General features: G+C 28.7%; 56 protein-coding genes, 1 CRISPR repeat array, 2 riboswitches and 1 other annotated feature (2 of these 60 cut by a window edge). Of the genes, 10 read left to right on the top strand and 46 right to left on the bottom strand.

Going from position 1 to position 57,671, the window contains the following annotated elements:
• Together J2Z24_RS04325 and J2Z24_RS04320 are read right to left on the bottom strand one after the other, a co-directional pair.
• Positions 1-1,091 carry the 5' portion of an HlyD family secretion protein gene (locus tag J2Z24_RS04325; RefSeq protein WP_035146438.1) on the bottom strand. Its footprint begins 334 nt before the window's first position, so only the first 1,091 of its 1,425 coding nucleotides appear in the window; it begins with the start codon at positions 1,089-1,091; its stop codon lies off the left edge, out of view.
• A 228-nt stretch (positions 1,092-1,319) separates the two neighbouring features.
• A complete protein-coding gene (locus J2Z24_RS04320; protein WP_035146435.1) occupies positions 1,320-1,940 on the bottom strand; it encodes a TetR/AcrR family transcriptional regulator in 621 nt (206 codons plus the stop codon).
• 207 nt (positions 1,941-2,147) lie between these two features.
• Between J2Z24_RS04320 and J2Z24_RS04315 the strand changes: the two genes are divergently transcribed.
• Entirely contained in the window at positions 2,148-2,477 is a 330-nt protein-coding gene (locus tag J2Z24_RS04315) for a L,D-transpeptidase (RefSeq protein WP_035146433.1), read from the top strand.
• A 189-nt stretch (positions 2,478-2,666) separates the two neighbouring features.
• Here J2Z24_RS04315 and trpA read toward each other — a convergent pair whose 3' ends face one another.
• From trpA to trpE, 7 genes are read right to left on the bottom strand one after another with little or no spacing between them, the layout of a single operon-like run.
• Positions 2,667-3,455 (bottom strand): tryptophan synthase subunit alpha, encoded by a 789-nt coding sequence (gene trpA / locus J2Z24_RS04310; protein ID WP_035146429.1) that lies wholly within the window; start codon positions 3,453-3,455, stop codon positions 2,667-2,669.
• A 16-nt stretch (positions 3,456-3,471) separates the two neighbouring features.
• Positions 3,472-4,656 (bottom strand): tryptophan synthase subunit beta, encoded by a 1,185-nt coding sequence (gene trpB / locus J2Z24_RS04305; RefSeq protein WP_035146424.1) that lies wholly within the window; start codon positions 4,654-4,656, stop codon positions 3,472-3,474.
• Positions 4,657-4,675: 19 nt separating this feature from the next.
• Positions 4,676-5,269 (bottom strand): phosphoribosylanthranilate isomerase, encoded by a 594-nt coding sequence (locus J2Z24_RS04300; RefSeq protein WP_338078439.1) that lies wholly within the window; start codon positions 5,267-5,269, stop codon positions 4,676-4,678.
• Between the two features lie 13 nt (positions 5,270-5,282).
• On the bottom strand, positions 5,283-6,071 hold the full coding sequence (gene trpC, locus J2Z24_RS04295; RefSeq protein ID WP_035146413.1) for an indole-3-glycerol phosphate synthase TrpC: 789 nt from the start codon (positions 6,069-6,071) through the stop codon (positions 5,283-5,285).
• Between the two features lie 13 nt (positions 6,072-6,084).
• Positions 6,085-7,098, bottom strand: coding sequence for an anthranilate phosphoribosyltransferase (gene trpD / locus J2Z24_RS04290; protein WP_035146410.1), 1,014 nt, complete (start codon positions 7,096-7,098; stop codon positions 6,085-6,087).
• A complete protein-coding gene (locus tag J2Z24_RS04285; protein ID WP_035146407.1) occupies positions 7,091-7,681 on the bottom strand; it encodes an anthranilate synthase component II in 591 nt (196 codons plus the stop codon). Before J2Z24_RS04285 ends, trpD begins: the two co-directional genes overlap by 8 nt.
• Positions 7,682-9,139: an anthranilate synthase component I gene (trpE, locus tag J2Z24_RS04280; protein ID WP_035146405.1), complete on the bottom strand. Its 1,458-nt coding sequence runs from the start codon at positions 9,137-9,139 to the stop codon at positions 7,682-7,684.
• Positions 9,140-9,389: 250 nt separating this feature from the next.
• Positions 9,390-9,624 (bottom strand) — a binding site (T-box leader).
• A gap of 300 nt (positions 9,625-9,924) precedes the next feature.
• On the opposite strand from trpE, the gene J2Z24_RS04275 reads away from it, so the two are divergent.
• On the top strand, positions 9,925-10,383 hold the full coding sequence (locus J2Z24_RS04275; RefSeq protein ID WP_051593178.1) for a hypothetical protein: 459 nt from the start codon (positions 9,925-9,927) through the stop codon (positions 10,381-10,383).
• Here the strand turns inward: J2Z24_RS04275 and J2Z24_RS04270 are convergent.
• From J2Z24_RS04270 to J2Z24_RS04260, 3 genes are read right to left on the bottom strand one after another with little or no spacing between them, the layout of a single operon-like run.
• A complete protein-coding gene (locus J2Z24_RS04270; protein ID WP_035146403.1) occupies positions 10,369-11,223 on the bottom strand; it encodes a CPBP family intramembrane glutamic endopeptidase in 855 nt (284 codons plus the stop codon). The two genes, J2Z24_RS04275 and J2Z24_RS04270, sit on opposite strands and share 15 nt — an antisense overlap.
• A gap of 16 nt (positions 11,224-11,239) precedes the next feature.
• On the bottom strand, positions 11,240-11,623 hold the full coding sequence (locus J2Z24_RS04265) for an SdpI family protein (RefSeq protein WP_035146400.1): 384 nt from the start codon (positions 11,621-11,623) through the stop codon (positions 11,240-11,242).
• A gap of 21 nt (positions 11,624-11,644) precedes the next feature.
• Entirely contained in the window at positions 11,645-12,337 is a 693-nt protein-coding gene (locus J2Z24_RS04260) for an MBL fold metallo-hydrolase (RefSeq protein WP_035146398.1), read from the bottom strand.
• 1,097 nt (positions 12,338-13,434) lie between these two features.
• On the opposite strand from J2Z24_RS04260, the gene J2Z24_RS04255 reads away from it, so the two are divergent.
• Positions 13,435-14,151, top strand: a complete 717-nt coding sequence (locus J2Z24_RS04255) for a DUF1538 domain-containing protein (protein WP_035146393.1) — start codon at positions 13,435-13,437, stop codon at positions 14,149-14,151.
• Positions 14,148-14,444, top strand: coding sequence for a P-II family nitrogen regulator (locus J2Z24_RS04250; RefSeq protein WP_035146391.1), 297 nt, complete (start codon positions 14,148-14,150; stop codon positions 14,442-14,444). Before J2Z24_RS04255 ends, J2Z24_RS04250 begins: the two co-directional genes overlap by 4 nt.
• A gap of 34 nt (positions 14,445-14,478) precedes the next feature.
• Here the strand turns inward: J2Z24_RS04250 and mgtE are convergent, their stop codons facing one another.
• The 6 genes from mgtE to J2Z24_RS04220 form a co-directional block, all read right to left on the bottom strand.
• Positions 14,479-15,822 carry a magnesium transporter gene (gene mgtE / locus J2Z24_RS04245; protein ID WP_035146388.1) on the bottom strand — a complete coding sequence of 448 codons (1,344 nt, stop codon included), beginning with the start codon at positions 15,820-15,822 and terminating at the stop codon, positions 14,479-14,481.
• A 242-nt stretch (positions 15,823-16,064) separates the two neighbouring features.
• Entirely contained in the window at positions 16,065-16,604 is a 540-nt protein-coding gene (locus J2Z24_RS04240; protein WP_035146386.1) for a pyruvate kinase alpha/beta domain-containing protein, read from the bottom strand.
• 41 nt (positions 16,605-16,645) lie between these two features.
• Positions 16,646-17,278, bottom strand: coding sequence for an SGNH/GDSL hydrolase family protein (locus tag J2Z24_RS04235; RefSeq protein ID WP_051593176.1), 633 nt, complete (start codon positions 17,276-17,278; stop codon positions 16,646-16,648).
• Positions 17,279-17,522: 244 nt separating this feature from the next.
• Complete coding sequence (locus J2Z24_RS04230; protein WP_035146380.1) at positions 17,523-18,344, bottom strand: MetQ/NlpA family ABC transporter substrate-binding protein; 822 nt, start codon at positions 18,342-18,344, stop codon at positions 17,523-17,525.
• A gap of 19 nt (positions 18,345-18,363) precedes the next feature.
• Positions 18,364-19,005: a methionine ABC transporter permease gene (locus J2Z24_RS04225; protein WP_035146377.1), complete on the bottom strand. Its 642-nt coding sequence runs from the start codon at positions 19,003-19,005 to the stop codon at positions 18,364-18,366.
• A 1-nt stretch (position 19,006) separates the two neighbouring features.
• Positions 19,007-19,963 (bottom strand): methionine ABC transporter ATP-binding protein, encoded by a 957-nt coding sequence (locus tag J2Z24_RS04220; RefSeq protein WP_035146374.1) that lies wholly within the window; start codon positions 19,961-19,963, stop codon positions 19,007-19,009.
• A 62-nt stretch (positions 19,964-20,025) separates the two neighbouring features.
• Positions 20,026-20,132: riboswitch (SAM riboswitch) on the bottom strand.
• A gap of 70 nt (positions 20,133-20,202) precedes the next feature.
• Positions 20,203-20,308, bottom strand: a riboswitch (SAM riboswitch).
• A gap of 252 nt (positions 20,309-20,560) precedes the next feature.
• Here J2Z24_RS04220 and J2Z24_RS04215 point away from each other — a divergent pair.
• Together J2Z24_RS04215 and J2Z24_RS04210 are read left to right on the top strand one after the other, a co-directional pair.
• A complete protein-coding gene (locus J2Z24_RS04215; protein ID WP_035146370.1) occupies positions 20,561-21,472 on the top strand; it encodes an ABC transporter ATP-binding protein in 912 nt (303 codons plus the stop codon).
• The gene (locus tag J2Z24_RS04210; protein ID WP_051593175.1) at positions 21,472-22,704 is read left to right on the top strand and encodes a DUF2705 family protein; all 1,233 of its coding nucleotides are present in this window, start codon (positions 21,472-21,474) and stop codon (positions 22,702-22,704) included. The genes J2Z24_RS04215 and J2Z24_RS04210 overlap by 1 nt, the downstream gene beginning before the upstream one ends.
• Positions 22,705-22,758: 54 nt before the next feature.
• On the opposite strand, the gene J2Z24_RS04205 is transcribed toward J2Z24_RS04210, so the two are convergent.
• Complete coding sequence (locus J2Z24_RS04205; RefSeq protein ID WP_111947529.1) at positions 22,759-24,060, bottom strand: aminotransferase class V-fold PLP-dependent enzyme; 1,302 nt, start codon at positions 24,058-24,060, stop codon at positions 22,759-22,761.
• 155 nt (positions 24,061-24,215) lie between these two features.
• Between J2Z24_RS04205 and J2Z24_RS04200 the strand changes: the two genes are divergently transcribed.
• Positions 24,216-25,379, top strand: coding sequence for an iron-containing alcohol dehydrogenase (locus tag J2Z24_RS04200; RefSeq protein ID WP_035146363.1), 1,164 nt, complete (start codon positions 24,216-24,218; stop codon positions 25,377-25,379).
• Between the two features lie 89 nt (positions 25,380-25,468).
• Here J2Z24_RS04200 and J2Z24_RS04195 read toward each other — a convergent pair whose 3' ends face one another.
• The 5 genes from J2Z24_RS04195 to J2Z24_RS04175 form a co-directional block, all read right to left on the bottom strand.
• Positions 25,469-26,449, bottom strand: coding sequence for a helix-turn-helix transcriptional regulator (locus J2Z24_RS04195; RefSeq protein ID WP_035146361.1), 981 nt, complete (start codon positions 26,447-26,449; stop codon positions 25,469-25,471).
• A gap of 34 nt (positions 26,450-26,483) precedes the next feature.
• Positions 26,484-27,071: a GGDEF domain-containing protein gene (locus tag J2Z24_RS04190; protein ID WP_035146358.1), complete on the bottom strand. Its 588-nt coding sequence runs from the start codon at positions 27,069-27,071 to the stop codon at positions 26,484-26,486.
• Positions 27,072-27,228: 157 nt separating this feature from the next.
• Positions 27,229-28,251 (bottom strand): pyruvate kinase, encoded by a 1,023-nt coding sequence (locus J2Z24_RS04185; RefSeq protein WP_035146356.1) that lies wholly within the window; start codon positions 28,249-28,251, stop codon positions 27,229-27,231.
• Between the two features lie 161 nt (positions 28,252-28,412).
• Positions 28,413-29,378 (bottom strand): AI-2E family transporter, encoded by a 966-nt coding sequence (locus J2Z24_RS04180; protein ID WP_504739216.1) that lies wholly within the window; start codon positions 29,376-29,378, stop codon positions 28,413-28,415.
• Positions 29,379-29,642: 264 nt separating this feature from the next.
• Positions 29,643-29,798 carry a hypothetical protein gene (locus J2Z24_RS04175; RefSeq protein ID WP_173680214.1) on the bottom strand — a complete coding sequence of 52 codons (156 nt, stop codon included), beginning with the start codon at positions 29,796-29,798 and terminating at the stop codon, positions 29,643-29,645.
• Positions 29,799-30,082: 284 nt separating this feature from the next.
• Between J2Z24_RS04175 and J2Z24_RS04170 the strand changes: the two genes are divergently transcribed.
• Positions 30,083-31,444: a sodium-dependent transporter gene (locus tag J2Z24_RS04170; protein WP_035146350.1), complete on the top strand. Its 1,362-nt coding sequence runs from the start codon at positions 30,083-30,085 to the stop codon at positions 31,442-31,444.
• 124 nt (positions 31,445-31,568) lie between these two features.
• Here the strand turns inward: J2Z24_RS04170 and J2Z24_RS04165 are convergent, their stop codons facing one another.
• From J2Z24_RS04165 to J2Z24_RS04155, 3 genes are read right to left on the bottom strand one after another with little or no spacing between them, the layout of a single operon-like run.
• A complete protein-coding gene (locus J2Z24_RS04165; RefSeq protein ID WP_035146347.1) occupies positions 31,569-32,351 on the bottom strand; it encodes a DUF2705 family protein in 783 nt (260 codons plus the stop codon).
• A 14-nt stretch (positions 32,352-32,365) separates the two neighbouring features.
• On the bottom strand, positions 32,366-33,190 hold the full coding sequence (locus J2Z24_RS04160) for a DUF2705 family protein (protein ID WP_035146344.1): 825 nt from the start codon (positions 33,188-33,190) through the stop codon (positions 32,366-32,368).
• Complete coding sequence (locus J2Z24_RS04155) at positions 33,190-33,933, bottom strand: ABC transporter ATP-binding protein (protein ID WP_035146341.1); 744 nt, start codon at positions 33,931-33,933, stop codon at positions 33,190-33,192. The genes J2Z24_RS04160 and J2Z24_RS04155 overlap by 1 nt, the downstream gene beginning before the upstream one ends.
• Before the next feature lie 210 nt (positions 33,934-34,143).
• Between J2Z24_RS04155 and J2Z24_RS04150 the strand changes: the two genes are divergently transcribed.
• Positions 34,144-34,710, top strand: coding sequence for a nitroreductase family protein (locus J2Z24_RS04150; protein ID WP_035146339.1), 567 nt, complete (start codon positions 34,144-34,146; stop codon positions 34,708-34,710).
• A 143-nt stretch (positions 34,711-34,853) separates the two neighbouring features.
• Here the strand turns inward: J2Z24_RS04150 and J2Z24_RS04145 are convergent, their stop codons facing one another.
• The 3 genes from J2Z24_RS04145 to J2Z24_RS04135 form a co-directional block, all read right to left on the bottom strand.
• Positions 34,854-36,212, bottom strand: coding sequence for a sodium-dependent transporter (locus tag J2Z24_RS04145; RefSeq protein ID WP_035146337.1), 1,359 nt, complete (start codon positions 36,210-36,212; stop codon positions 34,854-34,856).
• 454 nt (positions 36,213-36,666) lie between these two features.
• Complete coding sequence (locus J2Z24_RS04140) at positions 36,667-38,049, bottom strand: tryptophanase (RefSeq protein WP_035146333.1); 1,383 nt, start codon at positions 38,047-38,049, stop codon at positions 36,667-36,669.
• Between the two features lie 349 nt (positions 38,050-38,398).
• Entirely contained in the window at positions 38,399-38,971 is a 573-nt protein-coding gene (locus J2Z24_RS04135) for a hypothetical protein (RefSeq protein ID WP_035146331.1), read from the bottom strand.
• Between the two features lie 144 nt (positions 38,972-39,115).
• Here J2Z24_RS04135 and J2Z24_RS04130 point away from each other — a divergent pair, with 144 nt between their 5' ends.
• The gene (locus J2Z24_RS04130) at positions 39,116-39,295 is read left to right on the top strand and encodes a hypothetical protein (RefSeq protein WP_035146329.1); all 180 of its coding nucleotides are present in this window, start codon (positions 39,116-39,118) and stop codon (positions 39,293-39,295) included.
• Positions 39,296-39,315: 20 nt separating this feature from the next.
• Here J2Z24_RS04130 and J2Z24_RS04125 read toward each other — a convergent pair whose 3' ends face one another.
• The 16 genes from J2Z24_RS04125 to J2Z24_RS04050 all read right to left on the bottom strand — a co-directional run.
• Positions 39,316-40,677: a CCA tRNA nucleotidyltransferase gene (locus J2Z24_RS04125; protein WP_035146326.1), complete on the bottom strand. Its 1,362-nt coding sequence runs from the start codon at positions 40,675-40,677 to the stop codon at positions 39,316-39,318.
• Positions 40,670-41,713, bottom strand: coding sequence for a DNA polymerase beta superfamily protein (locus J2Z24_RS04120; RefSeq protein WP_035146323.1), 1,044 nt, complete (start codon positions 41,711-41,713; stop codon positions 40,670-40,672). The genes J2Z24_RS04125 and J2Z24_RS04120 overlap by 8 nt, the downstream gene beginning before the upstream one ends.
• A gap of 286 nt (positions 41,714-41,999) precedes the next feature.
• A CRISPR array of direct repeats spans positions 42,000-42,488; the repeat unit is 30 nt; unit sequence ATTTAAATACATCCTATGTTAATGTTCAAC.
• Between the two features lie 326 nt (positions 42,489-42,814).
• A complete protein-coding gene (locus J2Z24_RS04115; protein WP_035146321.1) occupies positions 42,815-44,422 on the bottom strand; it encodes a mannitol dehydrogenase family protein in 1,608 nt (535 codons plus the stop codon).
• Between the two features lie 24 nt (positions 44,423-44,446).
• The gene (gene uxuA / locus J2Z24_RS04110; RefSeq protein ID WP_035146318.1) at positions 44,447-45,520 is read right to left on the bottom strand and encodes a mannonate dehydratase; all 1,074 of its coding nucleotides are present in this window, start codon (positions 45,518-45,520) and stop codon (positions 44,447-44,449) included.
• 28 nt (positions 45,521-45,548) lie between these two features.
• A complete protein-coding gene (locus J2Z24_RS04105; protein ID WP_035146315.1) occupies positions 45,549-46,859 on the bottom strand; it encodes a TRAP transporter large permease in 1,311 nt (436 codons plus the stop codon).
• Between the two features lie 16 nt (positions 46,860-46,875).
• Positions 46,876-47,361, bottom strand: a complete 486-nt coding sequence (locus J2Z24_RS04100) for a TRAP transporter small permease (protein WP_035146313.1) — start codon at positions 47,359-47,361, stop codon at positions 46,876-46,878.
• Position 47,362: 1 nt separating this feature from the next.
• Positions 47,363-48,385, bottom strand: a complete 1,023-nt coding sequence (locus tag J2Z24_RS04095; RefSeq protein WP_035146309.1) for a TRAP transporter substrate-binding protein — start codon at positions 48,383-48,385, stop codon at positions 47,363-47,365.
• Between the two features lie 96 nt (positions 48,386-48,481).
• The gene (locus J2Z24_RS04090) at positions 48,482-49,429 is read right to left on the bottom strand and encodes a sugar kinase (protein ID WP_035146307.1); all 948 of its coding nucleotides are present in this window, start codon (positions 49,427-49,429) and stop codon (positions 48,482-48,484) included.
• An 18-nt stretch (positions 49,430-49,447) separates the two neighbouring features.
• Positions 49,448-50,095, bottom strand: a complete 648-nt coding sequence (locus J2Z24_RS04085; protein WP_035146304.1) for a bifunctional 4-hydroxy-2-oxoglutarate aldolase/2-dehydro-3-deoxy-phosphogluconate aldolase — start codon at positions 50,093-50,095, stop codon at positions 49,448-49,450.
• Positions 50,096-50,191: 96 nt separating this feature from the next.
• A complete protein-coding gene (locus J2Z24_RS04080) occupies positions 50,192-51,193 on the bottom strand; it encodes a LacI family DNA-binding transcriptional regulator (protein WP_035146301.1) in 1,002 nt (333 codons plus the stop codon).
• Between the two features lie 158 nt (positions 51,194-51,351).
• Positions 51,352-52,758, bottom strand: coding sequence for a glucuronate isomerase (gene uxaC / locus J2Z24_RS04075; protein WP_035146299.1), 1,407 nt, complete (start codon positions 52,756-52,758; stop codon positions 51,352-51,354).
• A 126-nt stretch (positions 52,759-52,884) separates the two neighbouring features.
• Entirely contained in the window at positions 52,885-54,231 is a 1,347-nt protein-coding gene (locus J2Z24_RS04070; protein WP_035146296.1) for a B12-binding domain-containing radical SAM protein, read from the bottom strand.
• Between the two features lie 67 nt (positions 54,232-54,298).
• Complete coding sequence (locus tag J2Z24_RS04065) at positions 54,299-54,508, bottom strand: helix-turn-helix domain-containing protein (RefSeq protein ID WP_027624525.1); 210 nt, start codon at positions 54,506-54,508, stop codon at positions 54,299-54,301.
• 10 nt (positions 54,509-54,518) lie between these two features.
• Positions 54,519-54,971, bottom strand: coding sequence for a DUF2975 domain-containing protein (locus J2Z24_RS04060; RefSeq protein WP_035146290.1), 453 nt, complete (start codon positions 54,969-54,971; stop codon positions 54,519-54,521).
• 408 nt (positions 54,972-55,379) lie between these two features.
• Positions 55,380-56,675 (bottom strand): IS30 family transposase, encoded by a 1,296-nt coding sequence (locus tag J2Z24_RS04055; RefSeq protein ID WP_035146287.1) that lies wholly within the window; start codon positions 56,673-56,675, stop codon positions 55,380-55,382.
• A 272-nt stretch (positions 56,676-56,947) separates the two neighbouring features.
• Positions 56,948-57,671 carry the 3' portion of a M20 metallopeptidase family protein gene (locus tag J2Z24_RS04050; RefSeq protein ID WP_035146285.1) on the bottom strand. 452 nt of this gene lie beyond the right edge of the window, so 724 of the gene's 1,176 nt are visible here — the last part of the coding sequence; the start codon falls outside the window, past its right edge — the gene reads right to left on this strand; it ends in the stop codon at positions 56,948-56,950.

Below are 57,671 nucleotides of genomic sequence, written 5' to 3'. Positions count from 1 at the left end.
TCTTTATCATTAGAACCATCATTAAGATTTAATAAATTTTTATCATCAACTTTTGCTATTGGTTGTACACTTATTACTTCTCCTTGAATAATATCAGTGCCGGTTGAATCTGTCCTTATTTCAACCTTTTGCCCCTTTTTAATTTTTCCAATATCAACTTCTTTAATATTTACATTTACTGTTATATTGTTGCTATCCTTGATTTCAAATAGTACTCCTGAACTTAGATTTCCAACACTTGCATTTTTAACGCTGATTATTCCATTCACTGGAGATTTAATTACAGCATTGTTCAAATCCTTCTTTAAATTTTCAAGAGTAATATATTGGCTATTATCTTTATATTTTGCACGTGCTAAATCATAATTGTTTTTGGCTGTAGTTAAATCCAATTGTACTTTAGTTTTTATATTATTTAATGCTACAGTGCATTTATCAAAAGTGTTTTTTGCATTTTCATAAGAAATTTCATATTCTTTTAAGTCTTGCCTTGAAACACCACCGTAATTAAATAGTTCCTTATTATTTTCATAAATTCTTTTTTTGTTTTCAAAATCCAGTTTTGCTGCCTTTAATGCTACTTCTGCATTTTTAATATCTCCATTTTTTTCATCACTTCCCAAAGCTAATGCACTATCATATACTGCCTTAGCTTTATCAAGTGCTATAGAATTACTAGCATCAGCTGAAACAATGGTTGCTTCTAACTGTTTTATTTGATCCTGTAATTTACTTGTATCTAAAACTGCTAAAATGTCATTAGCTTTAACTTTATCCCCCAACTCTACTTTAACTTCTTTAATTGTAAGAGTTACATTCGAATAAACATTAGTGGTATTCTCACTTTTTACTTCACCTTTAACATTAATCTTATTTATATTCTTTCCTGATTTAAGAACAGTGTATTTGTCTTCTTTTAATGCCTCATTAGCTAGTACACTATTAGCTATCCTAAATCCTACTCCTACAGCTATAATAAGTATTAATACACCTATTAACTTATTATTAAATTTAATGTGAAATCTCTTTTCTTTACAATTGCTTATGGTAGTGTCATTGTTATTCCATTTCTTTTTAATTAATTCTTTCATTGTTTCTTCCTCCTAATCTTATTTTATTTTTTCTTTGTATTGGCTATAGAATAAGATTTTAAAACTATGTTATAATAAATATAACACTGTTATAAAATATATAACACTGTTATATTACCTTTTTTTACCCAACTTGTCAATATTGATTTTCAATTGATAACATTTTCTTTAATTAATAAAAAGAAATACCTTAATACATTATTTATAGCAATGTATTAAGGTATTTCTCTATTTTCTAAGCTCATTCCATCCAGCAAAAAAGAAGGAATTCATTTTTGCAAATTGTTTTATTGCAATGTCATAAGGTATATCATGCTTTATAAATTCAGTTACTGCATTCATGTAACACTCTACTATTACATGTACAGTAAATTCATCTATACCTGAAGTTTCTTTAACCAATTTGATAAGTTGTTTATTTTTTTCCAGAATTTTTTCTATGATAACATCCATATAATTTTCCATACTGGAACCACTTGAACACATAATCAATAGCTTACAAATATCAAAGTTATCATATAAATAATCAATGTATTTCATATGCTCTTCTTTTTCATCAAACATTTCATTTTCAAATTTTATATTTTTATTATATATAAAATTTTGTTTTCCCTCTATTTCCTCTATTAGATTATACAGTCCATGAACCATATCTTTAACAAGGGTTACAAAAACATCATCCTTATCTTTAAAATAACCATAAATTGCTCCAGTTGTTACTCCAGCTTTCTTAGCTATATTCCTAAGAGATGCATCCTTAAAACCCCTTTCTAAAAATTCAGCTTTAGCACAATTTAAAATACTATCAATAGTACTTATCTTTTCTTTATTTTCTAATTTCTCCTTCATTTAAACTGCTTCTCCTTACTTATAGTATATAACACTGTTATACATTATAATTTTAGCCTAGTCAAATTTTTCATACTTACTCTATTACTAACTGTTATCCATTCTTCATTTTACTTATATTTAAAAGTAAGTAACTTTATTTAATTAGTGAATAAAATTTATTTTTTGCATATTATAAATTGAGTAGTATTAACATAAGGAGATTTAATGTATAGCATATTAATAAATAGATCAGCTCGCAGACTTATATTATATAAAAATGGCAGTGCTTTTAAACGGTATACCGTAGCTGTTGGAAAACCATCTACTCCCACTCCAGCAGGAAATTTTAAAATCATCAATAAAGCTATAAACCCTGGTGGTCCTTTTGGAGCTAGGTGGTTAGGTTTGTCTATTAGAGGTTATGGTATTCATGGTACTAATAATCCCTCATCCATTGGCAAAGCTGTATCAAATGGATGTATTAGATTATATAACAACAGTGTAATTGAACTATTTAACCTTGTTTCTGTTGGTACTCCTGTAAAAATAGTATAAAATTCAGTTTCCAAACTTTTTACCGCTGCCATTGTTATGCAACTTAAAGATAACTTAAACTTCTACTTGCCTTTCAGAAACAGAAGCTAGCTTTTATCCTTGTTTTACTTGCTTATATAAAAATGCTAGGTTTAATTAGCTAGGAAATCCTTTATCAGATACTTGCTTTAGAGGAAGTAAAAACTTCCTCTAAAGTACTTCTTTAATTTCTTTTACTAAACTACAACCTTTATTTATACCATCTTCTAAATTCTTTCCTTGAGCAATTCTTTTTATTATCGCACTACCTACTATTATTCCATCACTGTACTTTGAAAATTTTTCAGCCATCTCCTTAGATGAAATACCAAAACCCAACGCCTTTGGTAAATTTGTATAAGAACTTATTACCTCCATGTATTCACTAATATCTGTATTAATATCATTTCTAACTCCTGTAATACCTTTTACTGTAACACAATATACAAATCCTTTGCCATTTTCTACTATTTTTTTAATTCTTTCTTCTGAAGTTGGTGCTACTAAAGGTATTAAATACACACCATATTTATCTGCAACCTCTCCTATTTCCTTTCTTTCTTCTATAGGTAAATCAGGAATAATTAATCCATCAATTCCCACTTCATTACATTCCTTTATGAATTTTTCCATTCCATATTTGAATATAGAATTATAATATACTAAATATACAAGGGCAATCTGACTATCTTTTCTTATTTCCTTAACAGTATTCATTATTTTTATAATTTTGGCTCCATTTTTAAGTGCTCTTCCTGAGGAAGCTTGAATAATTGGTCCATCTGCTATTGGATCTGAATAAGGTATTCCTAATTCTATAATATCTGCACCAGAATTTTCTAATTTTAAAACCAATCCTACTGTAGCAGATAAGTCTGGATCTCCTGCGGTTATAAAAGGAATTATTGCTTTTTTTCCTTCACTTTTTAGCTTTTTAAATCTTTTATCTATTCTATTCATAATATATACCTCCATATTAAAAATTTTCTTTAATATATTTACTTATAGCGTCTACATCCTTATCTCCTCTTCCTGATAGGTTAACTACTATAATTTTATCTTTAGAAAGAGTTGGAGCAATCTTTACAGCTTCAGCCAATGCATGAGAACTTTCTATAGCAGGTATAATTCCTTCTGTGCTACAAAGAAGCATAAATGCTTTTATAGCCTCATAATCTGTTATTGGTGCATAGGTTGCCCTACCTATTTCCTTAAGATTAGCATGTTCTGGTCCAACACCTGGATAATCCAGTCCTGCTGATATGGAATATACAGGCATTATTTGTCCATCTTCGTCCTGCAGAAGATAAGTCATCATACCATGAATAACTCCAAGAGATCCTTTAGTCATAGTTGCTGCATGCTTATCTGTATCTACTCCTAAACCAGCTGCTTCTACTCCAACTAACTTAACCTGCGTGTCCTTTATAAATGGATAGAATATTCCCATAGCATTACTTCCACCACCTACACAAGCTACTATATAGTCAGGTAACCTCCCTTCTTTTTCCAATATTTGTTTTTTAGTTTCGTCTCCAATAACTCTTTGAAAATCTCTTACCATAGTTGGATAAGGATGAGGTCCAACTACAGAGCCTACCACATAATAAGTAGTATCTATATTTTCAACCCAATTCCTCATAGCTTCATTAGTAGCATCTTTTAGTGTTCCTGTGCCACTCTTAACAGATATAACCTTTGCTCCAAGCATGTTCATCCTAACCACATTAAGATGCTGTCTTACTATATCTTCTTCTCCCATAAAAACTTCACATTTCATACCAAACATAGCCGCTACAGTAGCTGTTGCTACCCCATGCTGTCCTGCTCCAGTTTCTGCAATTATTCTTTTTTTACCCATTCTCTTTGCAAGCAATACCTGTCCTAAGGCGTTATTTATCTTATGAGCACCAGTATGGTTTAAATCCTCTCTTTTAAGGTAAATTTTAGCTCCACCTAACTTTTGGGTTAAATTACTAGCAAAATATAATGGAGTTTCTCTTCCACTGTAATCTTTTAAATAGTATCTATATTCCTCCATAAATTTTTTATCTTCAATTGCTTTTACATACTCTTCCTCCAACTGAATTAATACTTTCATTAATGTTTCTGGAACATACTGTCCTCCAAATTTGCCAAATCTGACTTTTAATTTTTCCATTTTTATTCTCCTTTCTTACCTATCTACAGGCTTTTATAAATTCATTTATTTTATTAAAATTTTTAACTCCATTAATTTCTACACCACTGGATACATCAACAGCATAGGGTTTTACAATTTCTATAGCCTTCTTTATATTTTCACTATTTAATCCACCAGCCAATATTATAGGTTTTGTCATATTTTTATTTCGTATAATTTCCCAAGAAAAGCTAACACCTGTGCCTCCTTTCCCATGATCTAGAAGTACCTTATCTGCAGTACACACATGAATCTTTTTTATGTCTCTTTTATCAGAAATACATATGGATTTCCAAATCTGTACATGTTTTTTCTTTAACAAATTTCTTATTTCTTTAATATAGGCTTTATCTTCATCCCCATGGAGTTGAATCACATCTAATTCTAAATAATTCACCATTTGCATCAGCTCATGAATGGACTTATTTACAAATACCCCAACAATTTTAATATTTTCATTTAATAAGGCTATAAGCTTTTTTGCCTCAATCATATCAACTTGCCTCTTGCTTTTTGCAAATACAAAACCAATGAAATCTGGCTTTAATATATTTACATATTGTATATCTTCCTTTCTTTTAATTCCGCAAATTTTTATAAGAATTTTATGCTCCTCCTTTTGCCTTATATATGAAATACTTTAATTTATCAATATTATTTATTTCTCTCATAAAGCTTTCTCCAATTAGTACTGCATTTACCCCTAAATTCTTTAAGTAATTTATCTTTTCTGGAGTTCTTATGCCACTTTCAGAAACTATAATTTTGTTTTTAGGAATATATTTTATTAATTTTTCTGTATTATCTAAACTAACAGTGAAATCTATCAAATTTCTATTATTTATTCCTATAATATCTGCATCTACCTGTAAGGCATTATCAAGTTCCTCTTTATTGTGTACTTCTACAATACATTGAAGTCCAATGTCCTTAGCCTTTAAGTAAAATTTTCCTAAGTCTTCTTTCAACACTGCAGCTATTAAAAGTACTGCATCTGCACCTATAAGTTTTGAAGTATAAATTTGATATAAATCTACTATAAAATCTTTTCTAAGTATTGGTTTAGTTGTTACCCTTTTAACTTCACTTATATAGCTATTATTACCTTGAAAAAAATGCTTTTCTGTTAACACGGAGATGGCATCTATATTAATACTTTCATATACTTTAGCTATACTAGTTGGATTGAAATCCTCTAAAATCACACCTTTTGATGGAGAAGCTTTTTTTATTTCTCCAATTATTGATATTTTTTCTTTATTTAAAACTTTCTTAAAATCAGCTTTATTAAATTGATACTTTTCGATATTTTCCAAAACTTCTGATAATGATAATTGCTTTTTTTCTTCTTGAATTTGAATTTTCTTTTTATTTACTATTTTATCTAAGAACATTTTTTACTACTCCTTATAAATTATTACTTACTTGTACTAATTGTTGAAGCTTGTCATATGCCTTACTTGAATCTATAAGATGAGCTGCTAAATCTAATCCTTCTTTTAAACTATTACAGCTATTACCTATATAAAGTGCCGCTGCAGTATTAAGTAATACAATGTCCCTTTTCCTTCCCTTTTCTCCTTTTAATATATTTAATATTATTTCAGCATTTTCCTCAGATGAGCCTCCTTCAATATCATTAGATATGGCTAAAGATAATCCATATTCCTTTGGATTTATAAAGTAATCTTTAACATAGCCATTTGTTACTTCACTAACTTTTGTTGCACCAGTGGTAGTAATTTCATCTAAACCATCCATTCCATGAACTACCATAGCTTTTTTACATCCTAAATTTGATAAAACATTTGCTACTATATTTGTTAATTTCTCTTCATATACTCCCATAACTTGCCCTTTTACATAAGCTGGATTTGTTAATGGTCCCAATATATTAAACACAGTTCTTGTTCCTAGTTCTCTTCTGGGAGCAGCAGCATATTTCATTGCTTTATGATACTTTTGTGCAAATAAAAACACTATTCCAACTTTATCAATGCATTTTTTAGCATCAATTGAATCTAAATTTATGTTTACTCCAAGCTTTGATAATACATCAGCACTTCCACTTTTGCTGGATACCGCTACATTTCCATGCTTTGCAATTTTTATTCCCGAAGAAGCTGCTATTATAGAAGCTGCCGTTGAAATATTAAAGGTTTTTCCTCCATCTCCGCCAGTTCCACAGGTATCTATAACATATTCTTGTCCTATATTTACTTTAGTTGCATTATCTCTCATAGCTTTTGCACAACCAGTTATCTCTTCTACACTTTCTCCTTTCATTCTAAGAGCTACAAGAAATGCTCCAATTTGACTTTCTGTTCCCTGCCCTTTCATTATTTCATTCATTGAATTATAAGCTTCTTCTTCAGTTAAATTTTCTTTTACCAATAATTTATTTATAGCTGTTTTAAGCATTGCAAATCACCTCTATAAAATTTTTAATAATATTTTTACCTTCCTCAGTTAAAATTGACTCTGGATGAAATTGAAGTCCATAGATTGGATATTCATTATGCTGAAGTCCCATTATAATTCCATCCTTTGTTTCACATGTTATATTTAATTCTCTTGGTAAAAAATCCTTACTTACTATTAATGAATGATACCTCATTACCTTTAGTGGATTTTTTATACCATTAAAAATCCCTTGCTCTGTATGCTTTATAGTAGATGTCTTTCCATGTTTAATTTCATTAGCTCTTAATACTTCTCCCCCATAACAATACGCAATAGCCTGATGTCCAAGGCAAATACCTAAAATAGGTATTTCTTTCCCAAGATTTTTTATTACTTCAATGGTTATCCCTGAATTTTCGGGGCTACCTGGTCCAGGTGAAATTATAATACCCTTTGGATTTATTTTTCTTATTTCTTCTACAGTTATTTCATCATTTCTAAATACTTGTATCTCATCTCTTTTATGCTGTTTTAAAATTTCTCCTATATATTGATACAAATTATAGGTAAATGAATCATAATTATCTATTATTAAAAACATCTATAAAACCTCCTTTAATACCATGGCTTTGTTTAAAGTCTCATAGTATTCTGTTTCAGCAATAGAGTCATAAACTATACCTGCACCGGCCTGTACAAAAGCTTCTCCATGTTTAAATACAATGGATCTTATAGCAATACAGCTATCCATATTTCCATTGAATGAAAAGTATCCAATAGCTCCTGAATATATGCCTCTTTTAACATTTTCAAGTTCTTCAATAATTTCCATAGCTCTTACCTTAGGTGCTCCAGATACAGTTCCCACTGGGAGGCAAGCTCTTAATGCATCTATAGATTTTAAATTACCTTTCAACTTTCCAGATACTTTTGACACTATGTGCATAACATGACAGTAGTAATTTACATCCATAAAATTTTCTAACTTTACTGTGCCAAATTCACTTATTTTACCTATATCATTTCTTCCCAAATCCACCAGCATTATATGTTCTGCTATTTCCTTTTTATCTTTTAACAGTTCATTTTTTATCTTCTCATCCTCATCTAAGTCTTTTCCTCTTTTTCTAGTTCCCGCAATAGGATTTGTGTATACCATCTTCCCATTAACTGTTACTAAAGTTTCAGGCGAAGAACCCGATACTTGAAATTCTTCATAATCAATATAAAAAAGATAGGATGAAGTATTTATATTTCTTAGTTTTCTATACACATTAAAAGCATCACATCTTTGCTTAAATTTCAATCTTTGAGATAAAACCACCTGAAATATATCTCCCTTTCTTATGTACTGCTTAGCCTTTTCTACTATATCTTCATACTGTTCTTTTGAAAAATTTGAAATGAAATTCTTTTGGGATTCAAATTCTTCAATATTATAAGGTTTTTCTATATTTTCTAAATTACCTTTTAGTTCATATATTTTTTTAGTAACCTGTTTATAGGTTTCATTTTCTTCTTCAAAAATATTGTATATAATAGATAATTGCTTATTTTCATGGTTGTAACAGTAAATATATTTATAAAACATAATATAGCTATCTGGAACATTTAACTGATCCAAATTGTTGTCTTGTATTTTTTCATTTAACTTAACAGTGTCATATGCTAAATATCCTATAGCTCCTCCCTCAAATGGTATATTTGTATTTAAGGATAGAAATTTTATATCAAGCTTATGTTTTAAATAATCAAATATATTACCCTTTACTTTAGTTACTTTTTTTACTTCTTCCCCAAATTCATTTAAATTAATTATTTCTTCTGTTATGTCTTCTTTAAAATTTTTAATTATTCTATAGGGATTAACACCAATATATGAGTATCTGTTACCAGCTCTTTTATCCAAATCTATTTCAAATATAAATTTTCTTTTGCCTTTTAGTGCAATATAAATCCCTATAGGATCTACTTCTTTTTCACTTATGGTATAACTTACTGAAAATGAATACTTGTGTTTTTTTAGTTTATTAAATTCTTTTTCTGAAATACTAATCATCCAAGTTACCTCCTTAAAAATTAATAAAAAAGGCCACTTCGTCCTAAATTAATGGGACGAAGTGACCGTGGTGCCACCCATTTTAATTTTATTTAAGCTATAAGCTATAATATCCATAAACGTAACAGCCGCTATGCACAGCATAAGAACTCTAAATTGCTAAAGCTAAAAAGTTCTAACATCTCACATCTGTAAAGGTAGAGAGTATTGCGGAGTAGCTATGGGATAAAATAAAAAAACACTTCATCCAATAAAGGACGAAATGTTATACTTCGCTATGCCACCTAAATAAAATTATCTTTAACCAGGTACGGAAATAAATCGATACCCTGTCCTTTTAACGGTAGACCCCCGGTAAGCGCTACTTTTAATTCACACTACATCTCACAGACCCATTCACTAAAGACTACAGTACCTGGCTTTCACCATTCCAGATTCGCTTAAACTAAACTCCCTTAGCTACTCCTTCTGTTCACTGACATTTGCTATTGATTTACATAAATTTTATAGTATTTTCATTTTAATGTCAATACATTATTTAAAAAAATTATTTTTTAAATATCATCACTTATCCACCTTTTTCATATTATTCTTCTTCAACAATTATTCTTTCCTCCTGAACTTTCAAGCAATATTTTTGTAACACAAATATGAGCATATAATTCACATAGTATCCTCCAAGTTCCTTACCTTAACAAACTAACTGTCAATTACCATATTTCAAATATTATTAATTAAAATATTTCTTATGATTTTAGGTAATATTAAGAATGAGGTGATTTCTAGTGATCAAAAAAGCACTGATAATTTTTTCTATTTTACTTTTTTCATGTATAAATGTTTATGGAAAACAATATAAAAGCATTGAAATATTTGATATTAACAAGAATAATGTTATAAAGAATATTGAATCCTCTTCTGAAATTGAAAAACAAGTTAAGAATTACCTTCAAAATATAAAAGGAATATATGGGAAATTTAATCCTATTCCTGATAAAGGATATATGATTAAAATCCCTTTAGATACACCTATAGCAATTCAAAATACATGGATAAGTTCCTTTATAGATGAAGTTATTATGATATTTCCTGAAAATGAACCTCCCTATTTGATGGTTCTTGATAATGAAGAAAGATCAATTTTCTTATCCTTTAATGGTGATACAAATACATTATTAAAATATCTAAATTTCAATGCTAAAAACTCAATTACTTTGTCTGATTTCAAATTAAAATCCACCTAAAAATCTTATAAAATCAATGCACCAGTGAAATGATATGGCTGTTTCTAAATCCCTTTTATATTGTAGATAAGCCATAGGTAGTCCAAAAAGTAAGCTAGTTAACACAAGCATTACAATAGCATTTACTGGATTTATTATCCATAATTCAGAAAAGTGGCATAAACTATGAGGCACAACTCCCAAAAACATACTTATAGCTACAGTATATTTTTTATTACTATACTTACTTAAAATAGTAATAAATACATTCATTATAAAAAATCTAAATACTATTTCTTCTACAATACCTGGTTGAAGAGCCAAAAAAGCTGATATAATTGGATTTTGCCAACTTAAATAACCTGTTGTATTTTTAAAATACAAAAAATTTATAATGCCTAATGGTATACTTATAAGCGCCCCTAATATTAAAGATATTATTGCTTTTTTAAATTTACTTTCTACCAATGAAGATTTAATATTATTATCACCTTTTGATAATAGACAAGCAGCTACAAAAGAAGAAAATAAAATTACAGTCTCTTTTATGGTAGTACCAATATCAGATCTATTTAAAAGACTGCTGGAGCTAATTAAAGTTAAAACTATAGCTGGAAATATAATTTCAGCTTTTATATGTTTAAATTTAATAGCTATAGCTATTAATGAAGCAATTCCTATTAAATACTCTGTCCACATCCAAGCCCTGTACGTAAACATTCCATCATTTTTTATTTGTGTAACTTTAATTGATAATATGTAACTAATGATAAAAATTATAAAAGTAACTGCAGGAAATATATAAGCACTCCTCTTTCCATTACTTTCACTCTTGCTAGAAATATTACTATTTATTTGCATTTTATTACCTCCAAATTTACTCTATATGTAAAAATTGTATTATCATTTCTTCCTTTTTAATTCCATCTTTATTAAATAAATTTCTTAAATGGATTTCTGTACATAATATAATCATTAACAGAATTATTGATAAGCTTACCCCTAATATCTTCGTTGCTAAATCTGTATTACTGTTATATAGATGGTTTATTAGTATTGAAAATGGTATAAAAATAGCACCACCAATTAATAGCATAATACCAAAGAAACGATTGCCTTCAAGCCATGTATCTTTAGATTTCATAGCAAAAGGTGTCCTATATCCCATGGTCTTATTAATATGCTCTGGTGGATATAATTTCATTACTAATCCAATACTGATAAAGATTATTCCACTAATGCAGCTTGTTAAATTTCCCATGTAATGTCATCTCCCAACAATTTAATTTATTTCAACAATATTAAACCCTTGCTCTTTAGCTTGAATTATTAATTCATCACTATCAATATGCATACAATATACTTTACTTCTCCACTGTTTGGGAATTAATTCACACAACTTTCTTAAAGACAAATGCGGACTACCAGTATAGTCTGCCAAAGAAGTATCTTGATAAAGATAATCTACTTCATTTAATCTATTAAGTATGTTTTCTGATATATTATTACTATCTCCACTATAATATATAGTGTTATCTTTATCCTGTATAATTACCCCATAGCAATTCATTTTTTCAATATGAGTAACTGGTATAAACTTAAATGAAATATCATGTATGTTAAGAACTACATCTATTTCAGATAATGTTAAATTAAATTCTCTACTATGTCCCATTATATTCAATAATTGTTGTAACTCTGCACTTGGAAAATAAATATTAGGTGTAATATTCTTAATGTAATAACAATAATAAATTAAGCTACTTAAACTTCCTATATGATCCGAATTTAAATGTGTTATAATAACATATACATTTGTCACATCATTTAATAAATTATTATTAATTATTCTTTCAAATACATCTTCTCCACAATCTAGTAATATAAAATCTTTTCCATTTTTTACATAAGCACTTGTATTACCTTCCTTGACATTAAAAGCACTACCTCTACCCAAGAAATTCAGTTTTAGCATAATTATCTCTCCTTTGTATTATTATACCTCAAACATTCCCATTTTCCATAAAATTAGATAAATTTATTATTTTTTGTTTCACTGATAAATATGTGCTAAATATTTTCTATTTAATATAAAATATTAGATAGCACATCAACTTATATATAATATATATTATTAATCTTTAGTAGAATGATCTTTTAGTAGAGGGATTATTTGTTCCGGATTTAAATCCGTATTGGTACCGGATCTATTTCCTTATGGATACGGATTTAAATCCGAATGATATTTTCTTCTATGCCTATTGGGATTACAATAATTATACACCATAATCCTAAGAATTTTACCATATTTATGAAAGTATCAATTTTTTTATAAAAATATCAAAAAAATTGATATTTTTATAATTTCCTTGATCTTGGTATATTATTAGATTATACTCTTGTTATAGATATTTTCTATATTTTGGGATAAAAACTATAACAATTATGATATCAACAAAAAGGATCAATAATTAACTTAGTATTAATTATTTTTTCTATATTGTTAGGATATCTTATAAGTTTATCTTTTATATACCCTAAAATAAAAGATGATTTTAAATTTTTAGTTACGTTATATTCTATATACATAATATTTTATGTAGCAAATAAATCCTTTAGAGTTTTATTCTTAAATATAGATTTATTTCACAAACTTTTAAAACTTTTATCAGTATTTATTATACCTATAGTTATAATTTCTAGTTTATATTCCGTAATAAAGGAACACTCTAAAAACTCAATAAATTTTTTGATGTTTTTAAATATTATGTCCTTTATAGCTGCTTCAGTATTAATTGTTGTATCCTTCTATATGGACACAACTTATAAATTAACAGTTATATCTGTTGGTGTATATACAATTTTATTTTCTATACTAAGTTTTTGCAACCTTATTTTGCTAAAAAGAAAATTAAAAGAAGCTTCTTCCTTACATTAAAAGGATTTAACAATATTATAAATTAACAATCTATGTATTTACTGTAAATTATATGTTAATTGTGCTACATTCTGTAACAACTCCTATTCATTATTGCTATAATTAATTATAGATAATTTTTTAGGAGGAATTACATGAAAATTTTATATCTGCTAAAAGGATTATGGGATACTTTTAAAAGTATTTTACCCGTAACCCTTTTTTTAGTTTTTATTCAAATTTTTTTATTCAAAAAACCTTTAAAGGATGTTAAATCTTTTACCATAGGCATAATATTAAGTGTAGTAGGCCTTTTTTTATTTATTGAAGGAACAAGCCTCTCCTTACTTCCTCTTGGAGAATCTGTGGGAGAAAACTTTGTTTCTTTAGATAATAAATGGAGCATTTTACTTCTTGTTTTCTTCATTGGATTTTGTACAACCTTAGTGGAACCTGCCTTATCCATACTTGCTATGGAAATAGAAGAGGTATCTATAGGAGCTATTCCAACAAATACATTAATTTGTACTGTAGCTCTTGGCTTTGCTACTGGTCTTTCTTTGGGTATTTATAAAATAATATATAATGTAAATACTTCAAAAATTGTAGTTCCTCTTCTTATAATGGCATTGGTATTATGCTTTATTGCTCCTCAAGAGATAATTGGCATAGCTTTTGACTGTGCTAGCTCTACCACAGGTCCTGTAAATATACCTTTAAACCTAGCCATAGCTTTAGGTTTATCTAAAGTTATTGAAGGTTCTGACCCTTTACTAAATGGTTTTGGTATTATTGGACTAACTTCTCTGGGTCCAGTTATCTCTGTTCTTTTACTTGGTATAATTACTAGAAAAGGAGGTATATTCATTTGATTTGTATAGTTACTATTGTAGAAAGAGGTAAAGCTAATGCTATAGTAGATAAAGCTAAAATTGCTGGAGCTAAAGGAGCCACAATTTTCTATGGAAGAGGTACTGGAGAAGATGAAATAAAAAAGTATTTTAATTTCCATATTGAATCCTCTAAAGAAGCTATTCTAATTATTTCTCAAGAAGAAAAATCTAAAGCTATTATTGATGCTATAGTTAAAGCAGGCAACTTAGAGAAACCTGGTAAAGGAATTCTTTTTACTTTTTCTTTAATAAATACAATAGGAATAAGTTGACCCTTTAGTCTTCTTATTCCTATTTATTATATAATTATATTCCTAATAAAATTTTTGCTACACTAAAGTAAACTATAAGTGATGTTGCATCTACCACAGTGGTTATTAAAGGGCTTGCCATAATTGCTGGATCTAAATTAAGCTTTTTTGCAAGCATTGGTAGAATTGCCCCTACTACTTTTGCTAAAATTACAGTAAAAATTAAAGTTATGCACACTGTTAAAGATATATTTAAAGGTACTCTTTCTATATAATAAATTCTTAAAAAATTTATTATGGATAATAGTATTCCTACTATTAAACTTACCCTTAATTCTTTCCACATTACTTTTAAAACATCTTTTCTTTTAATTTCTCCTAAAGCAATACTTCTTATTACTAGAGTAGCAGATTGAGAACCTGCATTACCACCAGTATCCATAAGCATTGGAATAAATGCAGTTAAAAGAACTACTGATTGTAATACATTTTCAAAACTTTTTATTATATTTCCAGTAAAGGTTGCTGATATCATAAGTATTATTAACCACATTAATCTATTTTTAGCTAGTTTCCAAACCCCTGTATTTAAATATTCTTTCTCAGAGGGAGCCATCGCTGCCATCTTTTGGAAATCCTCTGTATTTTCCTGTTCTATTACATCTACTATATCATCAATGGTTATAATACCTGTCAATCTGTCTTCCATGTCTACTACCGGAACTGCAATTAAATCATATTTTTTAAATACTTTAGCCACTTCCTCTTGATCTTTATGCGTATTTACATAAACAACATCACTTTTCATAATATCTTCTATTTTAGCTTCATAATCACTTAATATTAAATGTCTTAACGATATTATTCCTTCTAACTTTCTATTTGCATCTATTACATAACAAGTATATATAGTTTCTTTATTAACTCCAGTAGCTTTTATATGCTCCAAAGCTTCTTTTACTGTCATAGTCTTTTTTAAATCTACATATTCTATAGTCATTAGGCTGCCTGCTGAACTTTCAGGATAATTTAAAAATTCATTTATGAGTTTTCTTTCTTCTACATTTGAATATTGTAATATTTTCTTTACTACTTTCGCAGGCATTTCTTCTAAAAGATCTATCATATCATCAAAATAAATTTGATCAATTATGTTTTCTATTTCTTTATCTGTTATTGATGAAATTATTTTCTCTTGGAAATCATTATTAATATAATTAAAAACATCTACAACTAAATCTTTAGGTAACATTCTAAATATTAAAATTGCTTCTGATACATCTAAGTTTTCAATTATTTCACCAATGTGTACAGAATTTAGTTTTATAATCTTTTCTCTAACCTTAGTAAAGTTCTTTTGTTGGATTAATTCTAAAACCTCTCTTAATTCTTTTTTCAATTAAATCATCTCCTAAGCATCACCATACCTTTCATAGTTATGGCGGTATTATTGTTTGTACATCTTTTAGGTTCAGGATCCGTATCCATAACTATCACCTTCTTCCATGTATAAATTTATAAGTTTATTTTAATAACAAAAATAAAACTTAGATTCTTTCTCTTTCAAGAAATCTAAGTTTTATGCTTTAGTAAAATTGTATCATATTGGAACTATTATATCAATAAAGAATTTATTTCAAATTAAACAGGTTTACAAATAATTTCTCTAATCTTTGTATCAAAAATAGCATTAGCATGGGCAGGTCTTATTATAATTGCTGTATCTGCTCCGCTTTGTGATCCTCCTATAGCAATTATATCTTCTCCTGTTGGAATTAAACCAGCATCTAAAGCCATAGTTGAAATTTCTACTCCAACCTTTACTCCTTGTCCAAACATTTTAAGAGTTTGTGCCATCATTTCTACTGGAGATACTCCTCCAAACTTTCTAGAAATTCCTCTTTCTGCTCCTGAAAGCACATGGGTTCCTGAAAATATTTTGAATCCATAACCTTTAAGTTCTTCCATAACTTCTTTTGTCATTTCTTGAACACCAGGTTCTTTATTTCCATAAGCATGAGTAACCACAGTTACATCAAGTCCACAATCCTTTAATTGTCTAGCAGTATCTCCTTTAGTGGACGCTATTACTATATGTTTTATACCTTTTTTATTTGCAGTCTCTAAAGCTATGTCCACAGTATTTTTACTATTTTCTTTTCCTGCATTTTCAAAATACATAAATATACCTCCTTTAAAATTTAAATAATAGTATTGAATTTCTATTCTTTATAAATTATATTTTTTATAAATTCTGATACAACCATACCTAAAATTTTATGACTTTCCTCAGATAAATGTATTCCATCCACTTCTGAAGATTTTATAATTTTTGATGAATCTAATATGTAACACTGTCCTTTTAATATTTTACTAAACTGTTCTGAAAATAATTTGCTTTTTTCTTCTCCTCCTAAAAACAAGGTATCTTTCTCATTTAATGGCCCTATTTCGGGAGGAATTATTACTAATATTTCTGGCGAATTGCCTTCTATACCTGCTTCACTTTTCTTTGCAAGTTTAACTAAAGTTTCCATTCCTTTTACAACATCATAAGCTTGTAGTGAAAATTTATATTTTAAGTCATTAGTTCCTAACATTATTATAAGTAAATCTATAGGTTTGTGAGAATGAAGACAGGCCATTAAATAGCTTTTACCATTCTTATATTCCCCCTCTATAGGATCATTCCACACAGTGGTTCTTCCATTTAAGCCTTCTGAAATAATATCATATTTCTCTCCTAATTCCTTTTGCAAAACTGTAGTCCATCTTATTTCTTTTTTATATCTACTGCCATCTATAGGGTTATATCCCCATGTATTTGAATCTCCATAGCAGAGTATACTTTTCATACTATCCTCCATAAATTTATGTTTTTCTATTTTTATGTTAACAATTATAAATTACTAACTAATTTTATTATAGTCATATTCCTAAGATTATACAACTCATAGAAAATAAAATTTAAAATGAGGCTGTGGTATTAAGAAACTTACATACAATATATTGCTTTGCAAATCAATAACAAACACAATATGTTGTGAGATTTATTCTTAGCGCCACAGCCTCACTATAGATAAGTTTTAAATAATTTTATTAGAAAGCTGGTATTATGTTTCCTTTATATTTTTCCTCTATAAATTTCTTAACTTCTGGTGAATTTAAAGCTTTTGATAATGCCTTTATATAGTCTTTATCTTTATCTTCTTTTCTTACAGCTAATACATTTGCATAAGGTGACTCCTTAGGTTCAAGAACAATAGCATCTTTAGTTGGGTTTAGTCCTGCTTCAATAGCAAAATTAGTGTTTATAACTGCTGCATCTACATCACCAAGTACTCTTGGAAGTTGAGGAGCATCCATTTCTGTAATCTTTAATCCTTTTTTATTTTCAGTTATATCAAGTTTTGTTACAAGTTCTCCACTCTTTAACTTTATGAGACCTGCACTTTCTAATACTCTTAAAGCTCTTCCTCCATTAGTTGGATCATTAGGTATTGCAATTTCAGCCCCATCTTTAATTTCTTTTATATTCTTAATTTTTTTTGAATATAAACCCATTGGCTCAATATGCACTTTAACTGTATAATCTAAATCCAACTTTTTTTCTTCTACTGATTTATTTAAGAATGGAATATGTTGAAAATAATTTGCATCTAACTGTTTTTCAGCAAGAGCTGTATTTGGTATTTGGTAATCTGTAAAGTCTACAATTTTTAATGTGTATCCATCTTTTTTAAGTACTTCTGCAGCCTTTTCTAATATTTCTTTGTGTGGAACTGGTGAAGCCCCAACTACAATTTCCTTTTTACTTTGGGTATCATTTTTAGCCTCTGTACTTTGTGCTTTCTCCCCTGCACAACCTGTTAAACCTACTGTTAATAAAACTGCTGATAATACTAATGATAATTTTTTCATATTAAAAGTCCCCCTTAAATTATTTATTTAAATTTTTATATAAAACATTTCCTAAACTTTGTATAAATTGAACTAATATTATAAGAACAATTACAGTATAAACCATAATATCAGTTTTAAATCCATTGTATCCATACTTTATAGCCACATCTCCAAGACCGCCGGCTCCAATAGCACCAGCCATTGTTGAATACCCTATTAGGTTTATTATGGTTAAAATAATTCCTCTTACAATAGAAGGAAAAGCTTCTTTAATCATAACTTTAAATAATATTTGACTTGTAGTAGCTCCAAAAGATTTAGCTGCTTCAATAAGTCCTGGATCAACTTCTTTTAATGCAGACTCTATAATTCTTGCAACAAATGGCGCCGCTCCAATAGTTAAAGGAACAATGGCTGCGGTTCTTCCTATACTTTTTCCAACAATCAACTTAGTTAATGGAAAAATTGCAATCATAAGTATGATGAATGGGAAAGATCTTAATACATTTATAATTAAATCAAGCAAACTATAAACAAACTTATTGGGTTTTAATCCATTATTATCTGTTAGAATAAGTATTATTGCAAATATAAAACCTAAAATCACTGCAAATAAGGTAGCATAACTTACCATATATACTGTATCTTTTAATCCTGTAATCAAAATTTCTTTAATCATTTTATATCACCTCCCAAGGAATAGATTTACTATTTAGGTATCCACATATTTTTTCCTTTTGTTTTTCCTCTACATTTATAATTAAGCTTCCCAAAACTTCTTGTCTAAAATTTTCTAACTTTCCCCATACTATTGAAAAATTTATATCTAATTCTCTAGCCATAGAAGTTATTACTGAGCTTTCACTTATCTCTCCTGGGAAGAACAATTTTATATTTATTCCATGATCAGGTAACAGCTCATCACCACATAATAATTTTTTAAGTTCTCCCTCTGGCCTTAAGAAAAGTTCCTTAACTAGACCAGCTGCTTTTATCTGTCCTCCTTCAATTAAAGCTACTTTATTGCAAATTTCTTTGATAACCTCCATTTGATGGGTTACTACAACTACAGTTATATTTAACTTTTCATTAATTTCTTTAATAAGAGCTAATATAGATTTTGTAGTTTCTGGATCTAGAGCTGAAGTAGCTTCATCACATAAAAGTATTTTAGGCTCTAGTGTCAAAGCCCTTGCAATGGCTACTCTTTGTTTTTGTCCTCCACTTAATTCTCTAGGCATACTCTTCATTTTATCTTTAAGCCCAACTAAGTTTAAAAGTTCAGTAACTCTCTTTTTTATATAAGCTTTATCTTTTTTCCATATTTCTAATGGCAAAGCTACATTATCATAAACATTTTTTGTATTAAGTAAATTAAAGTTTTGAAAAATCATTCCCATATCTTTTCTTAAAACTCTTATACCATCTAAATTTAACTCTTTTACTTCTTTTCCCATAACCATTATGCTGCCTTCATCATAGCTCTCTAATCCATTTAGACATCTTAATAATGTGGATTTACCTGCACCACTTCGTCCTATTATTCCAAATATTTCTCCTTCATTTATGTTTAAATTTACTTTTTGTAATACTTGATTTTGATGAAAATTTTTACCTACATCTTTAATTTCTATCACAGTAAACCCCCCTTTAGATTGTAAAAAAATAGACCTGAGGATATCTCAAGTCTTCACTTTCCTCCTCATCTTTCGGCATACACCGCAGGAATTAGCACCTTAGCATTACCTTAGTAATACTGGTTGCTGGGCTTCATAGGGCCAGTCCCTCCACCTCTCTTGATAAGCTCCTTATTAAATTTTACTAATATAAAAAAATTAAACCTGAGAATAATCTCAGGTTTTATACCCTAATTTTCTCCTCATCTTTCGGCACACACCGCAGGAATTAGCACCTGACATTACCTTAATAATATCGGTTGCTGGGCTTCATAGGGCCAGTCCCTCCACCTCTCTTGATAAGCGCTTAAATATTAAATTTTCTAGATGCTGTTTATATTATATTAATATTTCTTTTTATTGTCAATATTAAAAATAAACTTTTTTCATTTTTCGTCATAAAATTATTATTTAATTATAAAATTACCTTTAAAGTTTATTTCATTTTAAGAAAATTTTAAGGTTTTGTTAAAGGTATTTTTCATAAAGTTATGCTAAAATCAAAACGTGCTTTAAATAGAACCTTTAAGAAATATGTCTAAGGAGGAATTACATTAAATGAATGTTCTTGAAGTGGATAATATTTGTAAAAGATTAAGTGGACGTCCTGTAATTAGAGGGGTAAGCTTTTCCGTTAAAGAGGGAGAAATATTCGGATTCTTAGGACCTAATGGCGCAGGTAAAACTACCACTATTAGAATATTGGTTGGATTAATACATCCAGATGAAGGAAATGTTAGTATTATGTCACATAATCTATGTAAAGAAAGAGAAAAAGCCTTATCTTATTTAGGTGCTGTAGTAGAAAATCCAGAGCTTTATGCATATTTATCTGGTAAAGAAAACTTAATGCAAATTGCTAGAGTAAGAAATATTTCAAAAAATAAAGTAGAAGAAGTAATAGAGTTAGTAGGGTTAAAAGATAGAATTAATGATAAAGTAAAGAAATATTCTCTTGGTATGAAACAAAGATTAGGACTAGCAGCAGCTTTATTACCTGAACCGAAACTTTTAATATTGGATGAACCTACTAATGGATTAGATCCTTCTGGTATACTGGATTTTAGAAATATAGTAAAAAATATAGCTGAAGAAAAAAAGACTTCTGTTTTTATATCCTCTCATATATTAAGTGAAATTCAGCAGCTTTGTCATAGAGTAGCCTTTATAAATAAAGGTATAATTCAATCTATTGACAACATATATGATAATGACAATTTAATTAAAAATGAAACTCTAGTTATTAGCACTAAAGAAACTATAAAATGTGAAAGAGTTCTTCATGGTTTGGATTTTATTCGTCAAATTAATAAACAAGAGGATGTTATAGAAGTGACAATAAAAAAAGATTATACTACTGATTTAATAAAAGTCCTTATAAACAACGGAGTAAATATTCAGGAAGTATATAAAAAACATAAAGGATTAGAGCAAAGATATATGGAACTTATGGAAGGTGGCAAAATATAATGATATATTTAATCCATAATGAAATTATAAAAATACTAAGTAGAAGAAAAACTTATATTGTATTCTTAGCCTTTATTGCTTTAATGGCTACTATAGTTATTACTGGATATAAAGAGGAACAAAGAAGAATAAAAATGAATACTCCTGAAGCCAAAATAGAAATGCTTATTAATTCTAGGGATTCTTTACTAAATGAAAAGGCTAATATTTCTGAAGCAATAAAAGAAAGTCCTACTGAATTAAAAGCTCATAATAAAAATATTGATAATAAAATTAAAGAATTAGATAATCAAATACAAGAATTAACTAAAATGAAGGAGTTAGGCATTAATGAAATTGATTGGAAAAAAGATGTTAAAATTAACATAGCTCAATTAGAAAATGGCTTAAAAGATAATAATGAAGATATTAGTTATAAAGAAGAAACTAAACAGGAAATAAGGAAACTTAAATATTTTTTGGACAACAATATAAATCCTATGGAAGAAAGTAAGTTTAATTCCTTTAATTTTATAAAATTATTATTTAATGAAGTACTAGGTGGTATTATTCTTGCCATAGGAATAATATTATTTACATCAGATATAGTTTCTGGCGAGTGTACTCCACCTACATTAAAATTTTTATTAATACAACCCGTTTCAAGGGGAAAAATTCTATTTTCTAAATTTATATCTGTTACTTCTGTAGCTTTAAGCTTAATTTTTTTAGCTGAAATTATCTTCTTCTTGTTAGTAGGTTTATTTATAGGCTTTGGTAATCCTAATTATCCTACTTTTGTAGGCACTACATATAAGTTTGACTTTGCTCATATAAGTATGGGACAAAAATCTAACTTAGTTCAGATATTAGATAGTACTAAGGTTATTCCTATATGGCAAAATACTTTGTACATGTTTTTATTGCAAGCTTTATTTATAATATCTTGTTGTGCTTTTGCATTTTTAATATCCTCTATATTTAAAAGTAGCATGGCTTCTATGTCTTTAGGTATAGTTTCTGTACTATTTATAACAGTTCTTTCAGAAGTGGTGCCAGCAGTTAGAAAAATAGCTTACTTTTTATTTACCAGTTACGGTAGAGTAGGTACTTTACTGGAAGGAACCCTAGCATTAAAATTTAATAATCCTTCTGTAACTACTTCTTATGGAATAATGGTTTTAATTATATGGACATTAATATGTTATGTTTTATCGCACATTATATTTACTAAAAGAGATATATTGATTTAAAATTTATGACCAGATAAGAGATTTCAAAAATCTCTTATCTGGTCATTTATATTATTATTTAGTATCATATTTATTTAAATACCACTGCTTGTTATTTATAATAGTATTTAAAGCATACATAAAATAGTCTATCTCCTTAAAAGTATTGTATAATCCAAAACTAAGTCTTACAAATCCAAGTCTTCTTTCTCCCTGTTCTGCTATTTTCATTCTTTCTTCTATAGGAACATTTAATAATTTCTGTACATAAGGCTGGGCACAAAAACAACCTGTTCTAACTCCAATACCAAATTCATAAGAAAGTATTTTCGCTAAAGTTTCATGATATATTCCTTGTACATTAAAAGAAACAATTGATACGTTAGAATTACAACCAGAACAATATAATTTCACCTGTGGAATATTTCTCAAATAACTTAGTGCATATTTTAAAAGATTTTTTTCATATACTTCAATTCTTCTCATATCTAAATTTTTTAAAGTTTTTATTGCAGATGATAAAGCCACTACTCCTAAAAGATTAGGCGTTCCTGCCTCATCCTTTTCTGGAGTTTCATGCCACTTTATAAAATCATAAGTTACTATATCCACAGTACCTCCTCCTGAATAGTCAGGATTTATATCATCTAATTCAGCTTTAGGTCCTATAAGCACTCCAGTTCCAAAGGGAGCATACATTTTATGAGCTGAAAAAGCTAAATAGTCTATATGCTCTAAGTCATTGTGTTTTTTCATATTTACTGAAGCATGCGGAACAAGTTGAGCTCCATCTACTAATAATTTAGCATCATATTTATGAACTATCCTTGCTATATCATATATAGAATTTTTATATCCGGTTACATTAGATGCACCAGTTACTGTTACTAGTTTTACCTTGCCATAATACTTCTGTAATTTATCTTCTAAGTCTTCTATTAAAAGTCTTCCTGAGTTATCAACTTTAACATATTCTATATTGAATTTTCTCCAAGGTAAATCATTTGAATGATGCTCCATTTCAGTAGATATAATTATACTGTCATTATACTTTTCATACATCATATTTGAAAGCTTATTTATAGCTTCTGTAGTATTTTTTACAAAAATTACAGTATCTTTCTCTAAATCAGCTCCTACAAAATCAGCTACCACTTTTCTTCCATCTTCATAAACCTTAGTGGAACGTTGTGATTTGTATCCCATTCCCCGATGTATTGAGGAATAATACGGAAGAAAATTCATTAAATCATCAACAACGGTTTTAAAAGCTGGAGTGGTGGCAGCATTATCAAAGTTAACATATTTTACATATCTTTTATTAGCTGTAGGCACTATAGTATTAGATCCTACTATAAGATTGTAATAATTAACCACGGTTACCACTCCTAAAATTACTCTTTATATATATTATGAAAAAAGCAAAAAAGTAACCAGCTATTAAAATAATATTTTTCCAATATATAGTTTTATAGTATACATATATAAGTTATAATATGTATGTATACTATAAATAAAACAGAGGTGGTTATATGTTAAATTTTAATTATTCTATACCAACAGAAGTTTATTTTGGAAAAGGACAAATTAAAAAGCTATCTTCATGCATAAGAAAATACGGCAATTCTGTACTTTTAGCTTATGGTGGAGGAAGTATCAAAAGTAATGGTATTTATAAAGAAATTCTAGATATATTTTCTAATGAAGGCATTAAATATGTAGAACTAAGTGGTGTAGAGCCAAATCCTAGAGTAACTAGTGTGATTAAAGGAGTTGAGCTATGTAAAGAAAATAATATAAATTTAATTTTAGCAGTAGGTGGAGGTAGTGTTATTGACTGTTGTAAAGCTATAGCTGGTGGCGTTTACTATGATGGCAATCCATGGAATTTTTGTATAGGTAAAGCTCGTATCAAAAAAGCCCTTCCTATTGGAACTATATTAACTTTAGCCGCTACCGGTTCAGAAATGAATGGTAATGCTGTTATTAGTAATATGGAAACTGAAGAAAAGTTGGGATTACATAGTCCCTTAGTTAAGCCTAAATTTTCAATACTTGATCCCACATATACTATGACTTTACCTCCTAAACAAACAGCTGCAGGCACTGCTGACATAATGAGTCATGTTTTTGAACAGTATTTTTCTAAAACTGAAGGAACTTATATATCAGACAGATTTTCTGAAAGTATTATAAAAACTTGTATACATTATGCTCCTATAGCTTTGAAAGAACCTGATAATTACGATGCTCGTGCAAATATAATGTGGGCCTCATCTTTAGCTTTAAATGAACTTTTATCCTATGGTAAAATAACAGACTGGGCAACTCATGCTATGGAACATGAATTAAGTGCTATATTTGATATAACTCACGGTATTGGACTTGCTATACTTACTCCTCATTGGATGGAATATGTGCTTGATGAAACTACAGTAGATAAATTTGTACACTATGCAAAGTATGTTTGGGAAATCCCTGAAATAGAAGATAAAATGGCTATGGCTAAATCTGCTATAGCTAAGACTAAAGAATTCTTTAGCTGTTTAGGAATTCCTTCTACTTTAAGAGAAGTTGGAATAGCTGAAGATAAACTTGAAGAAATGGCAGCTAAAGCTGTAAAAAGAGGTCCTATTGGAAACTTTAAAAAATTAGAAAAAGAAGACGTATTAAATATATATAAAGCTTCATTTTAAAACCTAGTTACACTTAAAAACCTATTGAATGAAGGTAACTGTGCAATTTAAAAGTCACTTAACAGTTACCTTTATTTATTATTAATATATTAGTCCATATAATATTTTGTTAATTTTTTAATGGTTTTTTTCATCTCCTTTCTAAGGCCTTCTGGCTCTAAAACTTCAACCATTTCTCCCTGGCTTAATAACCACATTTTTATTCCTTTGCCAAAGACTCTTGCTTTTATTACAAACTCACCTTTTCCTTCCTTTATTATTTCCGCAGTAGGAAGCCTGTCCATTACTGATTCAATAGACTCTCCTCTATATGTAAATTTTACTGTTTCAATCTCCCCTGCCTGCATAAATTGAATTAAATTTCTAAATTCCCCCTCCTTAAATCTATCAATATAATCCACTTTAAACCCTTCTTCTAGTATGGTATAATCTTGAATCCTATCTAATCTGTACATGGCAGGATAATCAAAACCTTTTCCCTCGATAAAAGCAACTAAATAAAAGTAGTATTCAGAAAATAACATTCCTTGAGGATATAGAATTGAAATTGAAGATTTATCTTTGAGTTTTCCATTATTACCTATTTCATTATAGCTTATTTTTATTTTTTTTCGACTTTTAGTTGCTTTACTTAAATTCCATATTTTATCTATTAAATTCTTATTATGTCTTGGTGGTACATAATTATCTAATTGATTTATTATAAATTCTTTAATATAAAACCTCTCTTCATAGGAACAATGATACATTAATTTTGCTATTAATCGTTTTATTTCTTCTTTTGAAAAACCTCTGCTCTCCAATAATACTTTAGATATAGCTAAAATATCATTTTTTTCTAATCTTTTTTCATCTCTAAAATTTAAAACATATCCGCACTTTTGTCTAGAATAGCTAATATCCTCTAGTCTGTCCTGTTCTGATAGGTAATTTTTAATATTGTTTATGTATCTCTCTATGGTTTTAGTGCTGACCTTTAACTCCTCTGCAGCTTGTTTTTTATTCACAACCTTACCATATAATAGCTTCTCAAATATGTATATTAACCCTTCTGACTTATTGCTTCCCATGTAATTTCAACCATCCTTCTAATTTTATTGCCTTTTAAACTTCCCTTATCCAATTATTTATTTTGTTTTTATACATTTGTCTATCTGCTTCTTTAATTAAATTTTCTAAAGTCATATTTTTATTAAAGTCAAATTTAGCAAATCCCATGCTAATACTTATACTGTATTTAAATTCTTCTTTCTTATTTATATATTCCAGCTTTTTATTGATATCATTAGTTATAGCTTTTATTTCATATTTTTTTGCATTATTAAACACAAGTATAAATTCATCTCCTCCAACTCTAAATATAAAATCATAGTCTCTAATGCATTCTTTTATAACTTCAGTTACTTTTTTAAGCAGTCTATCTCCTTCACTGTGGCCAAAAGTATCATTGATATTTTTCAACTTATCTATATCAATAAAACAAATAACTAAATTATGTCTATTTAGTGTAGAATATTTCATGGCCTCTTTTAATTTTTTCAAACCAAATCCTCTGTTTAATACTCCTGTCATAGAATCAATACTAGCTTTTAATTCTAATCTTCTTATTTGTCGACAAAGTTTTTTTATTTTTTTATCCTTTTTAGTTAATTCATGCAATAACTCTTCGTAAGTCATATCAATATATCGCATACTACCAACTCCTACCTACAAAGCAAATTTTACTTATCTTTTACTTTTATTATAACAATGCACATAGACAGTTTCTGTCTATGTAAATTTATTTCTTAAAAATTCCCATATTTGTCTCCTTTAATAAAAAAACCTTATCTATTTTCATAGATAAAGTTTAAGTTGAGTATTTGTCTATAATATTTTTTAAAGTTTCAACTGCCAAAATGGGGTTTTTTCCTATGGATACTTCTCCTGCTAACATAAATCCGTCAACTTTATTTTTTATAAACCTATAAATATCATTCACTTCTGAAAGGGTTGGTATATTTTTTCTCTTCATTGAATCTAAAATATAAGTCCCTACAATAAAATCTTTTTTACTTTTTTTCATAATATTAATTAAATCCTCTTGAATCTTCGGTATATCTAAAATATCTACCTCTGATATTAAATCTCCTCTTCCAAGTAATATACCATCACTTTCTTTTAATATTTCTTTAAAATTTTTTATGCCTTCTAAGCTTTCTACCTTCGCCCAAAGTTTTGGCATTTTAATATTCTTATGCTTTTTATATTCTTTTATATATTGTTTAAGTTCTATCATATTCCAAGGATAACATACATAGGATAAACATATTATATCCACTCCATTTTCCAATCCCCATATAATATCCTTTTTATCCTTATCAGTTAATCCCATATCATTCCTATTCATCCCAGGAGCATTTACTCCTTTTTCAGCTCTTAATATTCCCCCTCTTTTTACTATGGTTTTAATTACTCCATGGCCATTTTCTATTATTTTAAATTCCATAGTAGCATCTTTCATAAGTATTCTATTAGCAGAATTTAAAAAAGAAAAATCTCCATTAAGAATTAAAGGTACAAAAATATATTCATTATTTTTAGTTCTACTAAGATTTTTATAAATTTCTTCACTGCAAAAACAAACCTTGTCCATAGGAAAAACCTTTATCTCCCCTTTAAATAAGTTACTTATTCTTAACTTATTTCCTTGTAAATCCTGTAGTATGATAATATCTTTATATTCCTTTCTGCAATGATGAATTAAAAACTTAGTAAAATCATAGTCTATGTGGGAAAAATTGAATCTTAATACATTCATCCCTGCTTCTATAAGTTCACCTAATATCTTAGTATTATTTACATTTGGGCCTATTGTACAAAGTATTTTCATCTTCTTCCCCCTCTACTTTATATGGTAAAGTTTTATAGTATATACAATATCACAAACATTTTCCTCTTACCAGCATTTCCTATACTATAAAATCTAATTATAAATATATAATAAATATTTTATAAAATAAAAATGATAATTATTACACTGAAATTAGCCTTTTAACTTTTCTCCACTTTAAATTTATATATATTAATACAAGCCACCTTTAAAATTCCATACAAAGGTACTACTAAAAAAGCAGCTATTGGTCCCCCTAAAGCTACTGCACCTATTACTAAAAATATATCAGTTAATGGGTGAATTTTCATTGTATGACCCATAATCATAGGGACTACTATTCTTCCTTTTAACGTTTGTACTATTATAAAAGTTAAAGCTAATTTTATCATCATATTTAATCCCATAGTAAAAGCTATAATCCAAGGAACAATCATGGATATAAAAAATCCTACAAAAGGAATAAATGCTAATATAAAAGTAATAGATGATAGTATTAAAGCATTTGGCATACCTATAATTTTATAACCGATAAATATCATTGTTCCCAAGGATAGTGCCACCTTACTTTGCCCCACCACATAATGACTAAAAACTTCATTGCTCTCCTGTAATATTTTATCTATTACTTTTTTATATCTATCTGGTGACATTTTTATAATTTTATCTTTTATTTTATGTCCATCTTTAAACAAATAAAATATGGTTATAACTATAAGAAGAATTTTTGAAAATCCATCCATTATGTAATTAAAACCTTTTAATATACTACCTCCTACATCTTCAATATATTTATTTGCACCTTTAATTAAATTTTTATATAGCTGTTCTAAATTTATGTACTTATTAATTTCCATTACAGTTTTATTAATTTCTTTTTTATTTTCTAAAATTGATTTCAATTCTTTCAACTCATAAACTATATGAACTCCTAGATAAAAAAATATTGCTGAAAATATAAACATACTTAATATTATAGTTAATAGAGAAGATATATTATTCTTTAACCCTTTTTTTAAAAATATATTGTTTAATGGTTTTATAATATAGTAAAAGAAAACAGATATAAATAAAGGAAGAAGAAAAGCCTTGAACACTATAGATATTAGTTTATAAAAAACACTTATCTTACTAAAAAGAATTATTGCAATTAAGACTAGATTAATTATTATTAAGTTCTTTATTATCTTATTATAGTATATATTTACCTCCTCCTTAAAAAATAATTACTTTTATTTTAAGCACTATTATACTAATTATTCATTATCAATATTAAAAAAGATGCAAACAAAAAGTGTATGCATCTTTTTTAATAAAGTAAAATCTATTAAATAATTCTGTTTGTTAAATTTATTCATAGATTTATTATATACAATAGCATCTAGTATATTTTAATTTATATGTTGACTCTGAAATCCTTCTCTTTTCACAGAATGTCTTTTCAATGTTCTATTGTGATTTTTAGCTTCTTCACTGGTTATTGGAGTTTGATAATTACATTTTTCCATTCTAGCCTTTTTATTATCTGGTTGGCTATCTTTTGCCATAACTAATCCTCTCCTCTCAATTTTCTATTAATTATTATTCTATCCCTTTGTAAAGATATTATTTATTAATAAACTAAAGAATTGCTGTTAATATCCATATATAAATAGGATAATATATCGCTACTTCCATATAGATTATTTTCGCTCCATATTCTTCTTTTTTCTACAATAAAAATTATCAATAAATGTCATAAAAACTATTGAATTGTCATTTAATATATGTTACATTGTTCGTAATTTATTTTTTATAAATTTAAAGCTGAAAAATTTATGGAGGTGAATATATGAAAAGAGAGAGTTTTTCAGGTACTATTGCTGTTTTCTTTGCTACTCTTGGATCTGCTGTAGGTCTAGGTAACATATGGAAATTTCCTTATGTAGTAGGCGAAAATGGTGGAGGCGCATTTTTATTAATTTATCTTATTTGTATAATGTTTGTTGGTATACCTGTAATGGTAAGTGAATTTTATATAGGCAGAAAAACTCATAAAAATGTTATGGGAGCTATAAAAGAGTTAACTCCTAATCCATTCTGGAAAATCATAGGAACTTTCGGTATATTTTCTGCATATTTTATTATGTTTTTCTATTCTTGCGTTGCTGGTTGGGTTTACTCCTATGTGTTTAAAGCTATTAAAGGAGATTTAGCAAATGTTACTACTGCCTCTGTTGGTGAACTATTTAGCAAAACAGTAGCTGGTCCATTACCTCCATTAGTATGGCAATTTATCGCTATAACCGTGGTATCATTAATTCTTATTAAAGGTGTAGAAAAAGGTATAGAAAGAGTTACAAAAACTCTTATTCCTGTATTATTTATTTTAATAATTGTGTGTGGTATTAGAGCATTAACACTTCCAGGTGCTTCTGAGGGATTAAAATTTTTATTTAAAGTTGATTTCTCTAAAACTACTCCTGGAGTAATATTAGCTGCAATGGGATTAGCATTTTTTAAACTTTCCTTAGGTATGGGTACTATGGTTACCTATGGTAGTTATTTTACAAAAGATACTAATTTATTAACTACATCAGCTAAGGTAGCTGTTGCTGATACTATAGTGTCTTTACTAGCAGGTATAGCTATATTTCCAGCAGTATTCTCTTTTGGTATGAAACCTGAAGCTGGTCCCGGATTATTGTTTATGACTATTCCTTTAGTGTTTTCAAAATTGCCTTTTGGTAATATTCTTTTAGTCATATTCTTTTTCTTAACTGCAATTGCAGCTACTACAGCTATGATATCTATAGTGGAGGTTTTAATTGCATATTATACAGAAGAAAGAGGCTTTAAAAGACGTAGTGCAGTAATTATAAATGCTATTATAATATTATTAATAGGTTCTCTAGCCACATTATCTGCTGATAAAACAAGCATTTTAGGAAATATACATGTATTCTTAGGGAAAGGCTTCTTTGATACTTTTGATTTTATATCTTCAAATATATTGTTACCTTTAGGCGGTCTTTTAATTGCTATATTTGTAGGTTACTTTGTAAATAAACAATCTGTATCTAATGAATTAACCAACAATGAAACTCTTCAAAACAATAGAATTATCACGGCCTATCGTTATATATTAATGGGTGTAACTCCAATATTATTAATAATAGTATTTTTAAATTCCTTAAATATAATAAAATTTTAAAATTTAATTAAGTATAAAAAGGAGCTGTGACATTAAGAAATTTACATACAATATATTGCTTTGTAAATCAATAACAAACACAATATGTTGTAAGATTTATTCTTAGTGCCACAGCACTTTTTTTCTATGCCCTTAAGTCTTTTTTGTTAAAAATGAAAGTACTCAATATAAATCCTACAATTAAGCATGCTAAAACAGGAGTATAAAATTTTGTTCTCTCTCCTAAGCTTAAAAGTCTCACAATCTTATTAAAAGGAAAAATAAAAACTTCTAAACTATCATTTGCATACATACCGCCAGCTAAAGTACATAAAAGAAGTATAAAAGATGGAACAACTTTAGGTATAATAGAAGATATTACTGATGATAATGCTAAGATTGCATTACTTATAAGATACATAAGCGCTACTGCCTTGAAATTATATATTAAAGCATCTACTGCATTATAGAGCCTTGGATTAGTATAAAAAGTTGTTGTACTTACTTTAGGAAATAATAAATACCCAAAGATTGTAGAAGCAATAAAAAACACTGTAAAAATAGCACCAGCAAATAAACTTTGAACTATTAATTTTGAAATCCATAATTGAGTTCTAGTATAAGGTCTTGTAAGTATTAATCTATATGCCCCACTTTCATATTCTCCGCTTAAACTGTCTATAAAAAGTACTGGAAGTACTATCAGAAAAAGAAGTAATATTAAATTTTTCATACTAAATATAGCAAAATTTAAAGAATTTATCTTAGTGGATATATCCGGTGTGTAAAACTCTGTACCTGACCCCAAAAACGGAGTTTTATCCCAAACCAATGTAAATATAAAACTTACTATCAACATCAATATACATATTTTATTTTTCTTTGTCTTTCTCATTCTTAAAAATTCACTTATAATTAACTCCTTCATTTTCATACCCTCCATTATATAAAGTGATCTTCTTTGCAGAATATGTTACAAGATAAAGTGCCAAAAATCACTACGTGCAATATTAAACCTATAATTATCCAAGATGAATATATAAAATATCCACTTAAAAAAAGACATATACCTTTATATTGAATTTCAACAATAGGCAGTAACCATAGTTTTATTGCTAACTCATTTCCAATTAAGTGTCCAAAATGCTTAATTGTTGATGAAAAAATTCCTCCTGCTATAATAGTTGATATACACACTCCTGCAACTCCTGTTACAGTCTTACACTTAACTGCAACAAAAGTAAACATAGATAGTATTGCTATAATAGTAACAAATCCTATAGCATAATATTTAGCTGAATATAGAATTGCCTCTGAAATTGATACAGGATTTTTATAATAAAAAAGCATTACCTTATCTAATTTAGGAGCTACAAAATATCCAACTACTGTACTCATAACAAAAAAGGTTATAAAAAATATAAATAGAGTAGTAATAATAGAAGCTATCTTAGCAAAAAATATTTCTTTAAAAGAATACCCTCTAATCATAACCAATCTTATTTCACCATTTCTATATTCCTCAGTAATAGAACTACATACAAATAATATAGTAAATATATTAAATAAAGTTATTAATACTTCCTGGAACACCATAAAAGAATAGTTACCAAAAGACACAAATTCCGGACTTTGAATTGTATGTTTATAATTATTATTTAAATAATATTTTGAGGCACCTGCTATTGCAAGAGGAATAAGAATAAAGCATATCCAAGTTAACTTTCTTTTCCATATCCTTTCAAATTCACTTTTAAAAAGTTCCATTATGCTAATGCCTCCTGGCTATCTAGTATTTTTATAAATATATCTTCAATGTTTCCACTACCTATAGAAAATAAATCTTTTGAAGTTCCTTTAAATTTTAAGCTTCCCTCGTTTATAATTACAAAGTTTGTACACATCTTTTGAAGTTCATCTAATAGATGACTAGATACTAAAAATGTTATATTATATTCTCTATTTAATTTAAGAATAATTTCTCTTAAATCCTTCATTCCAATAGGATCAAGACCATTAGCTGGTTCATCTAAAATAATTATTTCAGGATTTCCTAAAAGAGCTTGAGCAATACCAAGTCTTTGCTTCATTCCAAGTGAATAAGTAGATACTTTGTCATTACCTCTTTTATCTAGATTTACAATTTTTAAAACTTCTTCTACTCTATTTTCTCTTTTCTTTTTAGGAATATTAGGATGTAATCTTATAAGGTTACTTAAAACTTCCTTTCCAGTCATATAATTAAAAAATATGGGCGACTCTACTATTGCTCCAAGATTTATAAGAGCTTCTTTTCTATTATTAGTAACATCTATTCCATTAATTAAAATTTCTCCTTCATTTGGCTTTATAAGTCCTGTTAAAAGTCTAATCATAGTAGTTTTTCCCGCACCATTTGGTCCTATAAATCCACATATTTGTCCCTTCTTAATTTCAAATGACATATTATCAATAATGGTTCTTCCTTTTATTTTTTTACTTACCCTTTTAATTTCCATTATATTTTCCATTTAAAATTCCTCCTACAGCCTAATATTGTTTCTCTATTATTTTATTGTAGAAGCTAATTCTAAAAATTTTATAAAGAAATAAAAAAACTTGCTAATTTTTAAATTAACAAGTTGTATTGAATGTTGACTAAACATTAGATAAAATGGTAATTAAATAGAAAAAACAGTAAAGTTGTTCATATTAAAATATTTTTTGATGGAGGTATATCTATGGAATTAAAACAGACTATAATAGAAAGAAGAAGTATACGAAAATTTAAAGACAAAGAAGTTCCAAAAAAATTAATAGAAGAAATTATTAAGCTAAGTATGTGGGCACCTTCAGCTATGAATACGCAACCATGGAAATTCTATGTTATTGGTGGAAATAAAAAAGAAGAATTTAAAAAAATAATGTGTAATTCATTTAAAGATTTACAGTATAGACTACATGATTTGTTTAAAGATAAAATGGTTAATATGATAGAAAAGTATTTTACCAACTTTGGAAATGCTCCATATTTTATCGCTGTTACAACAGATAAATTATCAAATGAAGTTTATCAAATAGGTGCTTATGAAAGTGCAGCCGCTGCAATACAAAATCTATCTTTAGCTGCTCACGAAGCTGGACTAGCTACTTGCTGGATGACTGGTATTTTATGGACAGAAAATGAAATATTAGAGTTTTTAAACGCTACTGATAAAAAATTAGTTGCCATTCTAACCTTAGGCTATCCTGATCAAGAACCACCAATACCTCCTAGAAAAGATGAAGAAATTATTTGGATAGAATAATCCCTTATAAAAACTAATAGTTAAAAATCTAAAAAAGTGGTTAAATAAATTCAAATTTAACCACTTTTAATAAAATTTTATATTGACTATATCTTAAATTTTTTATCATTTCATTAAGTCTTTAAACTAGCTATGTTGAAATTTTATCCAATCCCACCATAGAATATACCCAATATATAAACTATAATTGTAAGTCCACAAAATACATATCTTGTCATTGGTTCAAACCAAGAGCCTAACTCCTTTTCGCGTCCTAATTGTACTTGTTCTTTTGCAAATTTGGATCCACAAACCCAGTAAAACATAATTGCAGCTAAAAGCGCTCCTAAAGGAATAACATAAATAGATATTACATCCATCCAAACACCAAGCTTATTTGAATCTTCAAGTACTATTCCAGTAATTGCTCCAAACAATGCAATAACAGCAACTGAAGTTTTTCTAGAAAGTTTAAATTTATTTTGTAGTGCTTCTATGGGTGTTTCAAATAGATTCATTAAAGATGTAACCCCAGCAAATAACACAGCTATAAAGAAAATAATTGAAAATAATTGTCCCATAGGCATTTGCTTAAATACACTTGGCATTGTAATGAACATAAGAGGAGGTCCTGCTGCTGGATCCATTTTAAACGCAAACACTGACGGTATAATTACAAGTGCCGCTAGCATTGCTGCAATTGTATCAAAAATAGCTACATACTTTGCACTTTCCACAACATCCTCAGATTTCTTTAGATAGCTTCCATATACTAAAGTTCCTGAACCTGCTAATGAAAGCGAAAAAAAGGCTTGCCCTAAAGCATATACCCATGTTTTAGGATCCCCCAAAAACTTCCATCTAGGAATAAATAAATACTTATAACCTTCCATAGCTCCTGGTAATGTAGCTACACGAATTGCAAGTATGAAAAATAAACCAAAGAAAGCAGGCATTAATACCTTATTAACCTTTTCTATTCCGTTAGAAACACCAGCAATCATAACAATAAATGTTAAAGCCAATCCCATCATATGCCAACTAAGGCTTCCTATTTTGCCAGCTATTGCGCCAAAATATGCTCCGCTATCTGAAGCATTTGTCATTGATCCAGTAATAGCTCCCACAGTAAATCTAAGTATCCATCCTACAACTACTGAATATCCTATAGCAATTCCCAATGAACCTATTACTGGGATAAGCCCAATAATATCTCCATGTTTCTTTCCTCTTCTCTCCAATGCCTTTTTAAAGGCTCCCAGTGGACCTGTTCCCATTGCACGACCAAAGGACATTTCTCCAATAACCCCTGTAAATCCAATAACTATAATAAATATAAAATAAGGAACTAAAAATGCAGCCCCTCCAAGTTGTCCTACTCTATAAGGAAACATCCAAATATTCCCCATACCTACTGCTGAACCAATACACGCTAAAATAAAACCAAGTTTAGAGTCAAAGGTGTCTCTATTATTGTCACTACTTATGTCCACATAATTTTTTCCATGATTGTTATCTCCCATAACATCTCTCCTTTTAATAATATTATTATAACATTTTATAGAAGCTCATTGATTTTCTATAAAATATCAATTCTTTCTTATAAGTTTATATTTTTTCATTTAATATCTATCATTGTAAGTTAACATTTTATGATGTAATTTTAGAAAAGTTTTTTAGATATGTATTAATTTAAGAGGTTTTATTTAGTTCTTTAAATAAATATAGAAAGTGAAAAAGAGTTTATCATGGAAATTAAATTTTCATGATGGATACCATTTGTATCTCTTATCTCTTTCCCACTTTCTATAAAATAAGCTTTATAATGTATTTGTTACTAATCTACTTATTGCTAATTATCACAAAAACATCGTTATGAGAAAAGTGAAAAATACGCAAAACACATGGCTAATATTTACATGTTTTGAATATATTCGCTCATACATTGCCAATTATCTATAAAGTTTAGAGATCTGTTTATTTTACTGGTTCAAGGCTTGCTTGGAAGTGACGAAGAACTTTTGGCTCCCATGTTATTCTATAACCTTTAACAGCACTTGCTCTTTCCTTAATTGAAATAAGAGCATCTGCCATAATATCAATATGAGCTTGAGTATATACACGACGTGGAATTGCAAGTCTTGTAAACTCAAATTCTGCATGAAGTTGTTTTCCAGTATCAGGATCATTACCTAACATATAAGATCCAATATCACATGTACGAATTCCTGCTTCTTTGTAAAGTTCTACTGCTAAAGCTTGACCAGGGAACTCATAATATGGAATATGTGGGAACATAGCTTTTGCATCTACAAATACTCCATGTCCTCCTACTGGTGATTGATAAGCTATTCCTGCTTCATCAAGACGTGATGCAAGATACTCCATCTGTCCTATTCTATATCTTAAGTAATTTTCATCAATTCCTTCATAGAGTCCAATTGCTAAAGCTTCAAGATCACGTCCTGAAAGTCCGCCATAAGTTACAAATCCTTCAAAAGAAATTGTACGTCCTTTACATAATTGGTATAGCTCTGCATCTTCTTTAATACCAATTAATCCTCCCATATTAACAATAGTGTCTTTCTTAGCACTCATGGTAAACATATCTGCATAGCTAAATACTTCCCTAACAATTTCTTTTATAGATTTATTTTCATATCCTGGTTCACGTTGCTTTATAAGATAAGCATTTTCTGCATAACGTGCTGCATCTATACAAAGTTTAATATTATATTTCTTACAAATTTTAGAAGTTTCCTTTATATTTTGAACAGATACAGGCTGGCCTCCTGCAGAATTATTTGTTATAGTCATAATAACAAGTCCGATTTTATCTGCTCCATGTTCTTTTATTAATTCTTCAAGCTTTTTAGTATCCATGTTTCCCTTAAATGGTATTCTTAGTGATGGATCTGCAGCTTCAGGAACAACACAGTCAATTGCTCTTGCACCTGTAAGTTCAACATGTGCTCTTGTTGTATCAAAATGCATATTTGATATAGAATATTGACCTTTTCCCATTAGCAATCCAAAAAGAACTTTTTCTGCTGCACGGCCTTGATGTACAGGCTGAATATATTTATATCCAAATATATCTTGTGCTGCTTCTACTAATTTAAAATAACTTGAAGCTCCTGCATAAGCTTCATCACCTCTCATTACACCAGCCCATTGATCTTGGCTCATTGCATTTGTTCCGCTGTCTGTTAACAAATCGATGTATACGTCTTCACCTTTAAGACTGAATAGGTTATATTTTGCCTCAGCAATCTTTTGGTCCCTTTCTTCACGATTAAGCATTTTAATTGTTTCAACCATCTTAATTCTAAATGGCTCTGGTACATATTTAATATTCATAAAACCCCTCCATTCTTTTAATTTACTTTATCTATGTAATCTTAAGTAAATTAAAATAAAAAATTTTATAATTTAATTTTTTAAATTATTAGCTATTTAATATAACTGTAGTTTTGTTATGATTTTCTATTATCATTGTAATTTATTATAATTTATATGCAGGCTATTTTTGTTTTATACTATTTAAAACCTTTAATTTGTAATTTCTTATTACAGTGATAATATTTTTTTATAGTTTGTTGGAATACATTTTGTTAAAAAATAAAACCCATACAGCTTATCTAAACTTTAATTAGTAAGCTATATGGGCCTCTTTAGTATTTTTCATATTCCAATGTAATATAGAAATCTATATTATTTTGCTATTATAATTATAAATTATTGTATTTATATATAATTTTTCTTTCTCTATTTTAGTATAAATTTCATTTTTCTTATTTTCTCCACTTTGTATATTTTCTAATTGATAATTTTCAAATTCATCATATTCTTCATAATCATCATAAGTCATTGCACAAATTCCAAACACAAATATAAATATTGCTAATAATATTCCAACTAAAGTCTTTATCCAAATATTTTTAGCTTTAAATTTCTTATTTTTAAAGTATAAATAATATACTGTTGCTAGTCCTCCTATTAAAGTCACAGCTCCAGTAGCTCTAGTAAATTCTCCAAAAGCAATTAAATATAAAATAATTCCCATAATAACTTTTGCAGTAATTTTTAATATTTTAGTTAAACTGTTATTATTTTGTTTATTTATATGTTTTTTATCATCTGTTTTATCTATAATACCTTTTTCTCTAATTCCCTTAAATATTGTATTTACATTTCTTTCTCCCTGTTCTTCTTCAACTTCAATGTAATTTATACCAATTTTATCAAAATCCTCTTTTGGTTCTTTCCATCCAAATGCCATAATCTCACCTTTCTAATCTATATGAACTATTATCTTATTATTGTTTTATTAAATACAGTTACCATTTTTATCTGAATTTCCTATTTGAATAATCATAATTATAAAGACAAATAATATTATTAAAATAAAATTTTGGAGGTTCCTATGAGTAAAAAAAATAAAAAATATACTATAAGAAAAATAGAAGATAATTTATATGGATCACGTAATAATATTACAGAAAGCACTGATGTAGATAGCTCTCCTTTTCCTTTTACTGAAGAAAACTACAACTCCAATGAACAATACCATTATGGCGCCATTGATAACAATAGACCCCTTTAATATTTGGGGTTCTTTTTTTCTTACATATTTATGTCTTCTTTATCTTTTATTATATTTATCAGTTTTTCTCTAGTATTCAATTCTGGATTTTCTATAACTTTTTCTAACAATTCATTTAATATCTTTCCTATTTCTTTTCCTTGAGCTAGCCCTAACTGAATTAAGTCCTTACCATTAATAGCTAAATCCTTTAAGCTAAAGCATTGCTTCTTCTGTAAAATATTATTTAATTTTTCTTGTACTTCTAATAATCTTTTATGCCTTTCTTCATAAAATTTGGGGTTTTGAGCCTTTATATCAGCTTCTTTTACCTTTAACAAATCCCAAAATAATTCCTCACCTATTTTATTTAATAACTTTCTAATAGATTTATTACTGTATACTTCATGATCATGATATTCTATTAAAGTATATACTTTTTCTATTGTTTTATTGTCATACTTCATTCTTTTGAGAATTTCTCTTGCCTTTTCTGCTGATTTATAACCATGTACATAAAAATGATCTATACCTAATTCATCTGTAGTTTTGCACTGAGGTTTACAAATATCATGAAGCAACATAGTTAACTTTAAATATAAATTTTTTTCAATATTTTCTACGCTACGAATTAAATGTATTCCAACATCAAAAATATGATATGGATTGTTTTGAGGGGTAACTTCACATATATTGTATTCAGGTAAAAAATGTGTCATTAATCCATAGCAATTTAAGTTGCGTATTTTATCCACATTATCTGATAAAAGTATCTTATCAAATTCCTCTTTAATTCGCTCCATGGACACAAATTTAATATTATCACTTAAAGATTTTATAGCATCTTCTGTATTATATTCAATTTTGAAATCTAATTGTGCTGAAAATCTTACCGCTCTCATCATTCTTAAAGCATCTTCTGAAAATCTTTTTAAAGGATCTCCTACACATGTAATAACTTTGTTTTTTAAATCTTTGATGCCTTCAAAATAATCAACTATTCCTTCCGTATGATTATAGGCTATTGCATTTATAGTAAAATCCCTACGACTTAAGTCTTCCTTTAAGCTGCTTGTAAATTCTACTTTGTCAGGATGTCTACCGTCTAAATATTCACCATCAATTCTATAAGTAGTTACTTCATAACCTACATTATCAATGATTATCGTAACTGTTCCATGTTTAATTCCTGTTTCTATAACTTTAAATCCTCTATTTTTAAAAATTTTTTCAACCTGTTCCGCTTTAGCATTTGTTGTAACATCCCAATCATTAGGTGTTTTATTTAATATACTATCCCTAACACAACCACCTACAATATATGCCTCATGATTATGTTCTTCTAAGGTATTTATAATAAGTTCCACAGATTTAGGTATGTGTATTTTCATATGTTTATTCATCACCTTTAAGCACGCTCCTGTTAATTTCCATTACTAAGTCATTTACTTTATTTATATCAGGATTTTCGGGTAAGTCTGTATTCTCCTTTGCATAATTAAATCTTTTAATATAAGGATTTAATAGCTCAAAAACAAAACTATAATCATCTTCTCCATTAGCTTTTTTAGTTACATATTTACCATTTTTTAAATCGAATAAAAACTGTCTATCTTCTTCTCTATAAGTATTTATGCCTTTTCCTTCTAATATCTCAGTACCCATTATATATAATCTAAATAAGTGACTTATATGTTTATTTAGATGTGGTTTATCTTTTTTATTATTTCTATGATTTAATTTATCATAATCATTTATAATATTAAAAATATCACTATAGATATTTTTGAAATCTCTTAAAGGATACTTGTTTAATATTATATCCATAAAAATCTCTTCTTCATAGGCTTCTTTCTCAGATTTATCAATATAAAGTTGTAACTTGCTTCCTTCTTTTATATCCTTAAATCTATCACTTAGCTTTAAAAACATGGAATTAATAGTTTCTAAAATATGCTTTTCCTTTTCTTGTTTAGAATAACTATCTCTAGCTAAAGCGTTTTCTAATCTTCGTAATTGTGAATTAGCATAGCCACTAAAGCTTGAAATTGCTTTCTGTGATAAAAACACATCTGCATTATCTTTTAAAAGTTTTCCTTCTTTCTTTAAAATAAAATAATGTTCCTCTTTACATCCTAAAATTTCTATTGTATTAGGATTACAATTACATAGTAAATCTATTATTTGAGATAAAGTATAAATAACCGTATCTGTTTCTATATCCTCATAAGGTTTATCCCTACACTTCATAGTTAATATTTCTTCTTTTGTATTACAAGCTATACCTCTTATATCCAGATCACTATTTTCACTATTTAGTCCATAAGAATAACTTCCACCTAAAGTTAGCAATATTATATTATTATTTAAATTATAATTATTTCTTAAAAAATCATATTCATTTGAATTAAGTTTTTCCTTTATTTTTACTATATCCATTGTATCTTCCCTTTCCAGCTACTTATCCACTTCTTTTAATTTCGTATTAATTATTATAAACATAACACAATAGTATGTAAAATTTCAAAGTAATAAATCTATGTGCTTAATCATTAATTTAAAACCAGCATTTAACTTCAACAATTCAAAATCTCTCCAAAAGTAAAAATTCCCGCTTTTATATAGCACATAAAAGCGGAAGATTGATTAAACATTTTTATTCTATTTACCTCAATACATCAAAAAACTTTCTAATCTTTTCATAGATACAGAAGTTTTTCTATATATAATAATACATCATATGTTAATGTTCAGCTTTAGAAAGACCTTATTATCATTGTAAAGCAACGTGATTTAAATACATCTTATGTTAATGTTCAACAAAACTTAATTCTCTATCAAGCATCAGTAGTTCTTATTTAAATACATCCTATGTTAATGTTCAACTAGAGATGCAAATAACAAAGTTATAAATCAAATTAAATTTAAATACATCCTATGTTAATGTTCAACTATTTTTATGTATTTCATATCTAGGACTATTACTTATTTAAATACATCCTATGTTAATGTTCAACTCACTTCATGCTTAGTATGGGCAATGATTTATATGCATTTAAATACATCCTATGTTAATGTTCAACTCAAACATTCTTCTTGCATTAAGTCCACCAATGTGATTTAAATACATCCTATGTTAATGTTCAACACACAGGATGGTACGATTTACTGAACGCAATTATATATTTAAATACATCCTATGTTAATGTTCAACACTGTAAAATCAACATTCCTTAAAATTAAGAATAGCACAAAACCATTGAAATCTCAAGGTTTCTTAGAAAATTTACCAGGTGATTTTATAAAATAGAAATTTCTATAAAAATTCCTATATAAACCACTGATATAACTCAGGTTACACTACTTTTGTTTTTCAATTCACTTGGTAAAATTGCTATAAAAATAGATTTTTCTTTTTTGGTTGCTGCTCTATAAAAATCTTAATTGAAAATTTTTTGTAATGCTAATAGTAAAAAAAATATTTCCAATTAATAAATACAAAACGCTGAAAAACAAATTTTTCAGCGCTTTGCATATAAATTATTTACAATATTTCTTTAAGGTTGAACGAATAGCACCTTCTCCAGCAATTAATTCTTTAAAGTAGTTCTCAATTTTTTCACCTAAACCTACTTCATATAAATCAACACCAAAGATTGCTTTATTGGATAAAATCTTTATTAAAGTTTCATGAATATTTTCAGTATTGCCTAGCTTAACATTATCTATTATTGGAGTTACTGATGAAAGTAAAGGATCTGGGCTTAATTCAAATTTATTTCCTTTATCATCTATAGCCATTAGATAACGACACCATCCTGCTATAACAAGAGGTATAAATGTTAAGTCTTTAACATCTAGTTCAGAACTTTTAACATAAGCTTTTATAGTTTCACCAAAACGTATGCCTAACTTTTGTGAAGTATCACAAGCAATTCTTTGTGGAGTATCTGGCATAAATGGATTTGGTAAACGTACCTTCATTACTTCGTCTATAAAATCATTAGGTGATATAATTTTTGGGTTTACCACAACAGGTAATCCTTCTTTATATCCTACATTTTTTATTAATGTTACAAGCTCATCATCTTTCATTTCATCAGATATTTTAGTGTAAGATAATAAACATCCGTAAATAGCTAATGCTGTGTGAAGAGGATTTAAACAAGTACAAACCTTCATTTTTTCTACTTTGTCTACAGTTTCTTTATTTGTGTAAATAATCCCTCCCTTATCAAGTGGAAGACCACCATTTTTAAAATTGTCTTCAATAACTAAATACTGAGGTTCTTCCGCATTAACAAAAGGTGCAATATATGTGTTTTTTGAAGTCATAATTGCTTCAGTATCTTCAAATCCTGCTTCTTTTAGCATATTTATAACAGACTGGGCAGGTCTTGGTGTAATTTTATCTATCATAGTCCATGGATAAGATATATTCTCACTTACATAAGTTAAAAATTCAGCTTCTACCAATTTGTTGTCTACCCAATGCTTTGCAAAAGCTTTAATAGCATTTTCTAACTTAGTACCATTGTGAGAACAGTTATCCATACTTACTAATGTTAGTGGTAATCTTCCACATTTAAATCTCTCATAACATAAAGCTACCAATTTACCCATGTAACTTGTTACAGAAGAAGGACCATTTTTAAAATCATTATCTACATCCTTTAAAAATTCATCTTTTCCATTCTTTAAACTATAACCTTTTTCCGTAATTGTAAAGGACACCATTTTTAAAATATTGCTTTTAAATATCTCTTTTAGTCTATTCCAGTCATTTGAATTATTTGTATCCACACATAAAGATTCTGCAATACTTCCTATTACCTTCTTTTCTAGGGTTCCATTAACTTTTAGTGTTACTAAAACATTTAAATCATCATATTTTTTATAACTTTTTTCAATTATTTCATAGTCGTATCCTTCAGCTACTATTATACCTGTATTTAATATTCCTCTATTTAATAGATCTTGGCAAACCGCTGCTGGAAAAGCACGAAATATATTTCCTGCACCAAAATGTATCCACTCTGGATTTTCTTTAGTATTCTTTATCATTTTATCTCTATCAAATTTAGGTAATTCAAAACCAGCTTCTTCCCAAAGTTTATTATTGCTTAATTCTTCTTGTGTAAGTTTCAAGGCATTCCCCTCCTTGTATTTTCACTATTTTATTTTACTTGATTTTTTAATTGCCTCTTCTAATCCATTTAAGTAAGCTGCTCCTAGTGCACGGTCATATAATCCATATCCTGGCATTGCAACTTCATCCCAAATAGCACGACCATGGTCAGGACGTACTGGGCCATCAAATCTAATATCGCATAATACTTTCATTATTTCATACATATCTAGGGAGCCATCCTTTGATAAATGAGCAGCTTCATCAAATTTACCTGGTGCATGATGAACTACATTACGTATATGTGCAAAATGAATTCTTCCTTTTGCAGCACGAATTATATCACAGATATCATTATTAGGATTTGATCCTAGAGAGCCTGTACATAAAGTAAGTCCATTAAATTTTGCATCTACTGCTTTTAAAAGTTTTAAAATATTTTCTCTATTATTTATAATTCTTGGCAAATTAAATACAGGCCATGCAGGATCATCTGGATGAATTGCCATCATTATATTGTATTTTTCACAAACTGGACGAATTCTATTTAAAAAGTATACAAGATTATCAAATAGTTTTTCATTGTCCACATCTTTATATTTTTCAAATAATTCTTTTACATGTTCTAGTCTTTCTGGTTCCCAACCTGGCATTACAAAGCCATTGCTATTGTTATCAATTTGGCTAAACATTTTTTCAGGATCAATTTTATCTATTAAATCTTGATCATATGATAAAACAGTAGAACCATCTTCTCTTTTCTTTGCTAATTCTGAACGAGTCCAATCAAATACAGGCATAAAATTATAACAAACCATGTTAATACCTGCTTTAGCTAAATTCTCTAGAGTCACTATATAATTTTCAATAAACTTTTCTCTTTCAGGTAAGCCTATTTTTATAGCATCATGTATATTTACACTTTCTATTCCTTCTATTTTAAGACCACTTGCTTCAACTTCCTCTTTTAACTTTAAAATATTTTCTAAAGGCCATACTTCTCCAGCAGGAATATCATAAAGTGTTGTAATAACACCTGTAACGTTAGGAATTTGTCTTATTTGTTCAAGAGTAACTGAATCATGTTTGCTACCAAACCATCTTAATGTCATTTTCATAAGTTTTTCCTCCTAGTTTATGTTATTTCTATTTCTTATATCCCATTAATAAAGGTAACCACATGGAAACCTTAGGTACATAAGTTGTAAGCATCAATACAATAAAAATAGCTACATAATATGGTATTAACTTTTTCATTACATTTTCAATTTTTGTCTTTGCTACCTTAACACCAACAAATAGTATATTCCCTACTGGTGGTGTAATTGTACCTATACATAAATTGAATGTTATCATTATTCCAAATTGAATTGCTGACATTCCAAAACTCTTACATATTGGCAAGAATATAGGTGTAAATATAAGGATTGCAGGTGTTATATCCATGAAAGTTCCTACAAATAATAGTACAATATTAATAATTAATAATATTACTATCTGGTTACTACTAATACTTAATAATGACTTTGAAATAGCAGTAGGAATTCCTGTAAAGGCCATAACCCATGCCATAATACTTGATACACCAATCAAGAATACTATTATTCCAGTCATTTCAGCGCTGTCTTTAAAAATTTCATATAAATCTTTAAACTTTATTGTTTTATAAAAGAATAAAGATAGTATTAAACTATAAACAACGGCTACTACTGATCCCTCTGTAGCTGTAAATATACCAGCAATAATTCCACCAATAACAATTATAATTAATAATAAGCTTGGTATTGCTTCTAATGTTACTTTTAACGCTTGTTTTAAAGTAACTCGTTCAGTACTGCGATATCCATTTTTACGTGCTATGAAATATGCAACCAGCATACAACCAAGTCCCCATAAAAATCCTGGAATATATCCTGCCATAAATAATGCTGCTACCGAAGTTCCACCACTTACAAGAGAATAAGTTATAAGTACATTGCTTGGAGGTATTAATAGTCCTGTTGGTGCAGTTGCTATATTTACAGTGGCCATATAATCACGATCATAGCCATCTTTCTCCGCAATTGGTCCTATCATTGAACCCATAGCTGAAGCTGCTGCAACTCCTGATCCCGAAATAGCTCCAAACATCATATTTGCAATGGAGTTTGTATGTGCTAGTGCTCCTGGTACTCTACCAGTTAAAATTTTTGCAAAATTTATTAGTCTTAGAGCTATTCCACCTTTATTCATAATGTTACCTGCTAAAATAAAGAACGGTATAGCTATTAATGTAAATACAGATATTCCTGAAAAAGTTCTTTGTGCCCCTGTTAAAACTGCAGCATCAAAGTTCAGTGTTGGTAATATAGCTAGTATTGAAGATATACCTAATGCAATTGCAATTGGAATGCCTGCAAGTAGTAGAACTATTAAAACAATTGCTATTATTAGTCCTGATATTAGCGCTATACTCATGTAAATTCCTCCCCCTTTATCTAGAATTTTCTGATTTCAATTGTAAAATCAATTCATTTATATTTATAATATTGTATATTACTATTAAAACTCCACTTATAGGAACTACACTATATACATAAGACATATGAACTCCTAATGAAGCTGTAATCTGTAATGCAGTAAGTTTTGTTATTTGAATTCCTCCATAAACAAGTACTACAGCAGAAAAAATTAATACCAATATCTCTGATATAATACTTAAAATTACTGCAGATTTGCCTTTGAATAGGTTTGCAACAAATTCCATTCTCATATGATCACGTTTTCCAAAAACCAATGCAGAAGCTAAAAGTGCCATCCATGTAAATGAAAATGTTAATAATTCCTCTGAAACTGTACTAGGAGCATTAAATACATATCTTGTTATAATCTGATAAGTTCCCACAATTGTTATAAATGCAAATAGAAGTATACATACTATTTCTAATATTTTATTTATCATCATTTTGAGACTTTTCATGCTATTTAACCTCCTTTAACTTATTATTTATTTGTTGTATTTCATCATATATAGGTTGTAATTTCTTATTCTTTGATAATAGTTCTTTATGTAATGGAAGTACCTTTTCTTTAAATGCTTCTACATCAGTATTTACAAATTTAACTCCCATAGATTTTGCTTGTTCAATAGCATGCTTTATTTGATTGTCCCATTGTGAACGTTCAACCTTTGTAGCTTCTTTTGCAGCTTCATCAAATATTTTTCTTTCTTCAGGTGATAAACCATTTAAAAACTTAACATTTCCTATTAATAAATCAGGAACCATTTGATGTTGATTGTATACATAATATTTAGCAACTTCTCCATGCTTGTTATTAGTCAATGCTAATTCATTATTTTCTGCACCATCAATTACTCCCTGTTGTATAGCTGTATACACTTCTCCAAAGCTCATAGGTGCTGCTGCAGCTCCAAACAATTCCATCATTCTTACATTAGCTGGACTTTCTATAACACGAATTTTTTTACCTTTTAAATCTTCAGGTTTTTTTATAGGCTCTTTAGCATAAAAATTTCTAGAACCTGCTTCAAACCATGTAACTGCTTCAAAACCAGCTGCTTCTGTAGACTTATATATTTTACTCATTAAATCTTTATTTTCCATAACATTATGATAAGCATCTACACTATCAAATAAGTATGGCATACTAAATATTTGATAGATATTATCAAAAGTTTCAAGATTACCAGTACTACAAACTACAAAATCAATGGCTCCTGTTTGAGCTAACTCTATTGCTTTTACAGAAGGTCCTAGTAATTCATTAGGGAAAATTTGAACATCATACTTATCTCCTAATCTAGATTCTACATATTTTTCAAATGCTAAAAGACCTAGGTGGTCAGGATGAGTGGCTGATTGTCCATGAGATATACGAATAATTCGTTTTCCATTAGTGACACTATCGCACCCAGTTAAGCTAAAAGCTAAAATTGAAACTAATAGACTGGCAGCTATCGTTCTTTTAATAAACTTTAACATATTTTTCCTCCCTCTTTACATCTAATAAATTTAAATAATATAATAATAAAATATAAATTTTACTAACCAATTTTATATAATTAACATACAAATATATTATCTATCTATAACTTTCTTCTTTCCCATGAAAGTCATAAGCTGTTCTAAATAAGGAAATCCTTCCATATCTCCTTGAACCAAAGTAGCCATAGCTCCTACTCCATTACCATATTTACCACATTGTTCAATACTTAGATTTTTTAATATTCCTGATAAAAATCCTGCTGCAAAGCCATCTCCTGCTCCAACAGTATCCACAGGATTTTCAATTGAGTACCCCTTTACATAAATAGCTTTATCTTTAGTTGCTACATAACAACCCTGTGCTCCAAGCTTCACAGCCACTACTTTAGAACCCATATCTATAAATTTATTAGCTATTTCTTTTTCATCACTAGTACCTAAAAGCATTTCACCTTCTGAAATTCCTGGTAAAACTATATCTGACATTTTGGCTATATCTAAAAGTACTGGTCTTGCTTCTTCTAATGTCCATAACTTTAATCTAATATTAGGATCAAATGATATAGTTATTTTATTTTCTTTTGCTATATTTAGCACTTTAAAAACTACATCTCTTGCACTCTCTGACAAAGCTGGAGTTATACCTGTAATATGAATTATCTTAGCTTGTGTTATGTATTCTAAATCTAAATCATCTACTGCTAGTTTACTGGCTGCTGAATCTTTTCTGTAATAATATACATTAGGATTTTCACTACTAAATCTTTCTTTGAAAAGAAGACCTGTACTTGCTTCATTTGTAAATTTTAATTTAGAAACGTCCACACCTTCTCCTCTTATAGTGCTTTGAATATATCTTCCAAATTCATCATTCCCTAACTTTGAAAACCAAGCAGACTTATGACCAAGTCTTGCAAGGGCTATAGCCACATTAGAATCTGCTCCACCTATAGACTTATTAAAACTATTAACATATCTTAGTGGTCCATTTGACTCTGGAGTAAAAACTATCATGGTTTCTCCAAAAGTTAATACTTCCATCTATAATTACACCTCTTTCTAGATATTAGCTCTTGCTTTTTTTACTTCTTCTACAAACTTTGTTGCTGTTTTAGTAACTAATTCATAATCTCCAGTTTTAGCTCCTTTAGTTAAATCTGACCCTGTACCAACAGCTACAGCTCCTGCTTTTATCCAATCTTTTATATTGTCTATATTAACCCCACCTGTAGGCATAAAATTCCCTTGAGGTATAGGCCCTTTAAATGACTTTATGATTGATGGACCATAAGCATTTCCTGGAAAAACTTTTAGTATTTCAGCACCATATTCAAGAGCCTCAATTGCTTCCTTTACGGTCATTATTCCAGGCATTACAGGTATTCTATATCTATTACATAACTTAACAGTATCTATATCAAGATAAGGACTTACTATATATTTCGCTCCTGCAAGTATACAGGCTCTTGCTGTCTCAGCATCAAGTACTGTTCCTGCTCCTATAATTAAATCTTCATGCTTGTACATTTCTGATATTTCCTTTATAATATCTACGGCTCCAGGTACAGTCATAGTTATTTCTAAAGCTTTTATTCCACCCTTTTTTACAGCATCAATAACCTTTATTCCTTCTTCTTTTGATTCAGCTCTTATTACAGCCACAACTCCACTATCAATTATTCTTTTTATAGTTTCAATTCTTTCCATATTGTCCTCCTAATTATCCTTTGTTTTATACAAAGTTGATATGCGATTTTGTTAACGTTAACAATCCTTTTAAAATTTTTTTATTCAGTGGCAAACTTATATTAATTTTGCCACTGATTCTCTTTTAACAAGTTCTGTACTAACGTATATTTTTTCTCCTTGAATGTTTTTATTCTCTATAATATTTAAAAGTTTCTCTGCACCTTTTTTGCTTAATTCCATAATAGGTCTTCTTACAGTAGTTAAGGCTGGTGTTATAAAACCGCCTAATTGATTATCATCAAAACCCATAATAGAAATATCTTTTGGAACATTAAGACCTGCTTCAAAGGCTGCTTTCATAGCTCCTACTGCCATTTCATCATTAGAACAAAATACAGCTGTTGGAATACTATTTAAACTTAATAGTTTTTTCATAGCAATATATCCACTTTCAATAGTGTAATCCCCTTCAACCATATATTCATTCTGTATTGGTAGTTTATTTTCAATTAATGCATTTAAAAATCCATCTTTTCTTTCAATACTAGCATTAAATCCTTTTTTACCTTCTATTATAGCTATATTTTTATGCCCATTTTGTATTAAATAATTTACAGCCTTATAAGCTCCTTTTTTATCTGCTGATAATATATTAACTATAGAACTTTCATCTATATCTCTATTTAATACAACTACTGGGATATTTTTCTCAAGTAAATAATATATAAAAGAATTATCACTATTACTTTGGCTCATTAATATAATGCCATCAAACCTTTTATTATTAATTAATGTAAATTCTTTGTAATCATCAATTCCTCTAACTACTAGATTGTAACCTTCTTTTATTGCACTATTTACTCCACTTACAGTTTCATAAAAAAACATTGGTGAAGTCACTTGACTTATAGTTGTGAAAAACAATCCTATATTATAGGATCTATGTAATACCAAACTTTTAGCACTATAATTTGGTACATAATTAAGTTCCTTTGCTATTGCTTTTATCTTAGCTTTTGTTTCTTCATTTATAAAGGGACTGTCATTAAGTGCTCTTGAAACAGTAGTATGTGAAACATTTGCAATTCTAGCTATATCTTTTATAGTTACTCCCATATTTAACACTCCTATGTTACTAGTAAATACTTATATGATATCATATAGAAAAAAACTTAACTAGCAAATTTAATATTTAATTGTTACATTCATATAAGTTGCACCTAATGCTTTGTCATATATAAATATATAATAAAAAATTTTTATATTTGTTCACGTTAACACTCTATGCCAAAATAATTTTTTGCATTGTTAAAACATATCCCTTCCACAGCGCTTCCTAAAAACTCCATATCATCTGGCACTTCTCCATTCTCAACCCATTCTCCTATTAAGTTGCATAATATTCTTCTAAAATATTCATGTCTTGTATAAGATAAGAAGCTTCTTGAATCAGTTAACATTCCTACGAATCTGCTTAACAGTCCAGTATTAGCTACAGTTTTCATTTGTTCTATCATACCTTCTTTATTATCTAAGAACCACCATGCAGATCCAAATTGTATCTTTCCTGGAACTTCGGCTCCTTGAAAGTTTCCAAGCATAGTGCTAAGTACATAATTATCCTTTGGATTTAATGTATATAATATAGTTTTAGGAAGAGAATTCTCTGCTTCTAATGAATCTAATAATCTTGAAAGAGAATAAGCTACTTTTTCATCATTAATAGAGTCAAATCCAGCATCTGGTCCTAATTGTCTAAACATTTTTGTATTGTTGTTTCTTAATGCTCCAATATGAAGTTGCATTGTCCATGCTAGTTCCGAATATAATCTACCTAAGAATTGCAGTGTGTATATTACATACATACTTTCCTCTTTTTTAGTTACTTTTTCTCCTTTTAGTGCCTTTGTAAATATATGTTCTACTTCTTCTTTTGAAGTTTCTACATATGTCAGACTACTAAAGCCATGATCTGATATTCTACACCCAACTGAATGAAAGAATCTTACTCTTGATTCTAAAGCTTTTAAAAACTCATCATAGCTTTTAATGCTCTTTTTATATACTTTCTCAAGCTTTTCAATCCATAAAGTAAAATCATCTGCATTTATTTGAAGTCCTTTATCTGGTCTTAAAGCAGGTAAAACTTTTACATTAAATTCAGTATCTTCTTTAAGCTTTATATGATATTCTAATGAATCTGTTGGATCATCTGTTGTACATAATATTTTAACATTAGACTTATTTATTAAATCCCTTGCTCCAAATCCTTCACCATTAAGTAATTTATTTGCTTTCTCCCAAATAGTAGGAGCAGTTTTTTCACTTAAAACATCATATATTCCAAAGTATCTTTGAAGTTCTAAGTGTGTCCAGTGATAAAGAGGATTACCTATAGCCATTGGCATTGTTTTTGCCCATGCCATAAATTTTTCATAATCACTAGCATCTCCAGTAATAAATTTTTCATCTATACCATTACTTCTCATGGCTCTCCATTTATAGTGGTCTGCATATAGCCATGCTTCAGTTATGTTTTTAAACTTTTTGTTTTCAAAAATTTCTTGTGGATTTAGATGGCAATGATAATCAATGATAGGCATATTTTTTGCATAATTATTATATAAATTTATTGCTGTATCATTAGATAATAAAAAATTTTCATCCATAAATTTTCTCATATGCTTCACCCTCTCTTTAGTAAAATATAATTATTGTTCACGTTAACATTAACTAATATTTATTATAGATTAAAGTTTTATATAATGCAATAGGAAATTAGTTAAATTTTAGAAATAATTGAAAATTTATTTTATACAATAAGCTAACCATCTAAAAAATCTTCCTATACTTTTAAAAGAAACTATATTGCATAATAATTCTGTTAGCTTTCCAAACTTCCTATAAAAGAAATTAAATGCTAGGAATGGAATCCATTGCTTTTTAGATTTTGGCAGTCTTTTCATTATATTCTTAAACGTGTACACTTCTTTATATATCCATAGATAGCCATTATATAATTCTTCTGCTGTCATATTCTTGGGTTTATATACCACATGCGCAGTATTATAATTTGACAAATTAAAATCTACAATTCTATTTTCCTCTATTAATGATGAGTATAGCTTTGTGCCAGGATATGGAGTAAGGATATGTGAAGTTACCGTTTCTATCTTATTTTTAATTATCCATTCTAATGTATTCTTAAATACAGACACATCATCTTCATCTAATCCGAAAACAAAACTTGCATTTATCATTATTCCTCTTTTATGAATTTCATCTACAAGTTTCTCATATCTTTTTACACTATTTTGCACCTTGTGGACACTATCTATTGACTTACTATTTATACTTTCAAAACCTATAAATAGACTTTGACAACCAGACGCCTTCATTTCATTTAATAATTCAGGCATGTCCACTATATTAGAAGTAACCGCTGCGTTCCACTTTAGTTTAAGAGGCTTTATTTTCTCTAATAATTTTTTTGTCCATTTAGGATTTCCAATAAAATTATCATCAATAAACATTATATGCCTTGTTTTTAATGCTTTTATATCTTTAATCACATCATCTATGGGCCTATTAATATAAGTTTTAAGTACATTTTTACAACTATTATAGCAGAAGTCACATTCAAAAGGACATCCCCTGCTTGTACTAATTATATTAGTATATAAATACTTTTTATTATCAATAATATAATAATTAGGTGATACTATTTCTTTCCCAGAAATATTCTCCATATCATAATATATCTTCTTAAGTGAATTATTTTCTTTATCCTTAAGGATTTTTGCCCAAATTCTCTCAGCCATTCCCACACATATTGCGTCAAAACTATTAAGAGTACCCTCTGGATCTGCTGTAATATGTATACCTCCTGCAATTACTGTTACTCCACGATTTTGGAACTCCTTTGATATTTCCCCTGCTCTATTCATAACATCTACAGTGACAGTTATTGCTACCAAATCTACAGGTTCATCAAAATCTATCTTTTCAACATTTTCATTCTCAATAATAACTTCATGCTCTTTCGGTGTAAGATTTGCTATTGTTAATAAAGCTAACGAAGGAGACATTCTTGTTTTTAGCTTTGTATCCATAGGTCTTGGCAGCATTGCAGGTTGAATTAATTTAATCTTCATACATTACCTCCTCAAATAAACTTTACTTAACATTTAACTAATCTTCTTGTAGTATTCAACTTTCCATTTATGTATCATTTCTGTATTCTAAAATATCGCCTGGTTGGCACTCTAAAGCTTTGCATATTGCTTCTAAAGTTGAAAATCTAATAGCTTTTGCCTTTCCATTCTTTAGTATAGAGAGGTTTGCCATGGTTATTCCAACCTTCTCTGTAAGTTCTGTTACACTCATTTTCCGTTTAGCCAGCATAACATCAATATTAATTATAATAGCCATGTTATTCACCTCATACCGTTAAATCATTTTCTGATTTTATATCAATAGCATCTTGTAAAAGCCTTTGAAGAAGAGCAGCAAACACTCCAATCACAGAAGAAGCAAAAATAAAAATCACTGGGAATCCCATGAGACCTGGGGCGTCGTCTGCATCTGCTATAGGAAATACCAATGGTATGAGTACTGCATATATAATGCTGATTGTGATTGCACAATATTTGATATACTTTAAAGCATTTACAGATAATTCCGAGAAAGCTTTGTTCTTGTCAATATAACTTAAAAGTTTTAAAGCTTGATATAGAGCAAAGAAAAACATTATTGCCGTTGCATACACACCGATTAAAATGGGATAGTGTAAATAATCTGCAGCTGAAGGCAACCAAACTATGCATAGGGCAAGAACCATAATTCCAATAAGGATCACAGCTATCCTTAAGAAAATTGTTGAACATTGTTTCATAAAAAGCACCTCACTTTTAATTTCTATTTATAGAATAACATGCTTTTTATCGTTTATCAATAAATTTTTATTGATTTTAGCTATATATTTATTGATTTATTCTATTTTACAATAAATAAGAACTCAATAGTAACACGAGATGCCACTTTGTAAATTGAAAAGCAATCTTTGTAACTGACAACTGAATATTTGTAAATGAAACGCCACTTTTGTATCCGAAATCCATGTTTTGTAAATGAGATGCAGTCTTTGTAACCAACATGCAGTTTGATTTTTCACATTTATTGAAGTATTATATTAAAAATAAGCATGCCAAATGGAGGTCGACTCCCTCTCGATTTTTTTGTAATCGGAGAATCCACCCCTTAATTCCTTAGACAGCTTAATGGTTGGCGGCATGCTTTTTTATTATTTTTTTAGAAGAGTAGGTTTTAGCATGATGTCACTGGCTGCAACCGGTGCGCATCCAAGTTTATGTAAAACTTCTTCTCCGTGATAAAAGTTGAATGTTTCGTATGGGCTGCGATTATTCAGCTTTTTTCTTTTGTATGAATTGATATGATTCATCATTAAGGCAATATCTTCCTGTGTAAGATTATTAAAACTTGTACCCTTAGGAAGTACCCTTCGTATTAATTCATGATTTACCTCAATGGCTCCCTTTTGATAAGGGCTACCTGCATCACAGTAAAATATATTGGTAGGCAAAAATGGTACAGATTTCCGATATTCAATTGCTTTAGGATTGGAGAACTTACTCCCATTATCCGTAAGGATAACAGGAAAAAGTCTACTAAAAGCATCTTTTCCCAGTTCTTTATCAAGCTGATGAAAAATATCAGTTACAGACTTTGAAGTGTTTGCATCTCTTAGGAATGCCAACATTAAACTGCAATCCACGAAGTGAATGGTTAAGAGGCATTTACCACCTTTGCTGCCAATCACAGAATCCATTTGTACCACTGCAGTATCAGGGTTCTTTTCAATAAACGCACTAAAAGCTTCGTAATTGCGACCAATGCGGCAGCCTTTATCCACTTTGAATTCAGGCTTCTTATAACGCTCACGAAACTTGACTTTCCTTGGAAGATCAATGTTCCTGACATCAAAAAGACACGCATCGATGTAATTATAAATGGTCTTTTCACTACACATAAGCTCGTCCTGATGGTTGATATAAATCTGATTTACAGACTGGCCATTTTGAATAAGTGGCGAAATAATCTTATTCAACCTAGCGATTTCATCTTCAGATACACACAAGCCACTTCGTGACTGTGATATAGATTCATGCGCTTTGACGTGAGCATGCTCTGCATCATAAATGTTTTTTAAAAGTGTACATTTACCAATGGTTTCACAACCGTTACAAACATAAGGAACTCTTAATCTGACAGTGCAGACTTCTTCAATAAAATCTGGACAGTTTGAATTACAAGAAGTACAAAGCTTACAATAGCTAGCCGATTTTCTGGTGCATTCTTTGCCACAGACGTTCTTATTTCTACAGTTAATACGCTTCTTACAAGCATTGAATGGAAATCCAGGGTAACCTGTAGCAATTTTGGAACTATACTTGCGGACTTCTCTAGAAATAGTAGTGGAATTTTTTCCTAGCCTACGGCTGATTTCTTTAAAAGAAAGACTCTCTTTCAAGTATTTTTGCAATTCAAGTCTTTCTTCATAAGTAAAAAATTTAGACATATATATCCTCCGTTCTGCCGCCAACAATCATAGGATATATAAAACAAAACTAATGAGCAAACAAAAAGACTGGTAATTAACCAATCTTTTGTAAGCTAGGATGCGACCTCCTAGCGGATAAATATTTATTATTAATACAACCTAATTGTCACCGGAAGGGTTGCATTTCGATTTACAATTGAGGTGGTTTATACAGAAATGCTCTCTATAAATTTAAATTAATTTTTTTTCATATTTTACTCTACATTAATTTTCTAATCATTAGTATATAATTATATAATACATTGCATTTCACAAATAATTCTATCAAGTGTTTTAATGGCTAATGGTATAATTTCTTCATTAAAATCAAATCTCGAATTGTGCAATGGATAATTTACTTCATCATTTTTTTTAGCAAAAAATACTACTCGCACTCCCCTGACTTTATTAAAATAAAATCCTGCATTATCCCCCGCAAGAAACGGATTGCTGGAAATACATACATTTTCCTTATCAAATATACTTTTACCAACATTTTTACTAAGCTCCACAAGTTTAGCGTCATTGTATATAGGTGGAATTCTTGGAACTATATCTAATTCTATAGAAGCATTGGTTTCTATTTCTATTTTAGTTATCTTCTCCTTTAAACACTTTATAAGGTCATCTCGGTCTTTATCACAAAAAGTTCTTAAAGTACCTTTCATTTCAACAACTTCAGCAACTATATTATTTTTAGTTCCTCCATTAATAGTACCAATTCCTATGACAATAGGCATTTTTGATTTATAGGTATCACTTAACTCACGTATAGCACAAATAACTTTACTTGCTACATGAATTGCATCTACTCCCTTATTACATTCTCCCCAATGACTTGATTTACCCATTACTGTAATATTCAATGAACATATTTCTGCAGTTGATACACTTTGTTGTACTTCCATTCCTAGTGCAGCAGAATTAGTCAAATGGAAAACTATAATTCTGTCAACCTTTGGATTTTCTAATGCT

This window comes from Clostridium tetanomorphum (assembly GCF_017873215.1).
GTDB classification, from domain to species: domain Bacteria; phylum Bacillota; class Clostridia; order Clostridiales; family Clostridiaceae; genus Clostridium_AO; species Clostridium_AO tetanomorphum.
Note: the sequence above shows the minus strand (reverse complement) of the source record. Positions and strands in the feature narration are given on the sequence as shown.

What these genes read in the sequence shown, in the direction of transcription:
- J2Z24_RS04320 (WP_035146435.1), bottom strand. Translation starts at nt 1,940, where the DNA reads ATGAAGGAGAAATTAGAAAATAAAGAAAAGATAAGTACTATTGATAGT.
- J2Z24_RS04315 (WP_035146433.1), top strand. Translation starts at nt 2,148, where the DNA reads ATGTATAGCATATTAATAAATAGATCAGCTCGCAGACTTATATTATAT.
- trpA (WP_035146429.1), bottom strand. Translation starts at nt 3,455, where the DNA reads ATGAATAGAATAGATAAAAGATTTAAAAAGCTAAAAAGTGAAGGAAAA.
- trpB (WP_035146424.1), bottom strand. Translation starts at nt 4,656, where the DNA reads ATGGAAAAATTAAAAGTCAGATTTGGCAAATTTGGAGGACAGTATGTT.
- trpC (WP_035146413.1), bottom strand. Translation starts at nt 6,071, where the DNA reads ATGTTCTTAGATAAAATAGTAAATAAAAAGAAAATTCAAATTCAAGAA.
- trpD (WP_035146410.1), bottom strand. Translation starts at nt 7,098, where the DNA reads ATGCTTAAAACAGCTATAAATAAATTATTGGTAAAAGAAAATTTAACT.
- J2Z24_RS04285 (WP_035146407.1), bottom strand. Translation starts at nt 7,681, where the DNA reads ATGTTTTTAATAATAGATAATTATGATTCATTTACCTATAATTTGTAT.
- trpE (WP_035146405.1), bottom strand. Translation starts at nt 9,139, where the DNA reads ATGATTAGTATTTCAGAAAAAGAATTTAATAAACTAAAAAAACACAAG.
- J2Z24_RS04270 (WP_035146403.1), bottom strand. Translation starts at nt 11,223, where the DNA reads ATGCAAATAAATAGTAATATTTCTAGCAAGAGTGAAAGTAATGGAAAG.
- J2Z24_RS04265 (WP_035146400.1), bottom strand. Translation starts at nt 11,623, where the DNA reads ATGGGAAATTTAACAAGCTGCATTAGTGGAATAATCTTTATCAGTATT.
- J2Z24_RS04260 (WP_035146398.1), bottom strand. Translation starts at nt 12,337, where the DNA reads ATGCTAAAACTGAATTTCTTGGGTAGAGGTAGTGCTTTTAATGTCAAG.
- J2Z24_RS04255 (WP_035146393.1), top strand. Translation starts at nt 13,435, where the DNA reads ATGAAAATTTTATATCTGCTAAAAGGATTATGGGATACTTTTAAAAGT.
- J2Z24_RS04240 (WP_035146386.1), bottom strand. Translation starts at nt 16,604, where the DNA reads ATGTATTTTGAAAATGCAGGAAAAGAAAATAGTAAAAATACTGTGGAC.
- J2Z24_RS04235 (WP_051593176.1), bottom strand. Translation starts at nt 17,278, where the DNA reads ATGAAAAGTATACTCTGCTATGGAGATTCAAATACATGGGGATATAAC.
- J2Z24_RS04230 (WP_035146380.1), bottom strand. Translation starts at nt 18,344, where the DNA reads ATGAAAAAATTATCATTAGTATTATCAGCAGTTTTATTAACAGTAGGT.
- J2Z24_RS04225 (WP_035146377.1), bottom strand. Translation starts at nt 19,005, where the DNA reads ATGATTAAAGAAATTTTGATTACAGGATTAAAAGATACAGTATATATG.
- J2Z24_RS04215 (WP_035146370.1), top strand. Translation starts at nt 20,561, where the DNA reads ATGAATGTTCTTGAAGTGGATAATATTTGTAAAAGATTAAGTGGACGT.
- J2Z24_RS04210 (WP_051593175.1), top strand. Translation starts at nt 21,472, where the DNA reads ATGATATATTTAATCCATAATGAAATTATAAAAATACTAAGTAGAAGA.
- J2Z24_RS04200 (WP_035146363.1), top strand. Translation starts at nt 24,216, where the DNA reads ATGTTAAATTTTAATTATTCTATACCAACAGAAGTTTATTTTGGAAAA.
- J2Z24_RS04195 (WP_035146361.1), bottom strand. Translation starts at nt 26,449, where the DNA reads ATGGGAAGCAATAAGTCAGAAGGGTTAATATACATATTTGAGAAGCTA.
- J2Z24_RS04190 (WP_035146358.1), bottom strand. Translation starts at nt 27,071, where the DNA reads ATGCGATATATTGATATGACTTACGAAGAGTTATTGCATGAATTAACT.
- J2Z24_RS04185 (WP_035146356.1), bottom strand. Translation starts at nt 28,251, where the DNA reads ATGAAAATACTTTGTACAATAGGCCCAAATGTAAATAATACTAAGATA.
- J2Z24_RS04175 (WP_173680214.1), bottom strand. Translation starts at nt 29,798, where the DNA reads ATGGCAAAAGATAGCCAACCAGATAATAAAAAGGCTAGAATGGAAAAA.
- J2Z24_RS04170 (WP_035146350.1), top strand. Translation starts at nt 30,083, where the DNA reads ATGAAAAGAGAGAGTTTTTCAGGTACTATTGCTGTTTTCTTTGCTACT.
- J2Z24_RS04165 (WP_035146347.1), bottom strand. Translation starts at nt 32,351, where the DNA reads ATGAAGGAGTTAATTATAAGTGAATTTTTAAGAATGAGAAAGACAAAG.
- J2Z24_RS04160 (WP_035146344.1), bottom strand. Translation starts at nt 33,190, where the DNA reads ATGGAACTTTTTAAAAGTGAATTTGAAAGGATATGGAAAAGAAAGTTA.
- J2Z24_RS04155 (WP_035146341.1), bottom strand. Translation starts at nt 33,933, where the DNA reads ATGGAAAATATAATGGAAATTAAAAGGGTAAGTAAAAAAATAAAAGGA.
- J2Z24_RS04150 (WP_035146339.1), top strand. Translation starts at nt 34,144, where the DNA reads ATGGAATTAAAACAGACTATAATAGAAAGAAGAAGTATACGAAAATTT.
- J2Z24_RS04145 (WP_035146337.1), bottom strand. Translation starts at nt 36,212, where the DNA reads ATGGGAGATAACAATCATGGAAAAAATTATGTGGACATAAGTAGTGAC.
- J2Z24_RS04140 (WP_035146333.1), bottom strand. Translation starts at nt 38,049, where the DNA reads ATGAATATTAAATATGTACCAGAGCCATTTAGAATTAAGATGGTTGAA.
- J2Z24_RS04135 (WP_035146331.1), bottom strand. Translation starts at nt 38,971, where the DNA reads ATGGCATTTGGATGGAAAGAACCAAAAGAGGATTTTGATAAAATTGGT.
- J2Z24_RS04130 (WP_035146329.1), top strand. Translation starts at nt 39,116, where the DNA reads ATGAGTAAAAAAAATAAAAAATATACTATAAGAAAAATAGAAGATAAT.
- J2Z24_RS04125 (WP_035146326.1), bottom strand. Translation starts at nt 40,677, where the DNA reads ATGAATAAACATATGAAAATACACATACCTAAATCTGTGGAACTTATT.
- J2Z24_RS04120 (WP_035146323.1), bottom strand. Translation starts at nt 41,713, where the DNA reads ATGGATATAGTAAAAATAAAGGAAAAACTTAATTCAAATGAATATGAT.
- uxuA (WP_035146318.1), bottom strand. Translation starts at nt 45,520, where the DNA reads ATGAAAATGACATTAAGATGGTTTGGTAGCAAACATGATTCAGTTACT.
- J2Z24_RS04105 (WP_035146315.1), bottom strand. Translation starts at nt 46,859, where the DNA reads ATGAGTATAGCGCTAATATCAGGACTAATAATAGCAATTGTTTTAATA.
- J2Z24_RS04100 (WP_035146313.1), bottom strand. Translation starts at nt 47,361, where the DNA reads ATGAAAAGTCTCAAAATGATGATAAATAAAATATTAGAAATAGTATGT.
- J2Z24_RS04095 (WP_035146309.1), bottom strand. Translation starts at nt 48,385, where the DNA reads ATGTTAAAGTTTATTAAAAGAACGATAGCTGCCAGTCTATTAGTTTCA.
- J2Z24_RS04090 (WP_035146307.1), bottom strand. Translation starts at nt 49,429, where the DNA reads ATGGAAGTATTAACTTTTGGAGAAACCATGATAGTTTTTACTCCAGAG.
- J2Z24_RS04085 (WP_035146304.1), bottom strand. Translation starts at nt 50,095, where the DNA reads ATGGAAAGAATTGAAACTATAAAAAGAATAATTGATAGTGGAGTTGTG.
- J2Z24_RS04080 (WP_035146301.1), bottom strand. Translation starts at nt 51,193, where the DNA reads ATGGGAGTAACTATAAAAGATATAGCTAGAATTGCAAATGTTTCACAT.
- uxaC (WP_035146299.1), bottom strand. Translation starts at nt 52,758, where the DNA reads ATGAGAAAATTTATGGATGAAAATTTTTTATTATCTAATGATACAGCA.
- J2Z24_RS04070 (WP_035146296.1), bottom strand. Translation starts at nt 54,231, where the DNA reads ATGAAGATTAAATTAATTCAACCTGCAATGCTGCCAAGACCTATGGAT.
- J2Z24_RS04065 (WP_027624525.1), bottom strand. Translation starts at nt 54,508, where the DNA reads ATGGCTATTATAATTAATATTGATGTTATGCTGGCTAAACGGAAAATG.
- J2Z24_RS04060 (WP_035146290.1), bottom strand. Translation starts at nt 54,971, where the DNA reads ATGAAACAATGTTCAACAATTTTCTTAAGGATAGCTGTGATCCTTATT.
- J2Z24_RS04055 (WP_035146287.1), bottom strand. Translation starts at nt 56,675, where the DNA reads ATGTCTAAATTTTTTACTTATGAAGAAAGACTTGAATTGCAAAAATAC.